The sequence below is a fragment of the Aeromonas sp. ASNIH8 genome, from assembly GCF_002919855.1.
Taxonomy (GTDB): domain Bacteria; phylum Pseudomonadota; class Gammaproteobacteria; order Enterobacterales; family Aeromonadaceae; genus Aeromonas; species Aeromonas caviae.
The window spans coordinates 1-44,958 of record NZ_PQLN01000032.1 but is presented as its reverse complement, the minus strand read 5'-3'; the positions used below and the strand labels follow the sequence as shown (position 1 = coordinate 44,958).

38 protein-coding genes and 1 pseudogene are annotated in these 44,958 nt (G+C 59.9%); 23 read left to right on the top strand and 16 right to left on the bottom strand.

Features of this window, described 5'->3' with window-relative positions:
- The 3 genes from C3418_RS10570 to C3418_RS10560 all read left to right on the top strand — a co-directional run.
- The coding region (locus C3418_RS10570) for an RNA-guided endonuclease TnpB family protein (protein WP_146054103.1) at nt 1-623 on the top strand (623 nt) is incomplete at its 5' end.
- A gap of 246 nt (nt 624-869) precedes the next feature.
- Nucleotides 870-1,625, top strand: coding sequence for a hypothetical protein (locus C3418_RS10565; protein WP_052815447.1), 756 nt, complete (start codon nt 870-872; stop codon nt 1,623-1,625).
- 60 nt (nt 1,626-1,685) lie between these two features.
- Nucleotides 1,686-2,348 carry a DUF2987 domain-containing protein gene (locus tag C3418_RS10560; protein WP_041211435.1) on the top strand — a complete coding sequence of 221 codons (663 nt, stop codon included), beginning with the start codon at nt 1,686-1,688 and terminating at the stop codon, nt 2,346-2,348.
- A gap of 71 nt (nt 2,349-2,419) precedes the next feature.
- Here the strand turns inward: C3418_RS10560 and ttcA are convergent, their stop codons facing one another.
- From ttcA to C3418_RS24050, 12 genes are all read right to left on the bottom strand, one after another.
- A complete protein-coding gene (gene ttcA, locus C3418_RS10555) occupies nt 2,420-3,328 on the bottom strand; it encodes a tRNA 2-thiocytidine(32) synthetase TtcA (RefSeq protein ID WP_052814627.1) in 909 nt (302 codons plus the stop codon).
- A 67-nt stretch (nt 3,329-3,395) separates the two neighbouring features.
- Complete coding sequence (gene uspE / locus C3418_RS10550) at nt 3,396-4,343, bottom strand: universal stress protein UspE (protein WP_039040780.1); 948 nt, start codon at nt 4,341-4,343, stop codon at nt 3,396-3,398.
- Between the two features lie 136 nt (nt 4,344-4,479).
- Entirely contained in the window at nt 4,480-5,235 is a 756-nt protein-coding gene (locus tag C3418_RS10545; RefSeq protein ID WP_010674781.1) for an FNR family transcription factor, read from the bottom strand.
- Between the two features lie 68 nt (nt 5,236-5,303).
- Nucleotides 5,304-5,990 carry a sulfite exporter TauE/SafE family protein gene (locus tag C3418_RS10540; protein WP_010674780.1) on the bottom strand — a complete coding sequence of 229 codons (687 nt, stop codon included), beginning with the start codon at nt 5,988-5,990 and terminating at the stop codon, nt 5,304-5,306.
- The gene (gene ccoS, locus C3418_RS10535) at nt 5,974-6,180 is read right to left on the bottom strand and encodes a cbb3-type cytochrome oxidase assembly protein CcoS (protein WP_041211434.1); all 207 of its coding nucleotides are present in this window, start codon (nt 6,178-6,180) and stop codon (nt 5,974-5,976) included. Before ccoS ends, C3418_RS10540 begins: the two co-directional genes overlap by 17 nt.
- Nucleotides 6,181-6,262: 82 nt before the next feature.
- Entirely contained in the window at nt 6,263-8,659 is a 2,397-nt protein-coding gene (locus C3418_RS10530) for a heavy metal translocating P-type ATPase (protein ID WP_103858460.1), read from the bottom strand.
- 88 nt (nt 8,660-8,747) lie between these two features.
- Entirely contained in the window at nt 8,748-9,236 is a 489-nt protein-coding gene (locus tag C3418_RS10525; RefSeq protein ID WP_010674777.1) for a FixH family protein, read from the bottom strand.
- A gap of 113 nt (nt 9,237-9,349) precedes the next feature.
- A complete protein-coding gene (ccoP, locus tag C3418_RS10520; protein ID WP_039040785.1) occupies nt 9,350-10,339 on the bottom strand; it encodes a cytochrome-c oxidase, cbb3-type subunit III in 990 nt (329 codons plus the stop codon).
- A complete protein-coding gene (locus C3418_RS10515) occupies nt 10,339-10,518 on the bottom strand; it encodes a CcoQ/FixQ family Cbb3-type cytochrome c oxidase assembly chaperone (RefSeq protein WP_010674775.1) in 180 nt (59 codons plus the stop codon). The genes ccoP and C3418_RS10515 overlap by 1 nt, the downstream gene beginning before the upstream one ends.
- An 11-nt stretch (nt 10,519-10,529) precedes the next feature.
- Nucleotides 10,530-11,144 (bottom strand): cytochrome-c oxidase, cbb3-type subunit II, encoded by a 615-nt coding sequence (gene ccoO / locus C3418_RS10510; RefSeq protein WP_010674774.1) that lies wholly within the window; start codon nt 11,142-11,144, stop codon nt 10,530-10,532.
- A gap of 18 nt (nt 11,145-11,162) precedes the next feature.
- On the bottom strand, nt 11,163-12,587 hold the full coding sequence (gene ccoN, locus C3418_RS10505) for a cytochrome-c oxidase, cbb3-type subunit I (RefSeq protein ID WP_010674773.1): 1,425 nt from the start codon (nt 12,585-12,587) through the stop codon (nt 11,163-11,165).
- Nucleotides 12,562-12,825, bottom strand: a complete 264-nt coding sequence (locus C3418_RS24050) for a hypothetical protein (protein ID WP_125117269.1) — start codon at nt 12,823-12,825, stop codon at nt 12,562-12,564. Before C3418_RS24050 ends, ccoN begins: the two co-directional genes overlap by 26 nt.
- Nucleotides 12,826-12,866: 41 nt before the next feature.
- On the opposite strand from C3418_RS24050, the gene C3418_RS10500 reads away from it, so the two are divergent.
- The 14 genes from C3418_RS10500 to rmf all read left to right on the top strand — a co-directional run bounded on the left by C3418_RS10500 (nt 12,867) and on the right by rmf (nt 33,185).
- Nucleotides 12,867-13,325 (top strand): hypothetical protein, encoded by a 459-nt coding sequence (locus tag C3418_RS10500; protein ID WP_010674772.1) that lies wholly within the window; start codon nt 12,867-12,869, stop codon nt 13,323-13,325.
- 108 nt (nt 13,326-13,433) lie between these two features.
- Complete coding sequence (locus C3418_RS10495) at nt 13,434-13,892, top strand: GAF domain-containing protein (RefSeq protein ID WP_010674771.1); 459 nt, start codon at nt 13,434-13,436, stop codon at nt 13,890-13,892.
- A 101-nt stretch (nt 13,893-13,993) separates the two neighbouring features.
- Complete coding sequence (gene proQ, locus C3418_RS10490) at nt 13,994-14,638, top strand: RNA chaperone ProQ (RefSeq protein ID WP_010674770.1); 645 nt, start codon at nt 13,994-13,996, stop codon at nt 14,636-14,638.
- Nucleotides 14,639-14,646: 8 nt separating this feature from the next.
- Complete coding sequence (gene prc / locus C3418_RS10485; RefSeq protein WP_052814626.1) at nt 14,647-16,662, top strand: carboxy terminal-processing peptidase; 2,016 nt, start codon at nt 14,647-14,649, stop codon at nt 16,660-16,662.
- 129 nt (nt 16,663-16,791) lie between these two features.
- The gene (pepN, locus tag C3418_RS10480; protein ID WP_103858457.1) at nt 16,792-19,416 is read left to right on the top strand and encodes an aminopeptidase N; all 2,625 of its coding nucleotides are present in this window, start codon (nt 16,792-16,794) and stop codon (nt 19,414-19,416) included.
- A 67-nt stretch (nt 19,417-19,483) separates the two neighbouring features.
- Nucleotides 19,484-19,705, top strand: a complete 222-nt coding sequence (locus C3418_RS10475; RefSeq protein WP_010674767.1) for a DUF2835 family protein — start codon at nt 19,484-19,486, stop codon at nt 19,703-19,705.
- A 274-nt stretch (nt 19,706-19,979) separates the two neighbouring features.
- Nucleotides 19,980-24,821, top strand: a complete 4,842-nt coding sequence (locus C3418_RS10470) for an NAD-glutamate dehydrogenase (RefSeq protein ID WP_103858456.1) — start codon at nt 19,980-19,982, stop codon at nt 24,819-24,821.
- A 47-nt stretch (nt 24,822-24,868) separates the two neighbouring features.
- Nucleotides 24,869-25,879 carry a quinone-dependent dihydroorotate dehydrogenase gene (pyrD, locus tag C3418_RS10465; RefSeq protein WP_039040791.1) on the top strand — a complete coding sequence of 337 codons (1,011 nt, stop codon included), beginning with the start codon at nt 24,869-24,871 and terminating at the stop codon, nt 25,877-25,879.
- 85 nt (nt 25,880-25,964) lie between these two features.
- Nucleotides 25,965-26,501, top strand: coding sequence for a cell division protein ZapC (locus tag C3418_RS10460; RefSeq protein WP_103858455.1), 537 nt, complete (start codon nt 25,965-25,967; stop codon nt 26,499-26,501).
- 307 nt (nt 26,502-26,808) lie between these two features.
- On the top strand, nt 26,809-28,980 hold the full coding sequence (rlmKL, locus tag C3418_RS10455) for a bifunctional 23S rRNA (guanine(2069)-N(7))-methyltransferase RlmK/23S rRNA (guanine(2445)-N(2))-methyltransferase RlmL (RefSeq protein WP_161648068.1): 2,172 nt from the start codon (nt 26,809-26,811) through the stop codon (nt 28,978-28,980).
- On the top strand, nt 28,980-29,207 hold the full coding sequence (locus tag C3418_RS10450; protein ID WP_103858454.1) for a glutaredoxin family protein: 228 nt from the start codon (nt 28,980-28,982) through the stop codon (nt 29,205-29,207). The genes rlmKL and C3418_RS10450 overlap by 1 nt, the downstream gene beginning before the upstream one ends.
- A gap of 72 nt (nt 29,208-29,279) precedes the next feature.
- The gene (locus C3418_RS10445) at nt 29,280-31,190 is read left to right on the top strand and encodes an ABC transporter ATP-binding protein (RefSeq protein ID WP_103858453.1); all 1,911 of its coding nucleotides are present in this window, start codon (nt 29,280-29,282) and stop codon (nt 31,188-31,190) included.
- Between the two features lie 8 nt (nt 31,191-31,198).
- Nucleotides 31,199-32,848, top strand: a complete 1,650-nt coding sequence (locus tag C3418_RS10440) for a DUF3466 family protein (protein ID WP_010674760.1) — start codon at nt 31,199-31,201, stop codon at nt 32,846-32,848.
- Nucleotides 32,849-33,005: 157 nt separating this feature from the next.
- Nucleotides 33,006-33,185: a ribosome modulation factor gene (gene rmf / locus C3418_RS10435; protein WP_005315693.1), complete on the top strand. Its 180-nt coding sequence runs from the start codon at nt 33,006-33,008 to the stop codon at nt 33,183-33,185.
- A gap of 79 nt (nt 33,186-33,264) precedes the next feature.
- Here rmf and fabA read toward each other — a convergent pair whose 3' ends face one another.
- The 4 genes from fabA to C3418_RS10415 form a co-directional block, all read right to left on the bottom strand.
- On the bottom strand, nt 33,265-33,825 hold the full coding sequence (gene fabA, locus C3418_RS10430; RefSeq protein WP_010674758.1) for a 3-hydroxyacyl-[acyl-carrier-protein] dehydratase FabA: 561 nt from the start codon (nt 33,823-33,825) through the stop codon (nt 33,265-33,267).
- Nucleotides 33,826-33,903: 78 nt separating this feature from the next.
- Nucleotides 33,904-35,883: a Lon protease family protein gene (locus tag C3418_RS10425; protein WP_045524875.1), complete on the bottom strand. Its 1,980-nt coding sequence runs from the start codon at nt 35,881-35,883 to the stop codon at nt 33,904-33,906.
- 207 nt (nt 35,884-36,090) lie between these two features.
- On the bottom strand, nt 36,091-37,386 hold the full coding sequence (locus tag C3418_RS10420; protein WP_048207700.1) for a site-specific integrase: 1,296 nt from the start codon (nt 37,384-37,386) through the stop codon (nt 36,091-36,093).
- A gap of 280 nt (nt 37,387-37,666) precedes the next feature.
- Nucleotides 37,667-37,972, bottom strand: a complete 306-nt coding sequence (locus tag C3418_RS10415) for a YebG family protein (RefSeq protein ID WP_103858452.1) — start codon at nt 37,970-37,972, stop codon at nt 37,667-37,669.
- 210 nt (nt 37,973-38,182) lie between these two features.
- Between C3418_RS10415 and C3418_RS10410 the strand changes: the two are divergent.
- From C3418_RS10410 to C3418_RS10385, 6 genes and pseudogenes are all read left to right on the top strand, one after another.
- Nucleotides 38,183-39,144: pseudogene (locus C3418_RS10410) on the top strand (IS1595 family transposase).
- Nucleotides 39,145-39,231: 87 nt separating this feature from the next.
- On the top strand, nt 39,232-39,876 hold the full coding sequence (locus C3418_RS10405; protein WP_010674754.1) for a paraquat-inducible protein A: 645 nt from the start codon (nt 39,232-39,234) through the stop codon (nt 39,874-39,876).
- Nucleotides 39,854-40,462 (top strand): paraquat-inducible protein A, encoded by a 609-nt coding sequence (locus tag C3418_RS10400; protein ID WP_010674753.1) that lies wholly within the window; start codon nt 39,854-39,856, stop codon nt 40,460-40,462. Before C3418_RS10405 ends, C3418_RS10400 begins: the two co-directional genes overlap by 23 nt.
- A 51-nt stretch (nt 40,463-40,513) precedes the next feature.
- Nucleotides 40,514-43,066 carry an MlaD family protein gene (locus C3418_RS10395; RefSeq protein WP_041205787.1) on the top strand — a complete coding sequence of 851 codons (2,553 nt, stop codon included), beginning with the start codon at nt 40,514-40,516 and terminating at the stop codon, nt 43,064-43,066.
- A gap of 129 nt (nt 43,067-43,195) precedes the next feature.
- Nucleotides 43,196-44,626 (top strand): 16S rRNA (cytosine(1407)-C(5))-methyltransferase RsmF, encoded by a 1,431-nt coding sequence (gene rsmF / locus C3418_RS10390; RefSeq protein ID WP_103858458.1) that lies wholly within the window; start codon nt 43,196-43,198, stop codon nt 44,624-44,626.
- Between the two features lie 144 nt (nt 44,627-44,770).
- The coding region (locus tag C3418_RS10385; protein WP_181023087.1) for a transposase domain-containing protein at nt 44,771-44,958 on the top strand (188 nt) is incomplete at its 3' end.

The window sequence follows — 44,958 nt, the reverse complement described above, 5'->3', positions numbered from 1 at the left end:
TGTTTGAGCCCGTCAACAGCTTCAAAACCAATCAGACCAAGCTGGCAAGGCTCCAACGCCAGTTGAGCAAAAAGGTAAAGTTCAGCAGCAACTGGAAGAAACAAAAAGCCAAGATCCAGCGGCTGCATTCACATATCGCCAATACCCGCCGCGATTACCTTCACAAGGTCACAACGACTATCAGCAAAAACCACGCGATGATCGTCATTGAGGATTTGAAGGTTGCCAGCATGTCAAAATCAGCAGCGGGCACGACCAGCCAGCCGGGGCGCAACGTCCGGGCAAAATCAGGGCTGAATCGTTCGATATTAGATCAGGGCTGGTTTGAGCTGCGCCGCCAGCTCGAATATAAGCAGGCATGGCGAGGCGGTCAGGTGTTGGCGATAAACCCGGCCTACACGAGCCAGCAGTGCGCCTGTTGTGGGCATACTGCGAAGGATAACCGCCAGACGCAAAGCCAGTTTAAATGCGCTGCGTGTGGTTATGAGGCGAACGCCGATGTGAACGGCGCTCGCAATATTTTAGCGGCGGGACACGCCGTTTTAGCCTGTGGAGGCGTGGTGCAATCAGGCCGCCCGATGAAGCAGGAACCCGGTACTGCGCGAGCAGCTATCACCCAGTAATGGGAATCCCCCTCCTGTGACGCGAAGCTCTAAGGTGGGGGAGGATGTCAACATCCTACTCCCGTTGGACAGAGGGGCCAAGGGTGAGGGGAACTTCATCAAGTAGGGCTGCAAGGCCTTTGGTATCAATGGCTTTCTGAACGGAAGATAACAGGAAAAACGGCTACGCATGCCGGTTCAAACCGCTATAATGTGCCACCTTGGATCAGTCGTCAGTGAATGTTGGACAGTCAATTGAGTAATAGAATGCGGATCGGTGGAACCCTCGAACAGTCCCTCAGCCAGGGATATCGTCTGGACCTGCAAGGGGTGTTGAAAGAGGGGTGGCAACAGACTCGTCGCACCGGTTTCGGATTGGCGCTGGCCATCGCCGGGGTCATGGCAATCTGGATCCTGCTGAGCAATACCTTGCTGACGCCCTATGTCGCCCGTGAAGGAGGGGATATGGATATGGCCCTGATCCTGAGCCTGCTGGTCACGGTGATCATGTCACCCATGACCTCCTCCCTCGACATGCTGGGGTTGCAGCAGTCGGTGGGGGTACGCGCCCGGCCGAGCCAGGTGTTCGACTTCTTCCGCCACTTCCTGCGCCTGGGCAGCCTGAGTCTGCTCGGCAGCCTCATCACCAGCCTGTTTGGACCCCTGTTCGAGCTGCTGGGTGTGCCTGTGATGCTGGCCTTCATCCCTTCCGCCCTGGTGGGCATGGGGCTGGTGTTTACCGTACCTCTGGTGCTGGAGCGCGGTCTTTCCCCGGCTCAGGCCATTCTGGTCTCCCTCAAGCTCTTTGCCCGGGGCTGGCCCAGCATAGTGCTGCTGCACGGGGTCATGCTGGCACTCTTCTTCCTGGCGCTCATCCCCATGGGGCTGGGACTTATCTGGGTGGCGCCGCTCTACTTCAACTGCAAGGGCATTCTCTACCGGGATCTGTGTGGGGTGGCAGTCGAAGTGACCGAGGTTGCCAGTGGCAACAACGGGCAGGGCCCGGATCATTTCAACGCATAATGGAATACCAGGGGTCAGCCGGTGTCGACCCGCCCGGAGCATGATGCAAAAGGATGGCATATGAACAAGCGATACGGGATGGCGGCGCTCCTGCTGATGCCCATGCTGGGACAGGCTGAGCCGTCCCTTGAACTCGACTACGGCACCTTCTACAGCCAGATGAAGACCTTCGCCAAGGGGGAATTTGGCCACGCCAGACTGGGCTTTTATCTGGCCAGTCAACAGAACGGTCGGCGCTGCGGGCTCACCTCGGCCCGGGTCTCGACCCCGGACAGGGATGTGCCCGCCGAGGTCACGGTGGATGGCGAACTGCGTCTGCCCTATGACGATGATCTCAACCTCGACAAGGCGATCGTGGTGGTGGGGCTCACCGAGGCCCACGCCGCCTGTGATCTGTCGGTACAGGTGATGGCTGACGCCCCCGCCACACCCGAGGTGCCGCTGGCCGAACTTGTCTCGCGTCAGCAGCAGATGCAGCGATTGCTCGACAAGATGGCCGGCATGGTCGGCCAGTATTTCCTGCCCAAGATGGAAGGGGTGCGGATCTCCATGGTGGCGCCCGCAGGCACAGCCTACCTTGTGGAGGGTGCCCGTCAGGAGGCCGTCTCCTGGCAGCAGGGGCAACTGCTGCTCAGCAATGCGCAGCTGAAGGGGTTTGCCCAGGGCAAGCTGCAACTGCAAGGGGAGATCCTGCGCCTGACCCCCTGGCTACACAAGGAGTAGCGACCCGAGTCCGCAGATTGCCAGAATGAAAAAAGGAGCGCCTGGCGCTCCTTTTTTGTGGGTGACGGGGCTTAGCGCACCTCAATCACGTCCAGCATGTCCATCTCGTCGATGTCCAGCAGCGGCACCTTGGGCAGCTCGGGCGGATCAAATGCCTTGTCGCCACCGTCGATGATGCCGGAGTCGCGATTGATGCTCTTGAAGTCAAACAGCTGGTGATCGAGCAGGTGGCTCGGGATCACGTCCTGAATGGCGGTGAACATGGTCTCGAGACGGCCTGGGAAGCGGCGATCCCACTCCTGCATCATCTGCTTGATGGCCTGGCGCTGCAGGTTCTCCTGGGAGCCGCACAGGTTGCAGGGGATGATGGGGAAGGCCTTGACCTCGGCATAGCGCACCAGATCTTTCTCCTTGCAGTAGGCCAGGGGGCGGATCACCACGTTCTTGCCATCGTCGCTCACCAGCTTGGGGGGCATGGATTTGAGCTTGCCACCGTAAAACATGTTGAGGAACAGGGTCTCGAGGATGTCGTCACGGTGATGGCCAAGGGCGATCTTGGTACAGCCCAGCTCCTGGGCGGTGCGATACAGAATGCCGCGGCGCAGGCGGGAGCAGAGCGCGCAGGTAGTCTTGCCCTCCGGTACCTTCTCCTTGACGATGGAATAGGTATCTTCTTCCACGATCTTGAAGTCGATGCCGAGAGTGCTCAGGTATTCGGGCAGCACGTGCTCGGGGAAGCCGGGTTGCTTCTGATCCAGGTTGACGGCCACCAGATCGAAATGGATGGGGGCGCTGGCCTTCAGGCTCATCAGGATGTCGAGCATGGCAAAGCTGTCCTTGCCGCCAGACAGGCAGACCATGATCTTGTCACCCTCTTCAATCATGTTGAAGTCGGCGATGGCCTGGCCCACGTTGCGCCGCAGACGTTTCTGCAGCTTGTTGAAACTGTATTTCTCTTTGGCGTTAAGCTCTTCTAGCATGGCCTCAAACCCGGGACAAAAATAAGCGGCTTATTATAGCCATGTCCCGGGGGAGGGCAAGAAACGCTTATGCAGGATGACGCCTGTCATCCACAGGGCAGCTGTAATCGTCGGGTTTGAGGATGAGAATGTCGCAGTTGAGCCTGTCCACCACGTGCTCGGCGGTGTTGCCAAGCAGGGCGGCAGAGAGGCCGGTACGGCCGACGCATCCCATGATCATCAGGGTGGCATTCAGATCGTCCGCCATGTCCGGCAGCACCTCCTCCGGCAAGCCTTCCGCCACCTTGGTCCACATGTGGTTGATGCCGAATTGATCGGCATGTTCCCGCAGCAGATCTTCATGGTGTTTGCGAATGGCATCGTTGTAGGCGTTGGGATCGAACTCTGGCAGTTCGATGGCGACATTGACCGGGGTGCCCGGGTAGGTGTTGACCAGATAGAGACTGGCACCAAGCAGCTCGGCGATGGCGATCCCCTCGCGGGTGATCCGCTCGTTAAGCACCTTCTGCTCCTTGTCATCGCTCGAGCAGTTGATGGCGGCAATCAGGTTGCCCCCCCGTTGCCAGTGCCCTTCTTTTACCAGCAGAACCGGACAGGGGCATTTGCGCAGCAGGTGCCAGTCGGTGGGGGTGAAGATGAAGGTTTGCAGGAAGGAGTGTTTGTGAGTAGCCTTGACGACCAGATCGTGACGCTGTTCCAGCACTTCCTGAATGACGCACTCGAAGGGACGGTTGTGCCAAAGCACTTTCACTTCGCATTCCAGCCCTCTGGCCCGATAGGGAGTGAGGATCTCGTCGAGCCACTCCCGACGCTGGGCGATGACACCATGGCGCATCTCTTCCCGCTCGTCTGCCGAGAGCATGGCGGTCATCTCGTAAGAGAAGTCGTAAATCGTCAGGAGCAGGGTCAGCTGGGCACCCTCATCCAGCTCGGCGACCTTGACCGCGCGCTCGAGCGCGATCTGGCGCTCCTCCTCGGGATTGATCACCACCAGAATGTTTCGGTACTTGACCATGTTCTCCTCCTTAGCAAAAAGGCCAATGATGGCAACTCTTTAGCTATTACAGCTTAGTCCAAGGGGGGAGACGGGAAGGTGTGCCGGATCAAATTTCAGGGTGATCCGATCCGGCAAAAAAGGGAATAAACGGGGATTAACCGCAGGGAGGACGAGTGGCTCCGGCCATGACGCCCAAGGCAACGTTGTCCAGTACAGTAATGTATTTGCCTTTGACGCTGATGAGACCGGATTTCTGGAAACGGCCCAGCAGGCGGCTGATGGTCTCGACGGTGAGACCGAGGTAGTTGCCGATGTCTCCACGGGTCATGGAGAGGCGGAACTCCTTGGCGGAGAAGCCGCGCTCGGAGAAACGAACCGAGAGATTGTGCAGGAAGGCAGCGAGGCGCTCTTCGGCGTTCTTTTTGGAGAGCAGCAGTATCATCTCCTGGTCGCCCATGATCTCGTTGCTCATCAGCCGCATGATCTGCTGGCGCAGTTTGGGCATCTTGCCAGAGAGGTCGTCGAGCACATCGAACGGTATTTCGCACACCATGGCGGTTTCCAGCGCCTGGGCGAAGGAGGGGTGGGCCTGCTTGTGGATGGCGTCGAAACCGACCAGATCACCGGCGAGGTGGAAGGCGGTGATCTGTTCGTCACCCTGTTCGGTGATGGTGTATGACTTGATGGTCCCGGAACGTATGGCATAGAGCGACTTGAGCTCATCGCCGGCCTTGAACAACTCTTCACCCTTCTGGAACGGCTTTTTGCGCTCGATGATGCTGTCGAGCTGATCGAGCTCGTTATCGTTCAGGGTGAAGGGGATGCAGAGCTGGCTGATGCTGCAATCCTGGCAATGAATTGCACAGCCACCGCTCTGAATACGTCTGCCAGGTTTCTTGTCCGGGATCATAGGCTCAAATGAATAATTGATTTATATCAAACAAGTTTACCACCATCTCATCCGTTTTGGATAGGGTTTCAAAAGGACGCCATCCCGATCCAGAGGGTGTGGATCCCGTAGGCAATAAGCAGCAAGGCGCCCCCAAGGCGCAGGCTGCGCAGGGTGAGCCAGTAGCGCAATCGGTCTGCCAGCCCCCCTAGCGCAAACAGGGTCGGCAGGGTGCCGAGGCCGAAAAAGAGCATGATGAGTGCCCCGCCACTCGCGGAGCCTGCGGCAGCGCTCCAGGTCAGCATGGAGTAGACGAGGCCGCAAGGGAGCCAGCCCCATATCATGCCAAAGGGGAGGGCCTGCCTGGCTGATGTAAACGGGAGAAACCTGCCTGCCAGCGGCTTGATGAGAGGCCAGAACTTCGCACCGATGCGCTCGAGCAGCAAGACGCCATGCCACCAGCCAGCCAAGTAGAGGCCGAGCGCTATCATCAGCAGGGCGGCGATGAGGCGAAGCCCTGCCAGGGCGTGTTTGCCAGCGCCTATCTCCGTGGTGGTGGCGAGCAAGCCGCCCACCAGCGCGCCCGCCAGCACATAGCTCAGGATGCGCCCCAGGTTGTAGTTGAGCAGATAACCGAGCCTGCCCCAAAAATGCTGCTTCTCGGCAGGTATGGCCATGGAGAGCGCTGCGGACACGCCGCCACACATGCCGATACAGTGGCCGGCACCGGCAAGCCCGACCAGCAGGGCGCCCATGAGGTCAAGGCTGCTGGTCATGGGGCCTGTTTTCCTGTTCTGCTTGTTGTTCAGAGGGGGGCAAGGGGCGCTGCTCCTCGTCAAACAGGATGTTGGAGCCCTGCCTGTCGAGATCCTCGAACTGCTCGGAGCGGATGGCCCAGAAGAAGACGGCGCCGGCAATGACAACGAACAGGATGGCGATGGGGATGAGGACGAAGATAATGTTCATGGCGCGGACCCTGTGGTGAAAGGGGGATGATAACCCGGCGAGGCAAGAGGTGCCGCCACCCGGGAGGATGCCAGATGGCTGCTCACCGGTTGAGCCGCATGGAGTTGGTGACCACGATGAGGGAGCTCAGGGACATGCCAGCAGCCGCCAGATAAGGGGGGAGCCAGCCACTTGCCGCCAGCGGCAGCACAAGCAGGTTGTAGCCGATGGACCAGGCAAAGTTCTCCTTGATGATCTTGCGAGTGCGCAGGGCCTGGGCCCGGGCGGCCAGCAGACGGGAGAGATCGTCGGCCAGCAGGATGGCGTCGGCACTGTTCTTGGCCAGATCCGTGCCCCCGGCCATGGCAAAGGACGCGTGGGCGCCGGCCAGCACAGGGGCGTCGTTGATGCCATCTCCCACCATGATGCTGATATCCCCGGCCGCTTCCCGGGCCTTGAGATAGGCCAGCTTGCCGTCCGGGGTGACCCCTTTTACCAGCTCATCGACCCCCAGCTCGCGGGCCAGCATGTCCGCCTGGTCCGAACCGTCGCCGGTGAGAATGGTGGTTTGCAGGCCTGCCTCCTTGAAGGCCTGGATCAGTGCACCGGCATCGGGGCGCAGCGTGTCGGCCAGGATGAAACGGGCCAGCAGTCCGTGTTCATCGGCCAGATAGATGGTCAGCCCTTGAGCGGCATTCTCTTCTTGCGCCAGTTCGAGCCAGCGTGCACTGCCGATGCGGTAATGCTTGCCCTCAATTACTCCCTGCACGCCGTGGCCGATGACGGGGGTGACGTCGCTGGCGGCGAGCGGCACCCCGTCCGCCAGTGGTTTGCTTCGAAACGCACGGGCGATGGGGTGCTCGGAGTAGGTCTCCAGGGCATGGGCGAGTGCGAGGCAGCGGGCTGCGTCGAGCTCGCCGAGGGGCTGGGTGCTCACCAGGCTGATGTTGCCCGTGGTCAGGGTTCCCGTCTTGTCCATCACGATGCGGTTGGCCCGGGTCAGAATGTCCAGCACGTGGCCGCGGCGCAGCAGGATGCCGCTGCGGGTCAGGTTGGCAGTGGCCGAGGTCAGTGCGGTCGGGGTGGCCAGCGAGAGGGCGCAGGGACAGGTCGCCACCAGCACCGCCAGGGTGACCCAGAAGGCCCGCTCGGGCTGATGAAAATGCCAGAAGGTCCAGACCGCGGACGCAATGATCAGGAGCACCAGGATAAAGTGGCGCGACAGCACGTCCGCCAGTTGGGCGATGGCGGGCTTGTCGTCCAGAGCATGATCCTGCAGGCGCATGATCTGGGCCAGACGCGACTCTTCAATGGGATGGCTGACCCGGATCTCCAGGGGGGCATCGGTATTGATGGTGCCTGCATAGACGGGATCCCCGGCCTGCTTGAGCAGAGGCAACTGTTCGCCAGTCAGCATGGATTCGTTGAGGCTGGCCTGGCCCAAGGTGACGATGCCGTCTGCCGGCAGGGTGGCCCCCGCGAGTACCCGCACCCTGTCTCCGACTCGCAGCGTCTTGGCGGCCACCTCGTGTTCGCCGTCATCATCGATGCGGGTCGCCATGATGGGCACCAGACGCGCCAGGTTGGAGCTCGACTCCGACGCCTTGCGCCTCGCTCGTAGTTCCAGCAGACGGCCCAACAGCAGGAAAAAGACGAACATGGTGATGGAGTCGTAATAGACCTCACCCGTGTTGAAGACCGTGGCCCAGATGGAGGCGACGAAGGCGCCGATCAGTGCCAGCGACACCGAAACATCCATGGAGAGGTGCCCCTGCTTCAGGCTGCGCCATGCCCCCACGTAAAAAGGCTGGGCCGAGTAGATCATGATGGGGGTGGAGAGCAGAAGGCTTATCCACTTGAAGTAGATCATGAACTCCTCTTCCACGCTGATGAAGAGGTCCATGTAGAGTGCCACGGCGCACATCATCACCTGCATGGAGCCAAGGCCGGCCAGCGCCATGCGGAACATGTAGCTGCGCACCTCTTTGGCGTAGAGCGCTTCCTGCTGATGAGTCTGGAAGGGATAGGCGCGATAGCCGACCCTGGCAAAGCCCTTGAGAATGTCGCTCAAAGAGAGCTGGGCCGGATCCCACTTGATGCGGGCGCGATGGGTGGTGGTATTGACGTTGATGTAACGCAGACCGCGCAGGGTCATCAGGTGCCGCTCGATGAGCCAGGCACAGGCGGCGCAGCTCAAACCTTCCACCGTCAGTTGGATCTCGCGCGTAGTTTCGCGACCCGTACCGGTGTCGGTGACGAACTCCTGCTGCACCTCCGCCAGATCGTAGTGGGTGAGGGCGGCGAGCTCTTCGGGCACCAGTTCCCCCTTGATGCCGGGAGCGGTGCGGTGTTCGTAATAACTGGCGAGGCCGCATTCGAGAATGGTCTGTGCCACGGCCTGACAGCCAGGGCAACACATCGGCTGAGCGATGCCTTTGATCTCGAGAGTAAAGTTACTGCCAGTGGGAACCGGTTCACCACAGTGAAAACAGCCGGTCATGGTGATCATCCCTCTTTGATGCAGCCCTGCAGGCCGGGTCGGGGAGAAGGGCGGCTGACCGGCGTGCCGATCACCCTGCCTTCGTGATTCAACGTCCCTTGGGATCGAGCTCAATCGCTGCCTGAGTCGGCAGTTGTGCCGTCTCCTGGAGGCGCCATTCATGGTTGAAGGCATCGACCCGCACGTGCCACTTGCCGGTGAGGGGCTTGTCGAGCATCAGGCGATAGACTCCCTTGCCATCGGCCGTCAGCAGATGTTCGCTGTCCAGGCCCGCCAACGTGGGATGAAACAGGGAGAGGTGCAGTGCCTGCCCGAGGGGGAAATCCCCGGACAGTGGATTTAACGTCAGCTCCTTGTCGCTGACATTGAGGGCGATACGGATGCCGAGCGCCTCGGCGCGATCGAACTTGCTGAGATCCTGGTTAATCTCCTTGCCCTGCTTGTAGTAGTCCTCCGCCACCAGGTTGACCCCATCCTTGCTGGCAATGATGGCGGTGGCGATGCTGCCTACCACGGCGGCGCAGGGGAGGGCGATGATGAACCAGGGCCAGAATTGGCGATACCAGGGTTGAGTCATGATGCTACCGAAACAAATGGTTAACGAAATGGCGGTAATTCAGCCAACACAAGATAGCAAAAAGCCTCGAAGAGTCGAGGCTTTTTGCTGATTAATCACGTGCTTATCACATGTTACTGCTGATTTTGCCGATCGTTGTGGGACAAGCTGTAAACGTAGGAAGCGAGCAGATGTACCTTGTCTTCCCCCAGAATGTCCTTCCAGGCCGGCATCACGCCGTGGCGCCCGTGGGTGATGGTCTGTTCGACCACCTGACGGGAGCCGCCATAGAGCCAGATGTTGTTGGTGAGATCCGGTGCGCCGAAGGCGATGCCGCCCTTGGCATCCGGACCGTGGCAGGCGGCGCACATGGCAAAGCGTGCTTCCCCTTTCTTGGCTTCCACCAGATCAACCTTACGACCGGAGAGGCTCAGCACATAGGAGGCAACCTCTTTCACCCCGTCCTGACCCAGGATCTCGCCCCAGGCGGCCATGATCCCCTGACGACCGCCCATGATGGTGGTCTTGATCTGGTCGGGTGCGCCGCCCCACTGCCATTCGCTGTCGGTCAGGTTTGGGAAACCGCGACCACCGCGGGCATCGGAGCCATGACACTGGGAACAGTTTTGCAGGAACAGGCGCTGACCCACCTTCAGGGCTTCCGGATCCTTGGCGATCTCGGTGATCTCCTTGTAGCTCTTGCCGTCAGCCTGATAGGTCAGCTCGCGGAACTTGGCGCCGTAGATCTCGTCGGCCTTGGCGAGTTCCCGGTCGTATTCCACCGCGCGTCCTTCGGCCTTGGCAGACTCGGCCGCCGCCTTGGACTCGGCCAGGGAACGCACATCCTGGTTGGAGCTCTGCCAGCCCAGCAGACCCTTGAAGTTGCCAAGGCCCGGGAAGGCGAGCAGGTAGATGAGCCCGGTGACGATGAAGAAGAGGAACATATAGGACCACCACTTCGGCAGGGGATTGTTGATCTCCTCGATGCCGTCGAAGGTGTGACCCATGGGTTTGCCCTCTTCGGCTCCCATCTTGTCCTTCATGCACCAGGCCAGCAGCAGGAAGCAGCCGAGAATGGTGCCAAGGCTTATGACGGTCACAAAAATGCTAAACAGAGTGCTCATTATTGCTTCGCTCCTGCGTTCTTGTTATCAGCACTGGGTTGCTCGTCATCGGCAAAAACCAGGTTGGCGGCCTCGTCGAAAGAAGCCTTGCGGCGCTTGCTGTAGGCCCAGACGATGATGCCAATCATGATGACCATCAGCAGCAGGGTGTACAGGCCGCGAAATGTGCCGTAATCCATATCCCGACTCCTTATTTCAGGGCATGGCCCAGTGATTGCAGATAGGCGATCAGCGCATCCAGCTCGGTCTTGCCCTTGACGGCCTCACCGGCGCCAGCGATGTCGGCATCGGTATAGGGCACGCCGAAGTGATCCCGGAACAGAGCCAGCTTCTTGCCAGTCAACTCGCCGCTCAGCACATTGGTCTCGAGCCAGGGGAAGGCCGGCATGTTGGACTCGGGCACCACGTCACGCGGGTTGATGAGGTGGGCGCGATGCCAGTCATCGGAGTAGCGGCCGCCGACCCGGGCCAGATCCGGGCCGGTACGCTTGGAGCCCCACAGGAAGGGGTGCTCCCAGACGCTCTCGCCGGCAACCGAGTAGTGGCCGTAGCGTTCGGTCTCGGCGCGGAACGGGCGGATCATCTGGCTGTGGCAGACGGTGCAGCCTTCGCGGATGTAGATGTCGCGTCCTTCCATCTGCAGGGCGGTGTAGGGCTTGAGGCCCTCCACCGGCTCGTTGGTCTGCTTCTGGAAGAACAGGGGGGTGATTTCCACCAGGCCCCCCAGGCTGATGGCGAAGATGATGCCAATCACCAGCATGGGGACGCTTTTTTCAAAAATCTCGTGACGGTTGTTGTTGCTCATGCTTTAAACCCCTTCAAATCAGGCTGGCTGTGCGACGGGTTCCAGAGAACCCTTGGGCGCAGTGACGGTGCGATAGGCGTTGTAAGCCATCAGCAGCATGCCGGTGACGAAGAAGCAGCCACCCAGGAAGCGCACGAAGTAGAAGGGATAGGAAGCTTGCAGCGCCTCCACGAAGCTGTAGGTCAGGGTGCCGTCGTCGTTGACCGCACGCCACATCAGGCCCTGCATCACACCGGAAATCCACATGGCGACGATATAGAGCACGGTGCCCACGGTGGCCAGCCAGAAGTGGACGTTGATGAGCTTGATGCTGTACATGCGCCCCTGCCCGAACAGGTTCGGGATCAGGTGGTAGACGGCACCGATGGACACCATGGCAACCCAGCCCAGGGCACCGGAGTGAACGTGACCGATAGTCCAGTCGGTGTAGTGGGAGAGGGCGTTGACGGTCTTGATCGCCATCATGGGGCCTTCGAAGGTCGACATGCCGTAGAACGACAGGGAGACGATCAGGAAGCGCAGGATGGGGTCATAACGCAGCTTGTGCCAGGCACCCGAGAGGGTCATGATGCCGTTGATCATGCCGCCCCAGGAGGGCACGAACAGGATGAGGGACATCACCATGCCCAGCGACTGGGCCCAGTCAGGCAGGGCGGTATAGTGCAGGTGGTGCGGACCGGCCCAGATATAGAGGGAGATCAGCGCCCAGAAGTGCACGATGGAGAGGCGGTAGGAGTAGACGGGGCGACCCGCCTGCTTGGGCACGAAATAGTACATCATGCCAAGGAAGCCCGCTGTCAGCAGGAAGCCCACTGCGTTGTGGCCATACCACCACTGCACCATGGCATCCATGGCACCGGAGTACATGGAGTAGGACTTCATGCCGGAGAGCGGCACTTCCATGTTGTTGACGATGTGCAGTACGGCCACCGTGATGATGAAGGCACCGAAGAACCAGTTCGCCACATAGATGTGGGAGGTGGTGCGCTTGACCAAGGTGCCGAAGAAGACGATGGCATAGCTCACCCAGACCACGGCGATGGCGATGTCGATGGGCCACTCCAGCTCGGCGTACTCTTTGGAGGTGGTGTACCCCAGCGGCAGCGAGATGGCTGCAGACAGAATGATCGCCTGCCAGCCCCAGAACACGAAGGAGGCGAGGGGACCACCAAACAGCCGGACCTGACAGGTGCGTTGCACCACGTAGAAGGAGGTGGCCATCAGGGCGCTGCAACCAAATGCGAAGATGACCGCATTGGTATGCAGGGGACGCAGACGGCTGTACGTCAGCCAGGGGGTGTCGAAGTTGAGGGCAGGCCAGATCAACTGGGCTGCAATCAATACACCCACCGACATGCCGACGATACCCCAGACAATCGTCATGACGGTGAACTGGCGCACAACGGTGTAGTTGTACTCAGGGTGGTTTGTTGTATGGCTCATCGTTGTATTCCGCTTCCGATGCTGTTGTTAGTGTTGCCCGGTGTCCTGGGCCATTTTCACCCCGGTTTTGCAAAATCCCCTCGTTAACATCTGTTAATAAAAGGAAAAGCAAAAGGTGGTTAAATGAAAATCCATTGAGAATGATACTGAAATGACCGGTAAAATAACAGTACAAACAGTGATATATTTGGCTCCAGCGGGTCTCATGTCCGCCAGTTTTTACCTTGAGCCAGATCACGAAAATTACATTTTCTACGTACCTTACAGAGCTGTTTTTTCATGAAAGAGAGACTCACTTCACGCAAAATCGTCCACCTGTCCATGGTGCTGGTCATTTTGCTCTCCCTGATGGCCTATCGAACCTGGTTTTCAGGCACAGGAAGCGACCATGCAGAGGGCTCCAATGTTCAGATTTGTGATCTGTCCCACAGCCCCTGCCGCCTCATCGTCGGGGATCGCCCGCTGACGGTCAGCATCGATGGCTTGCCGATCCGCCCTGAACATGACTTTGTCCTGCGCCTTCAAGGGGGTGTGCCGGCCATTACGCCGGTCAAGGCCTGGCTCGAGGGCAAGGAGATGTTCATGGGGCTCATCCCCGTGCTGTTTGAAGCCAGCGATGCGGGGTGGCGAGGGGTGACCCAGGTGGGAAGTTGTACGGCAGAGGCGATGGACTGGCTCTTGACCATCGAGTGGAGCAATGGCCAGCGCCATCAACTGACGTTGGGCGCGGCACGTTGAACGGACTCTCATCGGGCCCCAGGAGGGGGGATAAATGAAAATTGATTTGAAATTTTCAGGCAGGACGGTACCTTGCATTGATTATCAAAGAGTGAAGTTCATTTAATCATGATTGAAAAACAAGCATTTTATCGCACGCTCAACCAGCAGGCCCAGGCATTGCTAGAGGGCGAACCCGACATGATCGCCACCCTGGCAAACCTGTCTGCCCTGCTCAATCAGGAACTGGCTGACATCAACTGGGTTGGTTTCTACCTGCTGCAGGGCGAGACCCTGGTGCTCGGCCCGTTCCAGGGCAAGCCGGCCTGTGTGCGCATCCCGGTCGGGCGCGGCGTCTGTGGCACTGCGGTTGCCGAGGGCAAGACCCAGCTGGTGGACGACGTGCACCAGTTCGCGGGGCACATTGCGTGCGACGGTGCCAGCAACTCGGAAATCGTGATCCCGCTGCGCCGTGGCGGGGAGATCATCGGGGTGCTGGACATCGACAGTCCAATCTTTAACCGCTTTGACGAGCAGGACCGGATTGGCCTCGAAGAAACGGTGCAAATTTTGGAAAGCATGCTCTAAGTCATTGCTAGATGGTTCGCAAAAGGTCCCAAGCTCTCTATAATGGGGCCTTTGTTGTGTTCGGGCATGCCCGTGCGTCTATATGAAAGCCAAGGTTATACATGGAAAACACTGAAAAGCTGAAGAACAGTAAAGAGATCGTCGCCTACCTGGTCGAGAAATTCCCGGCCTGCTTCATCGCTGAAGGAGAGGCCAAGCCACTCAAGATTGGCATCTTCCAGGATCTGGCCGCGCGTCTTGCTGATGACGAGAGAGTCTCCAAGACCATGCTGCGCTCTGCTCTGCGTCAATACACCTCCAGCTGGCGTTACCTGCATGGCCTCAAGGCTGGCCAGGCCCGTGTCGATCTGGACGGCAACCCGGGCGAGCTGCTCACCGAAGAGCACATCGAGCATGCCAAACAGGCGCTCAAGGAGAGCAAGGAACGTGTCTTTGCCAGCCGCCGCACCAACACCAAGGAGAAGGAAGACAAGCCCAAGCAGCCGCGTCGCAACGCGCCGCGCAAGGCTGACGCTCCCCGCTCCGACAAGCCCAAGTCCGCCCCTGCTCCCAAGGCTGCACCGGTCGCCGATGCGCCGCTGGTGAAAGTGGATGCCGCTACCCTGAAAGTCGAGCAGGGCGTGCGCGTCGTGCTGGGCAAGTCCCCTGTGCCTGCGACCATCAAGGAAGTGACCAAGGATGACGTACAGGTTCAATTGCAGACCGGCATGATGTTGCGGGTCAAGTTCGAGCATCTGGTTCTCTAAGGAGACGAATGTTGAAGCATGGCGTGATTCGTTTTTCACTCGTTGCCTGTAGCCTGGCGCTTGCCGGGCTCGCACAGGCCATCGAGCCGGTGCTCAAGGAAAGTGATTTGCCTGTGTTGGCTCAAGAGAGCCAACATGCTACGGCCAGCAAGCGAATTGCCAATCTGTTTACCCGCTCCCACTACAAACAGTTCAAGCTGGACGACGCCTTTTCCTCCGTGATCTTTGACAAGTATCTGGAGAATCTGGACTACAGCCGCAACCTGTTTCTGGCCTCTGACATCAGCCGTTTTGAGAAATATCGTACCGGTTTTGACACCGACCTCGAGCGAGGGCGACTGGCTCCGGCCTACGAGATGTTCAACCTGAGTCAGCAGCGGCGGTACGAGCGGTTCGAATACGCCCTCAAACTGCTCGACACTCCCTTCGATTTTACCCAGAAAGACAATTACGTCTTCGATCGGGAAGGGGCTCCCTGGCCCAAGGATGAAGCCGAGCTCAACGAGCTGTGGCGTCAGCGGGTCAAGTTCGATGCCCTGAGCCTCAAGCTCAGCGGCAAGGAGTGGCCCGAGATCAAGGAGCTGCTTGGCAAGCGTTACAACAACGCCATCAAGCGGATGTCCCAGACCGAGAGCGAGGACGTGTTCCAGCTCTTCATGAACTCCTTCGCCCGCGCCATCGAACCGCACACCAGCTATCTGTCTCCGCGCAGCGCCGATCGGTTCAACACCGAGATGAACCTCTCGCTGGAAGGGATTGGGGCCGTGCTGCAGGCGGAAGATGACTTTACCGTCATCCGCTCCCTGGTGCCAGGCGGCCCGGCGGCCAAGTCCAATCACCTGAAACCCGATGACAAGATCACCGGTGTGGGGCAGGACGACGGTAAGATCGTGGATGTCATTGGCTGGCGTCTTGACGACGTGGTCGAGCTCATCAAGGGGCCCAAGGGCAGCAAGGTGAAGCTGGAGATCCAGCGCGGCAAGGGCGCGACCGCCAAGACCGAGCTGGTGGAGCTGGTGCGTGACAAGGTGCGTCTGGAAGACAGAGCCGCCAAGTCCAAGGTGATCACCGCCGAGGGCAAGAAGATCGGCGTGCTCGAGATCCCGAGCTTCTACGTCAACCTGCACGACGACGTGATCAAGGAGATCTCCAGCCTCAACAAGCAGAAGATCGACGGCCTCATCGTCGATCTGCGCGGCAACGGTGGCGGTGCCCTGACGGAAGCTTCCGCCCTGAGCGGTCTCTTCTTTGCCAGCGGCCCCGTGGTGCAGATCCGTGATCACATGGGTCGCATCACCGTCAATGGCGACGACGACGGCAATGTCTACTACGGTGGCCCCATGTCGGTGATGATCGACCGCTACAGCGCCTCGGCCTCCGAGATCTTCGCTGCCGCCATGCAGGACTATGGTCGTGCGCTGATCCTCGGCGAAAACTCGTTCGGCAAGGGGACGGTGCAGCAGCATCGCAGCCTCGCCAAGGTCTATGACTTCTACGAGCAGCCGCTGGGTCACGTGCAGTACACCATCGCCAAGTTCTACCGTATCGATGGCGGCAGCACCCAGAACAAGGGAGTTGCACCCGATATCGCCTTCCCGACTGCGGTAGCGCCGGGGGAGACGGGGGAGAGCCGCGAGTTCAACGCCTTGCCCTGGGACAAGATTGCCTCGGCCAGCTACGAGCGACTGGGGGACTTCTCCAGCCTGCTGCCCAAGCTGAAAGCGGCCCACGAGGCACGGATCACCAAGGATCCGGAATTTGCCTATGTGCTGCAGGACATCAAGGAGTATCAGGCGGACAAGGACAAGAAGTCGGTCTCCCTGAACGAAGCCGAGCGGCTGGCTGAACAGGCCAAACAGGACGAGAAGGCGCTGGCGCGAGCCAATGAGCGGCTGACCCGTCTTGGCAAGCCGACGGTGAAGAGCCTGGATGAACTGCCGACCGATTTCGAGGCACCTGACGAATACCAGGTGGAAGCGGCCAACATCACGGCGGATCTGGCCACCCTCAGCAAGAATAGCTGATGCTGGCAACGAAATGACAAGGGCGACTCTGGTCGCCCTTTCTTTTGCCTGAATGCAAACTATTTGACCCTGTCCGAGCCTTGTGACAGCCTCTGACACGTCAATAACAAAGCGTGGAAGCACACAATAATGACTGAACAACCTCAGGCCATGACGGCCAAATATCGCCAGGATTACCAGGCTCCCCTCTATTGGTGTGACAGTCTGGATCTCGATTTTCAGCTGCAAGAGCCCCTGACCCGGGTCACCGCCATCTCCCGTTTGCGTCGCAGCGGCGATCACAACGAACCCCTGGTGCTGGACGGCGAGGGGCTTGACCTTGTCAGCGTCAGTGTGGATGGCGTGCCCTATCAGCAATACGAGCAGGGAGAGAGCAGCCTGACCCTGTTCAACCTGCCGGCCGAGTGCGTGCTGACCGTGGTCACCAACATTGATCCCGCCGCCAACACGGCGCTGGAGGGGCTCTACAAATCCGGCGATGCCTATTGCACCCAGTGCGAGGCCGAGGGCTTTCGTCGTATCACCTATTACATGGACAGGCCAGACATCCTGGCCCGTTACAGTACCCGTATCACCGCCGACAAGGCCAAGTACCCCTATCTGCTCTCCAACGGCAACAAGGTCGCGAGCGGCGATCTGGACGACGGTCGCCACTTCGTGCAGTGGCAGGATCCCTTCCCCAAGCCGAGCTACCTCTTCGCCTTGGTGGCGGGGGACTTCGATGTGGAGCGCAATCACTACACCACCCGGAGTGGTCGCGATGTGGCGCTGGAAATCTTCGTGGACAAGGGCAACCTGGACCGCACCGGTTTCGCCATGGAGAGCCTCATCCACTCCATGCGCTGGGATGAACAGCGCTTTGGCCTCGAATACGATCTCGACATCTACATGATCGTGGCGGTGGACTTCTTCAACATGGGGGCCATGGAGAACAAGGGGCTCAACATCTTCAACTCCAAGTTCGTGCTGGCCAACCCGGCCACTGCCACCGATGCGGACTACCACGGCATCGAGCGGGTGATCGGTCACGAATATTTCCACAACTGGACCGGCAACCGCGTCACCTGCCGCGACTGGTTCCAGTTAAGCCTCAAAGAGGGGCTGACGGTGTTCCGGGATCAGGAGTTCTCCTCCGATCTGGGGTCGCGCGGCGTCAACCGGATCAACAACGTGCGCACCGTGCGCGGTCCGCAGTTTGCCGAAGATGCCGGCCCCATGGCCCACCCCATCCGCCCGGATGTGGTGATCGAGATGAACAACTTCTACACCCTGACCGTCTACGAGAAGGGCTCTGAAGTGATCCGCATGATGCACACCCTGCTGGGGGAGGACGCCTTCCTGGCGGGCATGCGCCTCTACTTCGAGCGTCACGACGGCTCTGCCGCCACCTGCGACGACTTCGTGCAGGCGATGGAGGATGCCTCCGGGGTGGATCTCGTTCGCTTCCGCCGCTGGTACAGCCAGTCCGGCACCCCCGAGCTCACCGTGACCGACGAGTACGATGCCACGAGTGGTGTTTATCGTCTGCACGTGAGCCAGCACACCCCGCCGACCCAGGATCAGCCACAAAAGCTGCCGCTGCATATCCCCCTCGACATCGAGCTCTACGATGCACAGGGTGCCGTCATCCCGCTGCAATACCAGGGCAAGGCCATCGGCAATGTGCTGGACGTGCTGGAAGCACAGCAGACTTTCGAATTCGATCGGGTGCCGGTCAGACCGGTACCCTCCCTGCTGCGGGACTTCTCCGCCCCGGTCAAGCTGCACTATGACTATAGCGACGAGGCCCTGGCCTTCCTGATGCGCCATGCCCGCAACGAGTTTGCCCGCTGGGATGCGGCGCAGATGCTGATCAACAAGGCGGTGATCGACGGGGTGGCGCGGGTCCAGCACGGGCAGAGGGTTGAACTCTCCCACACCCTGCTGGCGGCCTTTGTTGCCATTCTGGACGAGGCTGCACTGGATCCCGCCCTCAAGGCAGAGATCCTGGCCCTGCCGGGAGAGGCGACCCTGGCCGAGCTGTTCGAGGCGGCCGATATCGACGCCATCCACCAGGTGCGCAACGGGATCCAGACCGCATTGGCCCACGCCTTCGGCGACCGCCTGCTGGCGTGCTACGAGAGCCTGCGTCTGTCGGCTTATCAGGTGGTCCATGCCGACATGGCCAAACGGGCCCTCAAGGGCGTGGTGCTGGGTTATCTGGCGGCGCTGGATGCCGCGAAGGCCGATACCCTGGTGCGCGAGCAGTACGGGGCCGCCGACAACATGACCGACACCCTGGCTGCACTCCAGGTGGCCAACAGCCATCTGCTGCCGTGCCGCGCCGCGCTTTTGGCCGACTTCGAAGTCAAGTGGGCCCACGACGGCCTGGTACTGGACAACTGGCTGCGGCTGGTGGGCGCCAAGCCGGCCAAGGATGTGCTCGATGACGTGAAGCAGGCGATGGCGCACCCGACCTTCAGCATCCGCAACCCGAACCGGCTGCGGGCGCTCATCGGCAGCTTCGCCATGAACAACCAGGTGCAGTTCCACGCCGCCGATGGCAGCGGCTATCGCTTCCTGACCGATCTCTTGATCGAGCTCAACGAGGTCAATCCCCAGGTGGCGTCCCGCCTCATCACCCCGCTTATCCAGTTCAAGCGGCTCGATGAGGGGCGCAAGGCGCTGGTTCGCGCCGAGCTGACCCGCCTGGCCAACCTGGACGGGCTGGCGCGGGATCTGTTCGAGAAGGTGAGCAAGGCGCTGGCACAATAAGCGTCACGACGGCGGGCAGGGGAGTCTGGCTCTCCTGCCCGTTTTTCATGGATGACCAGGAGGTGACATGAGGCAATACACTTTTCGGCTCTCCCTTGGCCGCGACGAGATCATGTTGATGTACCAGGGGCAGGTGAACCGCCTGGTGGTACGTACCGAGCAGGGTCTGACCCTGGAGCTGGGGTTGGAGAAAATCCGGCGTTTTGTGTCGGAGAGCGGCGTTCACGGCTACTTTCGACTGAAAACCCAGGACGATCATCGCTTCATTTCCCTGGAACGCATAAATTAACAAAACTTGAACATCAATCCGGGTAAATATCTGCTTTAAGTCACTATCTATCCGGTAAATGGCGCGGCATCCAGTGCGATTTTCTGAATTTTGCCAACTTGGCAAAATTTATCACAACCCAAGCCGTGATCTGTCCCTTGTTTTTAACATCCCGTTATCACCTTTGCTCGCCTTCCTTGATCCAAGCCATTACACTTCGCTGCAACTCTGTACCGGCGCGCATCCTGGGTGGATGTCGCCGTGTCTGTGATGTCGTCCGATAAGGAAACTAGCAATGGCATTGAAAGACGCCCCTACATCCGTTCTGCTCGAAAACGTTCTCAGTCTGATCCACCAGAAATTGCCGAAAAACAGTGCCTCCCTGGTCGAATGTTTCGTTGCCAAGTTCTACGGCAACATGGCCAGCACTGATCTGCATGACCGCAATGACAGCGATCTCTATGGCGCCGCCCTCAGTCTGTGGAATGCCCTCAACCACCGTACCGGCATCGAGCCCTATATCCGGGTCTACAACCCCGAGCTGACCCGCCACGGATGGCAGTCTCCTCATACCATCGTCGAGATCATCCTGCAGGATTCCCCCTTCCTGGTGGACTCCATCCGCATGGCGCTCAAGCGTCTCAATATCACCGCCCACATGATGCTTCACCAGCCGCTGCACCTGATCCGCGGCGAAGGCGGCAAGATTGGCGCCATCCTGGATCTGGACAACACCGCAGAGCAGACCTCGGTGGAAACCGCCTTTCTCATCGAAATCGATCACCTGACCGGTGAAGAGGAGATGGACGCCCTGACTGCCGAGCTCAACTCGGTCGCGCGGGAAGTGGCCCTGGCGGTGGGAGACTGGCAGCCCATGCTGGCGCGCCTGAACGAGATCATCGAGGAGCTGCCCAAACGCAAGAACCCGGTCAGCCAGGCCGAGGTGGACTCCTGCGTCGCCTTCCTCAAATGGGTGGCCGCCCACAACTTCACCCTGATGGGTTATCGTCGCTACGACGTCAAGGCGGTGGAGGGGGATCACGAGATCCTGCCGCAGCCCGAGTCCAGCCTGGGGCTGATGAAGAACTCCATCAAGGACGAAGGCCAGCGCCTCGGCATCATGCCCGCCAGCGCCCGTCACGCGGCCCTCAGTTCCAACTTGCTGATCCTCACCAAGTCCAACAGCAAGTCCCGGGTACATCGTCCGGCCTATGTGGACTACATCGGCATCAAGCGTTTCGACGAGCACGGCAAGGTGGTGGGAGAGGATCGCTTCATCGGCCTTTATGCCTCCTCCATCTACAACACCAGTGCGACCCAGATCCCCCTCATCAGCCACCGCCTCGAGCGCATCATGGCCGCCTCCGGCTTTGAGTCGGGCTCCCATGCCTACAAGGCGTTGCTGAACGTGCTGGAAACCTACCCGCGCGACGAGCTGATCCAGGCCCGTGAAGAGGAGCTGCTGGCCACCGGTCTCGGGGTGCTGGAGATGCAGGAGCGGGACATGCTGCGCCTGTTCGTGCGCCGCGACGTCTACGGCCGCTTCTTCTCCTGCATGGTCTATGTCACCAAGGAGCGCTACAACACGGCGCTGCGGGTCAAGACCCAGCAGATTTTGCAGAAATATTTTGGCAGCAGCATCGATGTGGAGTTCAACGTCTACTTCACCGAGGGCGTGCTGGCACGGACCCACTACATAGTGCGGGTCAACAACAACAACGTGGATGTGGATGTGAACGAAGTACAGAACAACCTGATTGAAGCGGCCCGCAGCTGGGATGACCGCCTGGATTCCGTGCTGCTTTCCCACTATGGCGAGGCCCGCGGCAACGAGCTGCGCCGCCGTTTCAGCACCGCCTTCCCCCGCGCCTACAAGGAAGATGTGCTGCCGGGCTCTGCCGTCGCGGACATCATGGCCCTGGATGGATTGAGCGAGGCCGAGCCGCTTGGCATGCTGTTCTACCGCGCCCAGGAGGAGGAGAACGATCGCCGGGTACGCCTCAAGCTGTTCCACCGAAGCGAACCCATCCACCTCTCCGACGTCCTGCCCATGCTCGAAAACATGGGGCTGCGCGTCATCGGCGAGACCCCGTATCAGGTACGGACCCCCACCGGCGAGGTGTTCTGGATCCTCGATTTCTCCATGCTGCTGCGCGGTGAGCAACCGTTCGATCTGGAGCAGAGCCAGCAGCGCTTCCAGCAGGCCTTCGCCGCCATCTGGAGCAAGACCCTGGAAGATGACGGCTTCAACCGTCTGGTGCTGGGGGCCGGCCTCACCGGTCGTCAGGTATCCGTGCTGCGGGCCTATGCCAAATACATGCGCCAGACCGGCGTCTCCTTCAGCCAGTCCTACATCGAGGAGACCCTGACCCGTTATCCGGATATCGCAGAGCTGCTGTTCACCCTGTTCGAACAGCGCCTGGATCCGGCCATCAAGCAGGATGCCAAGGTGCAGGCCAAGCTGCACGAGGAGCTTGCGGCCAAGCTGGATCAGGTCGCCAACCTGGATGACGATCGCATCATTCGCCGCTATGTGGAGATGATCGACGCTACCCTGCGCACCAACTACTACCAGCTAGACAAGGCGGGCAACATCAAGCCCTACATCTCCTTCAAGCTGGCCCCCTCCAGCATCACCGATATGCCGCTGCCTCTGCCGAAGTTCGAGATCTTCGTCTACTCCCCGCGAGTGGAAGGGGTACACCTGCGCTGGGGCAAGGTGGCGCGTGGCGGCCTGCGCTGGTCCGATCGCAAAGAGGACTTCCGCACCGAAGTGCTGGGTCTGGTGAAAGCCCAGCAGGTGAAGAACACCGTCATCGTGCCGGTGGGCGCCAAGGGCGGCTTCTATTGCAAGCAGATGCCGGCGGGAGCGCCCCGTGCCGTCATCCAGGAGGAGGGCAAGGCCTGCTACCGTCTGTTCATCCGCGGCCTGCTCGACGTGACCGACAACATCATTCAGGGGGAGGTGATCCCGCCAAAATCCGTGGTGCGTCACGACGAGGATGACTACTACCTAGTAGTGGCCGCCGACAAGGGCACCGCCACCTTCTCCGACATCGCCAACGAAATCAGCCTCGAGTACGGCCACTGGCTCGGCGATGCGTTTGCCTCCGGCGGCTCGGTCGGCTATGACCACAAGAAGATGGGCATCACCGCCCGCGGCGCCTGGGAATCGGTCAAGCGCCACTTCCGTGAGATTGGCATCAACTGCCAGACCACCGACTTCACCTGCGTGGGGATAGGCGACATGGCCGGCGACGTGTTCGGCAACGGCATGCTGCTCTCCGAGCACATCCAGCTGGTGGGCGCTTTCAACCACATGCACATCTTCGTCGACCCGACCCCGGATGCGGCCGGGAGCTTCGTCGAGCGCAAGCGCCTGTTCGAGCTGCCCGGCTCCAGCTGGGATGACTACAACCGTGAGCTCATCTCCAAGGGGGGCGGCATCTTCCTGCGCTCTGCCAAGTCCATCAAGCTGAGCCCGGAAATGCAGACCCTGCTCGGCACCGACAAGAGCGGCATGGCCCCGAACGAGCTGATCAAGGCGCTGCTCTGCCTGAACGTCGACCTGCTCTGGAACGGCGGCATCGGCACCTATGTGAAGAGTGCCCGCGAGAGCGACGCCGACGTCGGGGATCGCAGCAACGACGTGCTGCGGGTCAATGGTCGTGACCTGCGTGCCCGCATCGTGGGCGAGGGTGGCAACCTGGGCTTCACCCAGCTTGGCCGGGTGGAGTACGCCAGTCAGGGTGGTCGCATCAACACCGACTTCACCGACAACGTGGGCGGGGTGGATTGCTCCGACAACGAGGTCAACATCAAGATCCTGCTCAACCAACTGGTGGCGGCCGGTGACCTGACCCTCAAGCAGCGCAACCAGATGCTCTACGAGATGACGGATGCGGTGGCCCAGGTGGTCATCACCAACGCCTACCGCCAGTCACAGTCCATCTCGGTGACCGCCTTCCGTGGTGCCGAGCAGCTGAAAGAGCAGCAGCGCTTCATCCAGGGGCTGGAGCGGGAAGGCAAGCTGGACCGGGCGCTCGAGTTCCTCCCCTCCGACGAGGAGCTCTCCGAGCGGATGGCGGCAGGGCAGGGGCTGACCCGACCCGAGCTGGCGGTGCTGGTGGCTTACGGCAAGATGGTGCTCAAAGAGCAGCTCAACTGCCCGGAAGTGACCGACGAGCCCTTCCTCGCCAAAATGCTGGTCACCAGCTTCCCGACCCAGTTGCAGCAGCAATTTGGTGCGGCCCTGGCCCAGCACCCGCTGCGAGGCGAGATCATCGCGACCCGGGTGGCCAACATGCTGGTCAACGACATGGGGCTCAACTTCGCCAGCCGGATGAAGGACGAGACCGGTGCCTCGGTGGCGGAAGTGGCCTGCTGCTTCGCTATGGCCCGGGAAGTGTTCGGCCTCGGCGCCCTGTGGCGTGACATCGAAGGGTGTGACAACGGGGTGGATGCCCAGACCCAGCTCGAGCTGATGTTCTACAGCCGCCGCATCGTGCGCCGCGCCACCCGCTGGTTCCTGCGCGCCCGCAACCGCAGCTGGAGCATCGGCGAGAACATCGCCTTCTTCCGCCCGGCCTTCGAGACCCTGAGTCAGCACCTTTATGAGGTAATGGACGAGAGCGAAGTGGCCGAACACCGCCAGGCTGTCGCCGCCCTGATGGAGAAACAGGTGCCGGAGGCCATCGCCCGTCGCGTGGCCCACATGAACAGCCTCTTCTCCTGCCTGGATCTGGCGCAGATTGCCGCGGAGCACAAGACCGACATCCTGCGGGTTGCCAACGTCTACTATCGCCTGGGCGCCAAGCTGGATCTGCACTGGTTCCTCGAGCAGATCAACCATCAGCCGGTGGGCAACCACTGGCAGGCGATGGCGCGGGCTTCCTTCCGCGAAGATCTGGACTGGCAGCAACGCAGCCTCACCTCCGTGGTACTGGAAGGGTGCAAAGAGCAGGGGGAATGCGCTACCATACTGGCCGACTGGATTTCGGAGCATGAGCAACTCTTGTCCCGTTGGACCCACATGTTGGCCGACTTCAAGACCACGAGCACGCACGAGTTCGCCAAGTTCTCGGTGGCCTTGCGAGAGTTGAACCTGCTCCAGTTGAATTGCCGAACCTCGGCATAACCCCAAAAGCCCCGGCCAGTTGCCGGGGCTTTTTTTAAGGAGCAAGCATGCTGTACCCACTCGCCAGGCATTTCCTGTTCAAACTCAATCCGGAGCAGGCTCACGATCTCTCCATCAAATATTTGCCCCGCCTTCTCGGTACCCCGCTTGATTGTTTCTTCCGCCATTCTCTGCCCAAACGCCCCGTCACCGTCATGGGGCTTAATTTTGCCAATCCGGTGGGGTTGGCCGCCGGTCTGGATAAAGACGGGGAGTGCATCGATGCCTTCGGCGCCATGGGGTTCGGTTTCATCGAGGTCGGTACCGTGACCCCCAGACCCCAGAGCGGCAATGACAAGCCTCGTCTCTTCCGGGTGATCCCGGCCGAGGGGATCATCAATCGCATGGGCTTCAACAACAAGGGCGTCGATCACCTGGTGGCCAAGGTGAAAGAGGCCAAATATCAGGGGGTGATCGGCATCAATATCGGCAAGAACAAGGACACCCCCATCGAGCAGGGCAAGGATGATTACCTTCTCTGCATGGACAAGGTGTATGACCACGCCGGTTATATTGCGGTCAATATTTCCTCACCAAACACCCCGGGTCTGCGTCAATTGCAATATGGCGATGCACTGGATGAACTGCTGGCCGCATTGAAACAGCGTCAACAGGAGCTGGCCGAGAAATATAAAAAGTATGTGCCGCTGGCCGTGAAAATTGCCCCGGATCTGTCACTCGATGAAATAGATCAGGTAGCCGCCTCTTTGATCAAGAACCGTATTGATGGTGTCATCGCCACCAATACCACTCTGGAGCGGGAGATGATATATGACATGCCCCATGCCGCAGAGGCTGGCGGGCTTAGCGGTCGTCCGCTCCAGCACAAGAGCACCGAGGTGATCCGCCACCTGGCCAAGGCCCTCGACGGCGCCCTGCCCATTATCGGTGTGGGTGGTATCGACAGCGCCATGGCGGCTCGGGAAAAACTGGCGGCGGGTGCCAGTCTTGTCCAGATTTACAGCGGCTTTATTTATAAAGGGCCGAGTCTGGTCAAAGAGATCGTTACCCATATTTAAAAAATAACCGGTTGCCCTTATTTAACGTTGCTCAAATTCTCGACATGGAATAAAGTCGAGGGACGGCTTAGATAAGGGCACCACCATGTGTATTCAACCCAATGACAATTGGCAGTGGCATTATGACGCTCAGGATGAGCGCCTGATGCTGGATTTGTCCGATCGCATGATATTTGCCACCGAATATAAAGGTCGGCAACTTGTTCCCTGTTCTTTCACCACCCAGCCTTTTTGTGTGGATGATGCCGCCCTCTATTACCAGTTGATGGACAAGGCCGCTGAACTCGACTGGAGTACGCCCCACCAGGTCCAGCTGGTCCTCAATGCCATCGCCGTCAGCCGTTTTTATAAACCCCTGATGCCGCAAAGCTGGTTCTTTCATGAACAGCAGGCTCATGTTATTCCGGAGATGGGATCCCTGGTGTGGATGGATACGCCCCACGGTCGGGGGGAATTCATGGTCATCGAAGCCGGCGATCAGGCGAGCGTTTGCCTGAACCTGACCGACGAACTGGTGCTGACCAACAGCAAGACGCTGCCGCGCTTTGCAGTGATCAAGGTGATGAATAACCGGATGCAAGCCAGAGTCCGGGCACAGACACAATATCGGGAAGTGGGCTGACGATGAGGCCGTTATATGGCGACGAATAAGTCCGTTATAGGCCTGCTATATTGGTCTGATATTTAAGCGCTCAGTCTCTCTCTTGTTCCATTATTTGTCTTTTTCCTTCGTCTGGTCGTCACGACCATTTTCTGCCTGGTCCGGGCAAGATTTTCGAATTCTTTACGAATGTGATGGTAGACAACTGCCAGCCAGGAGCGGGATCCTGTCGCCCGCAAGGGGGAGGGGAGCGTTTGCCGCGCCTCTTGCCGTTTATATGGCGCCTTTGTCCAAGGTTCGAGTGCCGAGCGCGGGCCGATAAGGTATAATGCGGCACTATTTTTATGGCATCCCCGTGAGCGTGATGAAAGAATTTTTTGCAACCTGCCCCAAAGGGCTGGAAAACCTGCTGGCCGTCGAGCTGACCAATCTGGGTGCGGAGCAGGTCCGTGAGACCGTGGCCGGCGTCCACTTCAAGGGCGAACTGGCCATCGGTTACAAGGCCTGTCTGTGGAGCCGCTTTGCCTCCCGAATCGTGCTGGTGCTCTCCGAGTTCCAGATGAACGATGATCTGGACCTCTACCTCGGGGCCCATACCATTCCCTGGGAAGAGCACTTCTCCGGTACCGCCACCATCGCGGTGGACTTTACCGGTACCAACGCCTCCATTCGCAATACCCAGTACGGCGCCCTGAAGATCAAGGACGCCATCGTTGATCGCTTCACCAAGCGCGGTCACGTGCGCCCGGATGTGGACAAGAAGTCCCCGGACATTCGCATCATGGCGCACCTTGGCAAAGGCAAGGCCAATATCACGCTGGACTTGTCAGGCCCGGCGCTGCACCAGCGCTTCTATCGCCAGGGCACCGGCGAGGCGCCCCTCAAAGAGAACCTGGCTGCGGCCATGATTGCCCGCAGCGGCTGGGCCGGCGAGCCCATGATGGACCCCATGTGCGGCTCCGGTACCCTGCTGATTGAAGCGGCCTTCATCGCTGCCGACATGGCGCCTGCGCTGCGCCGTGAGCGCTTCGGTTTCGATCGCTGGCTGCAACACGATGGTGAACTGTGGCAGAGCCTGATGATGGAAGCCCAGGTGCGAGCCAAGCGCGGCATGCAGCGCTGCGAGGTGAAGCTGTTCGGTTGCGATGCGGATACCCGGGTCCTGATGAAGGCCCGTGACAACGCCAAGGCCGCCGGCGTGGCCCATCTCATCACCTTCAAGCAGGCCGATGTCACCAAGCTGGAAAACCCGCTGCCGATGCCGGCTGTGGAAGGGGAGAGTCGTCAGGTCGGCATGCTCATCTCCAACCCGCCCTATGGCGAGCGTCTTGGGGAGTTCCCGGCCCTGCTGGAAGTGCATCAGGCCCTTGGCGATGCCCTGCGCCGCGGCTTCCAGGGGTGGAAGGTCACCATTCTCTCCGCCTCTCCCGAACTCCTGAGCTGCCTGCGCCTGCGTGCCGACAAGCAGTATCGCCTGTTCAACGGCGCCCTCGAGTGCCAGCTGCGCAACTATCAGATCGCCCTCGATGCCGTCGCTTCCCAGAAAGAGGTGGCCCAGGACTTTGCCAACCGTCTGCGCAAGAATCTGAAGACCCTCGAGAAATGGGCGAGCAAGGAGAACCTCGATTGCTACCGCCTCTATGACGCGGACTTGCCGGAGTACAACGCTGCCATCGACCGCTATCAGGATTATCTGGTGGTACAGGAGTACGCGGCGCCCAAGGACATTCCCGCCCAGAAGACCCGCCAGCGTCTGCTGGACATGGTGCAGGCCGCCATCAAGGTGACCAGCATGGACGGCGAGAAGGTGATCCTGAAGGTGCGCGAGCGCCAGGAAGGCAAACAGCAGTACCAGAAGCTCTCCGAAGAGCAGCACCGGATGGAGGTGCAGGAGTACGGTGCACGCCTCTGGGTCAACCTCTACGACTATCTGGACACCGGCCTCTTCCTCGACCACCGCCAGACCCGCCGCATGCTGGGCCAGATGGCTCGGGGCAAGCGCTTCCTGAACCTCTTTGCCTACACCGGCAGTGCCACCGTGCACGCGGGGCTCGGCGGCGCCCGCGAAACCACCACGGTGGACATGTCGCGCACCTACCTCAACTGGGCCCAGGACAACATGCGCCTCAACTCGCTGGTGGGCCGCGAGCACAAGTTCGTGCAGGCGGATTGTCTGAAGTGGTTGTCGGAAGCCGACGAGCAGTACGACCTCATCTTCATCGATCCGCCCACCTTCTCCAACTCCAAGCGGATGGACGAGAGCTTCGACGTGCAGCGGGATCACCTGCTGTTGATGCAGCACCTCAAGCGCCTGCTCGCGGCGGACGGCACCCTGGTCTTCTCCAACAACAAGCGCCACTTCAAGATGGACTTGGCCGGCCTTGACGCCATCGGTCTCAAGGCGCAGAACATCACGAACAAGACCCGGCCCAAGGACTTCGAGCGCAACCAGCATATCCACAACTGCTGGATCATCACCCACGCCGAGGCACAAGGCTGATGCTGACCCTGTTTCACACCGACGGCTGCCACCTGTGCGAACAGGCGTGGGCGCTGGTGGAACAGGCCGGGATGGCCACGCAGACCCGCCGCTGCGACATCCTGGAGGAGGAGGCCTGGCTCGAGGCTTACCGGGTGCGCATCCCGGTGCTGCAAGACAGTGCCGGCCGGGAGCTGGGCTGGCCCTTCACCCTGGGAGAGCTGCAAGGCTGGCTGGCACAGGGGTGAGCAGGATTTGACGACAAAACGGGGGCAGACTCACGCTGCCGCCCGTTTTTTCATAAGCAACAAGGAACAAACATGGCTCTTTTGACATTGCACGGCGCGTCCCTGTCGTTCAGTGATTTTCCGCTGCTCGACCATGCCGAGCTCACCATAGAGCGGGGCGAGCGCCTCTGTCTGGTGGGTCGCAACGGGGCGGGCAAGTCTACCCTGATGAAGGTGATTGCCAGCGAACTGCCGCTGGACGACGGCCGTCTGGTGTTGCAACAAGATTTGAAAGTGACCCGCCTCGAGCAGGATCCGCCCGCCTCGAGCGAGATCACCGTGTTCGATTACGCCGCAGAAGGGTTGGCCGGGGTAGGGGAGCTGCTCAAGCAGTACCACCATGTCTCCCACGCCCTGGCGCACGACCCTTCCGATGCCAACATTCGCACCATGAGCCAGTTGCAGGAGCAGCTCGACTATCAGAACGGCTGGCAGTACGAGACCCGCATCAATCAGGTGCTGACCCTGCTTGATCTCGACCCTGATGTGACGCTCGACAGTCTGTCTGGCGGCTGGCTGCGCAAGGTGGCTCTGGCCCGCGCCCTGGCGTGTGACCCGGATCTGTTGCTGCTGGACGAGCCGACCAACCACCTGGACATCGATGCCATCAACTGGCTGGAAGAGTTCCTCAAGGACTTTCGCGGCGCCATCGTCTTCATCTCCCACGATCGGGAGTTCATCCACAAGCTGGCGACCCGGATCATCGATCTCGATCGCGGCGTGATCACCTCCTGGCCCGGCAACTACGACGAATATCTGCAGGGCAAGGAGGAGTGGCTGCGGGTCGAGGAGCTGAAAAATGCCGAGTTCGACCGCAAGCTGGCCCAGGAAGAGGTATGGGTGCGCCAGGGTATCAAGGCGCGTCGTACCCGCAACGAGGGACGGGTGCGGGCCCTCAAGGCGATGCGCATGGAGCGCACCCAGCGCCGGGAGCTGCAGGGCAAGGCCAAGCTGCAACTGGACGAGGCGGGCCGCTCCGGCAAGCTGGTGTTCGAGACCGAGGGGCTGGGGCTGGACTTTGGTGATCGCACCCTGTTCCAGGGACTGGATCTGCAGGTGCTGCGCGGGGACAAGATTGCTCTGGTGGGCCCCAACGGCTGCGGCAAGTCGACCCTGATCAAGCTGCTGATGGGTCAGCTCGAGGCGAGCCGTGGCTCGGTGCGCCAGGGGACCAACCTGGAAGTGGCCTACTTCGATCAATATCGTGAGCAGCTCGACCCCGAGAAGACGGTGGTGGACAACGTGGGGGAGGGCAAGCAGGAGGTGATGGTTCGCGGCCGCTCCCGCCACATCCTCGGCTACCTGCAGGACTTCCTGTTCGAGCCCAAGCGGGCGCGCACCCCGGTCAAGGCCTTGTCAGGGGGCGAGAAAAACCGTCTACTGTTGGCCAAACTCTTCCTCAAGCCCAGTAACTTGTTGATTCTGGATGAACCAACCAACGACCTGGATGTCGAAACGCTGGAATTGCTGGAAGAGCTGCTCACCGATTACCCGGGCACCCTGCTGCTGGTCAGCCACGATCGCCGTTTTATCGACAATACCGTGACCGGCTGCTGGCTGTTTGAAGGGGATGGACGGATCAGCGATTATGTCGGGGGCTACGCCGACATGATGGCCACACGAGCCCTGCAGGTCGCCCAACAGACGGCCAAGCCGGCCCCGGTCAAGGTGGCAGAGCCTGTCGCATCGGCAGCGGAGCCTGCGAAAAAAACACGAAAACTCTCTTACAAGTTGCAACTGGAGCTGGATAATCTGCCAGCCCGGCTGGAACAGTTGGAAATGGAACTCGATGCCCTGCAGGCCGAGATTAACCACCCCGGTTTCTTCTCCCTGCCAGCAGAGCAGACCCAGCCCAAACTGGATGCATTGAATGCGGCAGAGGCCGCATTGGAACACGCCTTCTCCCGTTGGGAGGAGTTGGAAGCGTTGAAACATCAAGACTAAGGAAGTAGATGAAAAAGCAATTATCCATGCTGGCCATCCTGGTCGGCGCCAGCCTCAACGCGCAGGCGGCACAAAGCTCCTTTTTCACCATCGTCGATGACGAAGTCAAAGGCTATGCCAGCGGGATCAGCGGCGATGCCAACGGCCTCATCGGGCTCAACACCAAGAACAACATGGCGGAATACTTCTCCACCGTGCGGTTTGCCGACTTCCTGGTGGATCGTTTCCGTTTCGAGCAGGGTTGCATGCTCTCCAACTCGGTCTGCAACTCCTTCTGGAGCGACAACTCGGGCTTTGCCTACCAGTGGCGTCGCGACTTCCTGGACAAGGTAGATCAACGCAGCAACCTGGGCTACGTGACCAGCTCCGAGGTCGATGGCCTGGTGACGGCCCTCGGGGATGTTCCGGAGGATCGTGTCGGTTACAAGATGAATGGCAAGCTGCGCACCGCCTTTGCCGTGGTCAATGACGGCAACCCGGTCGAGCTCAAGGATGCGGCCAGCACCCACGGCCTGAGCGTCCCCACCTCCATCAAGAAGCTGGACAACGGTCAGTATCTGGTGACCGGTACCGCGGCCAGCGACAAGTATCGCCACAAGGTGGGCGGTGACTTCTACAAGTGGTGTTTCGAGACGGGCAATGACAGCCAGTACGGTGACTTCCGCTACTGCCCCGGGGTCGATACCCAGGCGAGCTTCTGGCTGCTCAACAGCTCGGGCGGGTTCAACAAGCTGATGCAGGCCGGTACCTATGGCCATCAGCGTGACGAGGTGCTGCAAACCGCCTCTGCACTGGGCGTGGCCAAGTACAACGGCACCCTCTACGGCGTGGGCTACAGCTCCACCGGCGAGGTGGGCACCGGTGATCTGGATGGTCGCAACCTCGCCAGCTACTGGACCCTGGATACGGCTGCCGGCACCGTGGGCACCACCAAGATCATCCCGCTGCCGGATGGCGAGCCTGGCAAGGACGATGCCAAGCTGCAACACAGCTGGGCCGTGGCCGTCAACGACAACGGCTATGTGATCGGCAACCAGCGCTATCGCATCAACAAGGGCCAGAACCGCCCGGTGGAGATGTTCCTGTTCAACCTGAGCAAGCCGGGTACGGCGGCCAGCCTTCCTCTCCAGGACAAGCCGGTCTCGGGGGCAGGCTCGGAAGCAGCCGCCATCAACGAGCACAACATGGTGGTTGGCTGGCGCGACTCCCGTCACCAGACCCAACCGGTGGTCAATGGCACCAACCGCATGCAGGAAGCCTTCCTGCTGAACGCGGCCGCCCCGGCCAACAGCTGGTATCTGAACGATCTCATCTGTGGCAAGGATGACGCCGGCAACAAGCAGTGTGCCCAGAACGGCAAGTACTATCACATCGCTTATGCCAGCGGCATCAGCAGCGACGGCACCATTGCCGCGACGGCGTATCGCTATGACAGCGAGAGCGACCTCAACAAACGCGCCAATGCCACCGTGGTCGCCGTCAAACTGACGCCGGCCGTGGCGGATTATCAGGGCAATGCCCCGGCCAGCTATGTGGTCAGCAATGCGCCGGTCAACAACCAGACCGGTCAGGATGGCGGCGAGGGTGGTGGCGGCAGCCTGTTCTGGTTGACTCTGCTGGCGCTGCCCTTTGCCTGGCTGCGTCGCTATCAGCGATAAATAAGTGTCATCAAAAATTAATGCAGTTCAGTATCTTGTGTCACAACCCCTGAATAGCATGGAATTTTTTGTTTGACCCTGCCTCCCCCCTGGGGTAAAGATGAAGGCGACCGGTGAAAAACTGGTCGCTTTTTTTGTTCCACGAAGAGGGTCGTAGATGATGAAGAGACAGAAACGGGACCGTCTGGAGAGAGCTCGCGCTCGTGGTTATCAGGCTGGCGTAGTCGGCAAACAGAAAGAAGCGTGTCCGTACCAGTGCCTGGATGCCAGGGGCCATTGGCTTGGTGGTTGGCGCGATGCCATGGAAGGGCGAGGCTCAGGCCTCTTCATGAAGTAACCGATACTTCATCACTCATTACAAAAGGAAAGGGGCCATCGTGGCCCCTTTACGTTGTCTCTGCTCACCAGGAGCAGGATCAGAATGCGGTGGTGTCTTTGAACAGGCCCACTTTCAGATCGGTGGCGCTGTAGATGGGGCGACCATCCACTTCCACGACGCCATCGGCAATGCCCATGACCAGTTTGCGGTTGATGACGCGCTTGAAGGTGATCTTGTAGGTGACCTTCTTGGCCGTCGGCAGGATCTGGCCGGTGAACTTGACTTCACCGACACCCAGCGCACGTCCTTTGCCAGGACCCCCTTTCCAGCCCAGGAAGAAGCCGACCAGTTGCCACATGGCATCCAGGCCCAGGCAGCCGGGCATGACGGGATCGCCGGGGAAGTGGCAGTCGAAGAACCAGAGATCCGGCGTGATATCGAGTTCAGCCAGGATTTCACCCTTGCCGTGCTCGCCGCCATGGTCGTTGATCTTGACGATGCGATCCATCATCAGCATGTTGGGGGCGGGCAGCTGGCTGTTACCTTCACCAAATAATTCGCCACGGCTGCAGGCAAGCAGCTCTTCACGGGTAAAGGACTCTTTGCCTTGTTCGCACAGGGAGAGGCGGGGATCAGTGGTGTCGTTATCTAGGGTCACGCTGTTTATCCTTCATATGGGTCAAAGCCGGGCCAATTTAGCTTACAGATGTTCGCTAAACAACTCCGATCACTTCATTTAACGGCCAAGCAGCCGATCCAGCAGGCTGCGCAGCAGGCCGCCACTCTTGGTTGCCGTGCCATTGAGTTCGTCAAGTCTCTCCTGGATGCGACCAAACAGGGTATCCGGCATGTCCGGTTCGCCAGCGACGCAGCCGGTGAGCAGCTCGATTGCCTCTTCCACGTGATCCACCGGGTGGATGTGGAACTGGCCAGCCTCTACTGCCGCGATCACTTCATCAGAGAGGTTGAGCTGCTGGGCGTTGGTGCCGGGCAGCAGAATGCCTTGCTTGCCGGTGAGGCCGTGGATCTTGCACACCCGGAAGAAGCCCTCAATCTTCTCGTTCACGCCGCCAACGGCCTGCACATTGCCGAACTGGTCGACCGCACCGGTCACAGCGAAGTGCTGGTAGATGGGCTGGCGGGCGAGGGCAGAGAGCAGGGCACACAGGCCGGTCAGGGAAGCGCTGTCACCATCGATCTCGTGGTATGACTGCTCGAACACCAGGTTAGCCGAGAGCGGCGAGGGGTTCTCTGCGCCGAACTTGTTGGAGAGGTAACCGTGGATGATCATCATGGCTTTGGCGTGAATGTGCCCGGCGAGCTCCGCCTTGCGCTCGATGTCAGCCACATCGCCATCCCCGAGGTGGACGGTCGCGGTGAGGCGTACCGGCTCCCCGAAGTCATAGGGATGGCCGGCCACCTGGATGACGGAAAGGCCGTTGATCTGGCCAACCTCTTCACCGTCGGTCTGCAGCAGGATCTGGCCGTCGATAACACCCTGATCCGATTGCTCCACCAGATAGTTGAGGCGGTAATCCTGCTCTTCCAGGGCGAGCAGGATATGTTCGTCAGTGACGCAGGTCGCTTCCAGCTCGCGGGCCAGGCTGTCGGCCATGCGCATGATGGCGCCGAGCTGTACCTCGGAGAGGGATAGCCACTCCTGGTGGTCACACAGGCGGCTGGCATGGCGACAGAGGGCGAGGAGGGCACTTGGGGTGAAATCCAGCAGCGCCCAGCGCGCTCGCAGCCAGGCGAGATATTGCAGGAAGGCGGGGAGATCTTCCTCGATGTTCACTTCGGAGACCAGATCGGCACGCAGGAAGATGCGCTCCGCCATGTCCCTGTCCAGCATCTGGAATTCCGCCACGTCCAGCCTGTCACCGACCAGGATCAACTTGAACCGGATGGGGGTCGCTTCCGGGGTGAAGAAGGGCGTCAGCGTCTTGCCTTCCTGATAGGCATTCCAGTCCAGCTCGCCTTTTTGCATGGCGTTCTTGAGCTTGAACCAGAGATGAGGCTGATCCAGCAGCTCATCAAGCTGCAGTATCAGGTAACCACCGTTGGCTTCCCGCAGCAGACCAGGTTCCAAAAGGTGCTGGTTGGCGTAAACGGAGCCTTGTTCCGTCTGATAGTTGATGGAACCGAACAAGGTATCCCAGTTCAGGTCACGGCCGTAGACGACAGGGGCTTGCTGATCCTCATGATGGATCAGCAGGTTGATGAGCACCGGGTGCTGGAACTCGAGGCCCTGGGCGACATGGGCGGCCAGATCGGAGAGGAAATCTACGATCTTGGGGTCGTTGTTCTGTTTGCGGATGATCCGGGTGACCAGCCGCTCGGCGTCGAGGTGGTGGCTCATCAGCTTGAGCAGCTCGCCGACCATTTCGCAGAACTCGAAACCCGAGCCCGGTTGCAGGCGCAGCCAGATGGGTTTGAAAGGGTTGTTGAGATTCTCGGTATAACAGAGATCGAACAGGTCGCCATCCTTGCCATTCGAAGAGGCGATCAGGGTCTGGCAGACATTCTCGTAATCTGCACCGGGGAAACCGTTGAGGATCATGACCGGGCAGTCACCATCAAAACTGGCCAGCCGTTTTATACCCGAAATCGCTCTGGGTTGCAGGGCGGCAAACGGAATGGGGTCGAGTTCGCCAAGTGTGGGGAACTGCTCAATCGAGAAAGCGGGTTTTAATTGTTCTGATGTTAATTCAGCCACTTAAGACATCCGGTCGGGGATAGGATCAATTGCCACCATTATACACAGTTCGGTTGAGGGTGACAGAATACCAAGATATTTCATTTAACATAATATACATTATGCGCGGTGTCGTATTTTATGAGTCCCAGGGCATGATCAATCAAGGATTGTCTTTAGGTCCCGCGTCTTGGTTATGAGTGCAGTTTTATTGTTCACCACTGGTTATCAATCATATGTACGGTCCTGGTCGAGCAAGTGGTCCAGCGGCTTGCGGCTGGCACTCTCGTGACGTTCCCGGTTGCCGGTGTGCAGGTACTTGGAGGTGGTGTCGATGCTATCGTGTCCCGCATCGGCTTGTACGTGGGATAAAGGCCGGCCGTGCAGATTGATGTCATGGGTGATACCGGTGTGGCGAATGGAGTGCGGCGTCAGGGTTCGCATTTCAGCGGCATCCTGATCAAAACCGTCTTGTTCGGCGAGGCTTGCGGCCTGTTCAAATACCGCCATTACCAGGTCTCGTAGCTGGCGGATACCCAGATTGGCATTGAGTTCACCTTGTTCGCGGCCATGGGCCGCCGCCTTGTGGCGTACGAACAGCGGGGTTTGCTCTCCGGGGGCCGGCAGTGGCGAAAGTCCAAGAAAGGTACGATAGCGAGCCAGGGCTTCGAGCAGAGCCTGAGAAACGGCCACGGTGCGACGTTTACCGCCTTTGCTGCGGGGAATGTCATAACCCCAGACGCCCGTTTTGGCGTCACGTCGAAACTGGCCCATGACGGGGCTGAAACCCGGCCTGGCCGCCACCTCGGAAATCCGCAGATAACAGGCATACATCAGACAGATGAGAAAGCGGCTGCGCTCATGTTGTGCCGGGCATTCGGCAGCGAGCTGTTCGGCGGCTTGCATCACATAGGACCATTGCAGTTCGGTGAAGGATTGCGCGTCTTCACCAGCCTCCTGGGGGCCCGCACGTTTAACCCGCTGCAGCAGGAGAGCCGGATTGCGATCCATGTACTCCTCCTGGATGAGAAACTGGAAGAAGGCGGACAAAATGGCGAGTTTTGTCTTCATCGCCTGCTCACTCAGTCGATACGGCAGCTCCCGGCCCAGTTCCCGCTTGCCAAGAAACGGACGCCACAGGGGGTTTGGCAACCGTTCCCCCCACTCCTTGTCGAGCACGAACTGGGCGACGTTGCGATAGGCAATCAGTCCGGACGGTGGCGCCTGGCAATAGTCGAGATAGCGCATCATGATGCGCCTGGTGAGATCCCTGGGGCTGATGGCCACCTCGCAAAAACACCAGTGCAAAAAAGTGGTCAGCTCACTGCGATAGGTCTTGTAGTTGTTTTCGCTGTGGCGCTGCTCCAGCAGCCAGTCGACGGCCAGCTCATACACGATCCCCGCGTCGGGGACCTTGCCAAGACTCAGGGTGGCGAGGTACTGGTTGACCTGGGGATTGCCCGCTTCAAGGTGGTCCACGCTATCGAACAGTGGCATGGCGGGTGGAAGTGCTGGATGAGTCATGATGGTGTGTGATGTCGGTTGAATGTTTTGAACGGGGCCGTAACCCCCTGATGCCGATAAATGGGGTTATCGGCATCAGGGCTTGCAGTGCGCCTTGGGGGCAACGACCTGAGGCATCTTGCTGTGATACCCCATGATCACGAGCAATCGGCATATTCAATGAATATGCAGTGTGGTTGGAAAATTCTCGGGGAAAATAGCCGCGATAATGACTTAAGTTGCACTTTTCATGAATGAGAGAGCGGCTTCTGCCTCACATCCCCTTCCCCGCCCTTTCGTCTCAAGCCACGCTCTTCAGGGGCTTCCCCTTTGGCAGTTCAGTATCCTGCTTGTCTTCTTTGGATGGATTCCCCTGCCCTTTTCCACCGCGCAATACCTGCTGCAACTGATCCCGCTGCTCGGCCAGATAAAAGGCCAGACTCTCCTGCTGTTCCGGTGCAAGCGCGACCGGCGCGCCCGCCAGCAGTGTCATCAGCTCATCGGCGGTGTCCAGCAGTTTGTCATAGGCATCCGCCTCTTTCTTGCTGGCAAAGGTCATCTTCTCCACTCCCCCACGTACCACAACATACTTGATCTCAACGGCCATCGCGGCGCCCTCCTGATGATTGTGATTGCAAGTATATGTACGTATATACAGTATTGCAAATACCCTCAGCATGTCGGCATGCATCGCCAGCCCCTGCTTGGCTGGCGGCGGCCAGTTCACACCGGAAAACACGTCTTTTCAAAGGCGCTGTCCCAATTACATGTTGAAAGGCTAACCTTGAAGTAGGTCATCACCCTGAGGGCCTCCATCATGGATACCCAAGCCTTTCAACATCTACTGTCTCTCTTTCCACAGCTCACCATGCGCCAGCGTCGCCTCGCGCAACATGAACTCACTACCCCTCACCCAATCACCTCGCTGGCCGCTCAACTCCCCGCTTGTCGATGTTGCCCTCACTGTCAGGCCGAGGCTACGCAGTTGGCTCCCTGGGGTTGGAGTCGAGGGCTGCGTCGTTATCGCTGCAAGCAGTGTCTGCGCACCAGTTCCGTTCTCACCAAGACGCCTCTGGCTCGACTTCGCAAGGCACAATGCTGGGAAGACTACGCCCAGGCCCTCATCGACGGTCTGACCGTCCGACAGGCTGCCGTCCGCTGCGGAGTCTGTAAAAATACCGCCTTCTTGTGGCGTCACCGCTTCCTGAAAGCCATGGCGAGTCACCAGGCGGCACGGGAAGGGGTATCGTCGAGGTTGATGAGACCTTCTTCTTGGAGTCGTTTAAAGGGCAACGTGGTTTGCCCCGCCCGGCCCGCCACCGTGGGGGCAAAGGCCGTACCCGAGGCACAGGGCCGGATTACATCCCGGTGATGGTGGTTCAGGACCGGGCTGGTCACCATGCGGATTTTCAGTTGGAGAAAATGAATGCCGAGACGGTGATAGCTGTTTTGACACCCCTTGTCTCGTCAGATGCGGTGTTGTGTAGCGACGGCGCCGGGGTGTATGCCAGTTTCAGCAAAGCGCAGGGAGTGACCCATCAGGTCGTGCGCAATCGCCAAGGCGAGCGTGTGGTTGGCGCGTACCATATCCAGCATGTAAACGGATATCACCGTCGGTTGAAAGAGTGGATGGAGCGGTTCCATGGGGTAGCGACCCACTATCTGAGAAATTATCTGGGTTGGCGAAGGATGTTGGAGCGCTACGGGCGGGAAGTGAATGTACCACGTTGCTTGCATGAGGCGCTGGGGCGCCCCATGCAACACGTAATTGGGACATAGCCTTTTCAAAGGGGGGTGTGCAGCGCGGCAAGACAGGGCAGGCGTTTTAAGGTAAATTTCATCAATTCCTTCAACAGGTTGAATCGTATGTCGGATCCGCACTCGGTGATTGTCTGTCCGGCCTGTGACTTGCTGATCGAACGCAAGTTGCTGCCGCTGCGCCGTCACGCCCATTGCCCCCGCTGTCATCAGCATCTGTATGGGCGCTATGCCTTTCGCCCTTCCCAGTTGATGGCGCTGACCATCACCGGATTCCTGTTGCTGCCTTCCGCGTTTTTTGAGCCTTTGATCTATCTTCGTCTGGCGGGCGTGAACTCGGACGCCAACCTGATCAAGGGGATTATGATGCTGTATGCCGAGAGCGAGCTCTGGGTGGCAACACTGGTGCTCTGGTGCGCCGTGCTGGCACCGACAGGGCTGCTGCTCGGGATCTTTGCCCTCGCCTCCGGCCTGGCCAAGCGCTGGCATCTGCTGGCGTGGACCCTCAAAGCGGTCGAGGTATTTCGTCACTGGGCCATGCTGGAGGTGTACATCGTCAGCCTGCTGGTCGCCCTGTTCAAGCTTATCGACATCGCCGACGTGCGCCTGGGAGGCGGTCTGCTGAGCCTGGGTTGTCTGATGCTGCTCAACATGACGCTGCTGATCCTCTTTGACCCTGCCCCTTACTGGGAGCGGATTCCGCTGCAACATGCCTCCCGGGAGCCGGACCATGTCCCCGATCAGCGCCCGTGAACTGGGGCTTTGCCGCTGCCATACCTGCGGGTTGCTGGTGCGCCATCAACACGGCATGAGCTGCCCTCGTTGTCACACTCCCTTGCAGATGCGCATTCCCCATTCCCTCGCCTGGTCATGGGGCCTGCTGGCGCTGGCCACCTTCATGTTATTGCCTGCAAACCTGCTGCCCATCACCCACTTCTACAACAAGGGATTATTGCAGTCCGATACCATTTTCAGCGGTATCATGGCGCTCTATCGCAGCAAGATGTCCGGCATCGCCACCATAGTACTGACCGCGAGCATCATTGTGCCCATCGGCAAGATCCTGGGTCTTGGCTGGATCTGCTGGCAGTTGCAGCGCAGCAAGCCGGTGCGCCGCAAACGCCAGCTCGTCATGTACCGCATCATCGATTTCATCGGACGCTGGTCCATGCTGGACCTGTTCGTCATCTCGCTGATGGTGGCCCTGGTGGATCGCGGCGTGCTGCTCAACGTGCGTGCCGGCCCCGGGGCGACGGCATTCGCCGGCGTGGTGGTGCTCACCATGATGTCGGCCAGGATGCTCGATACCCGCCTGTTGTGGGACAAGGCGGCCCGTTAATGTTTTTTGTGTCGAACGTGCTGTGCATCACAGCCAATGTAAGGAGTCGGTATGGTCGGGGCTGAGCCCGTCATTGAGAAGCACCGCTGGTTATCCCCGGTCTGGTTGCTGCCCTTCATCGCCCTCTTGCTGGCGGGAGGCTTTCTCTACCAGCAGTGGACGAGCAGTGGTCAACTCATTCGCATCAACTTTGCCCAGGGCAACGGTATCTTGCCGGGCAAGACCCAGTTGCGCTATCAGGGGGTCGCCATCGGCGTGGTCCAGGAGCTGGAACTGGCACAGGATGGTCGCAAGATTGCGGTGCTGGCCAAGGTGGACAGCCGTGCCCGCTCCCTCATACGCAAGGGCTCCGACTTCTGGCTGGTGAGTCCCAAGGCGTCACTGACCGAGATCTCCGGCCTGGACACCCTGGTGTCCGGCAACTACATCAACCTGCAACCCGGACGGGAGAACAACCCGCTGGAGGATGAGTTCGATGCCCTGGATGGCCCTCCCCCCGGTTATCAGGCCCAAGGGCGCACCCTGCACCTGACAGCCGATTCTCTGGGGTCGGTGGGCATCGGCGCCAAGATATATTTCCGCGGGCTGGAGGTGGGCAGTGTCATCAACACCCGTCTTGGGGAAGAGAACCAGAACGTGATCCTGGATCTGGTGATCGAGCCGCGCTTCGAGCACCTCGTCAAGGCGGATACTCGCTTCTGGAACATCAGCGGCATCAAGGGCTCCTTCAGCCTGGCTGGCGTCAGCGTGGAGGCGGGCAGCCTCACCTCCATCCTGAGCGGTGGCATTGCGTTTGACTCCCCCAAGGATTCTCCCGTGGCGCAAAAGGGGGTCAACTTCATCCTCTACAAGGGGCTGGCCGAGGCCGCCCGGGGTGAGCGCATCACCATCCAGGCTGGGACTCTGCCCATCAAGGAAGGGATGCCCATCCTCTATGAGGGCATCGAGATTGGACGAGTCGACCCTATTCGCCTCACCGAACAGGGACGGAGCGTGACGGCCCTCATCAACCCCGAACAGGCGTTCCGGGTGACCGGCAAGAGTCGTCTGGTGTGGGAGACGGTCTCTCTCTCCCCTGCCGGGATCAAGCACGCGGATCGCCTGCTGGCCGGGCCCGCCATTCGCCTGGACTATGAACCCGGTAAACGGGTCAACACCATGACCCTGGAGAGCCAGGCACAGCGCGGCGGCATCAAGCTGACCCTGCAGGCAGAGGATCTCGCCGGTTTGAGCGAAGGGGCTCCGCTCTGGTTCAAGGGGTTACAGATAGGTCAGCTCGGGGCACTGACCCTGGATGCCGGCGGCAATGCCAGTGTCGAGTTGCTGGTGAACGAGCGTTATCGCCATCTGCTGCAACGGGCTCGCTTCTATCGCGCCGCCCCCTTGCAGGTGGAGGCGGACCTCAGCGGTATCAAGGTGGAGACCAGCCCGGCCAGTGCCTGGTTGGCGGGGGGCATCAAGCTGGTACAGGCTGCGAAGGGTGACAGGATTGACCGACTCTACCCCAGCCAGGAGCTAGCCCTGCTTGGGAGCCGCCATGCCAAAGCGGTCAGCTGGACGCTGCGTGCCGCTCAGGCTGATGGTATCGGTGTGGGCTCCCCCGTCCTCTACCTGGGACTGGAAGCGGGCAAGGTCAAGGCGCTGGATGCCGATGATCGCGGTGTGGCCATCACCCTGGAGATCGATGCCATCTATGCTCCTTTGCTCAAGCAGCAACCCCAGTTCTGGAAGAAGGCCGCCATCGACGGCAAGATCCGGCTCGATGGCGTGCAGGTCAAGATGGGGAACCTCGCCACCCTGCTGCGTGGTGCCATCGAATTCGACAAGCTGGGGACAGGTCGCAGCAGTCATCAGCTCTTTGACAGCAAGGAGCAGGCAAGCTCCCAGGTGCGTACCCTCACGCTCACGGCGGATCACAACCCGGGTCTCGGGGTTGGCAGCCCCATCCGCTATCGCGGAGTGGACATCGGCAAAGTAGAGCAGGTGGAACTGGACCCGACCCTGGGCCAGGTGAGCTTCAAGGCCGAGCTGAATGAGCAATATGCCGCGCGCTTCCTGCAATCCGGGGCACGCTATGCCCTGGTGCAGGCCAAGGTCGGGCTGGGGGGGGTTGCCCACCTCGATACCCTGATCAAGGGGGCCTTTGTGGAGGCGACGCCGGGCCGGGGGGCTGGCAAGGAGACCTTCCCCTTGAGTCAGAGTGGCCCCGCCGGTCTTGCCCTGACCCTCAAGAGCCCCTCCGTCGATGGCATCAGCGTGGGCAGCCCCCTGCTGTTTCGCAAGATGGTGGTGGGCAGCGTCACCGGCGTGACCCTGGCCCGGGATGGCAGTGAGGTGCTGATCGATGTGAATGTGGATGGACAGTACGCCCATCTGATACGCGCCAATAGCCGCTTCTGGAATGTCTCCGGGGTCAAGGCCGATATCGGGCTGACCGGTGGCACCATCGAGGTCGAAACGGTGCAAAGCCTGCTGGCAGGCGGGATTGCCTTCAATACGCCGGAGCGGGAAATGGGCGCGACCGTCAAGGCGGGCCATCGTTATCCGCTTCATGCCAAGGCAGAGAAAGAGTGGCTGGAGTGGAGCCCCCGCATCTTGCCCTGAGTTATTCCCCTGTTCGTCAAAAACCGGCCTTGTGCCGGTTTTTTTATGGCCTCATGGACTCCCCCATCAAGAAGGGCCGCGCACTGTGGTAAGATGTCGCCCCTCATTTTGGGTCAGCGAGATTGCGCCGTGCACGACAACACCTACCTCCCCGATCACTTCCTGCGTCACATTGCGGAGTTCATGCCATCCCATCTCTCCATGGAGGCATTCGTGGCGAGTTGCCGGCAGCCGCTGCGGCGCAGCATCCGGGTCAACACCCTCAAGATCACGGTATCCGAGTTTGTCGCCCGTATGGCACCGCTTGGTTGGCAGCTGGATCCCGTGCCCTGGTGTGCAGCCGGCTTCTGGCTCACCCGCAGCGATGAGAGCGTTCCCCTTGGCAACACGGCCGAGCATTTGTGCGGCCTCTTCTATATCCAGGAAGCGAGCTCCATGTTGCCGGTGATGGCGCTCTTTGCCAGTGAGCAAACCAGAGGGGATGGCATGTTGCTGGACGCGGCCGCCGCCCCTGGCTCCAAGACTACCCAGATCGCGGCGCTGATGGAAAACCGCGGCATGCTGATCGCCAACGAGTTTTCCAGCAGCAGGTTGAAAGTGCTGAGCGCCAATATCCAGCGCTGCGGTGTGACCAACGTCGGCATGACCCATTTCGATGCCAAGGTCTTTGGCCAATGGCTGCCTGAAACCTTCGACGCCATCCTGCTCGACGCCCCCTGCTCCGGCGAGGGGACGGTGCGAAAAGATGAAGACGCGCTGCGCAACTGGAGTCTCGAGAGCATCGAGGAGATCGCCGCGGTGCAGCGTGGCCTGCTGGAGAGCGCTTTTCACGCCCTCAAACCCGGCGGCGTACTGGTCTACTCCACCTGCACCCTGAGCCTGCAAGAGAATCAGGCCGTCTGTCAGTCGTTGCAGGAGAAGTTCGGTGATGCCTTCAGCTTTGACTCGCTGGCCGATCTCTTTCCGGGAGCGGAGAAAGCCTGTACGCCGGAGGGATACTTGCACGTTTGGCCCCAGATCTTCGACAGTGAAGGCTTTTTCGTCGCCCGGTTACGCAAGCATCACTCCGTGCCCAACACCATGTTCAAACCTGGCAAGCTCGGCAAGTTCCCCTTCTCACCGCTGCCAGAGAAAGAGGCCGGCCCCATGTTGCGGGAGATTGAAGGGCATTTTGGCATCGTGCCCCATGGCCAACTGTTTGGCCGCAATGACGAGATCTGGCTCTTCCCTCACGCTTTCGAGCAGGTACAGGGGAAGCTGCGTTTCGATCGCATCGGCATCAAGCTGGCTGAAACCTTCAAGAAGGGATATCGATTGACCCATGAATGGGCTCTGGCTTACGGCCATGAGGCGAGCAAGGGATGCGTCGAGCTGGATGCCGCCAATGCCCGTGAATTCATGATGGGACGAGATGTCTGGCCAGAGCAGGATGCCGGGAGTGGGGAAGTGATCGTTCGTTACCAGGGGCACCCGCTCGGCATGGGGAAATGGGTGGGGAGTCGCATCAAGAATGCCCTGCCCCGGGAGCTGGTACGGGACAACAACCTGTTCAATGCGTGAGAGTGGAGTCGCTCGAGCAAAAACAGCGCCTGTTCGAGTCTGAAAAACCCCCACTCTGGTTGCAATGCTGATCAGTTAAGGATTCATTGACCGATCCTTCTGCTGTAGGACAATCCGGAACCAATCACTGGTTCCGGATTTTTTATGTCTATTGCAAACGATCTGAACGATGTTGTTGAGGCATCTGGCGACATGCTGGCTCGGTTGGCCATTTTTGCCGACCATATTCCCGACGAATGGATTACTGCCGCTGCCGCCTTGTCTGAAAAGGCCACTATCCGCCGACGCCGCTTACCTTCTGATATGGTCTTGTGGCTCGTCGTGGGGATGGC

Coding starts and splice junctions, on each gene's coding strand:
- pyrD (WP_039040791.1), top strand. CDS start 24,869: ATGCTGTACCCACTCGCCAGGCATTTCCTGTTCAAACTCAATCCGGAG.
- C3418_RS10415 (WP_103858452.1), bottom strand. CDS start 37,972: ATGGCCGTTGAGATCAAGTATGTTGTGGTACGTGGGGGAGTGGAGAAG.
- rlmKL (WP_161648068.1), top strand. CDS start 26,809: ATGCGGCACTATTTTTATGGCATCCCCGTGAGCGTGATGAAAGAATTT.
- C3418_RS10530 (WP_103858460.1), bottom strand. CDS start 8,659: ATGACCGGCTGTTTTCACTGTGGTGAACCGGTTCCCACTGGCAGTAAC.
- prc (WP_052814626.1), top strand. CDS start 14,647: ATGTTGAAGCATGGCGTGATTCGTTTTTCACTCGTTGCCTGTAGCCTG.
- C3418_RS10460 (WP_103858455.1), top strand. CDS start 25,965: ATGTGTATTCAACCCAATGACAATTGGCAGTGGCATTATGACGCTCAG.
- pepN (WP_103858457.1), top strand. CDS start 16,792: ATGACTGAACAACCTCAGGCCATGACGGCCAAATATCGCCAGGATTAC.
- C3418_RS10495 (WP_010674771.1), top strand. CDS start 13,434: ATGATTGAAAAACAAGCATTTTATCGCACGCTCAACCAGCAGGCCCAG.
- C3418_RS10470 (WP_103858456.1), top strand. CDS start 19,980: ATGGCATTGAAAGACGCCCCTACATCCGTTCTGCTCGAAAACGTTCTC.
- rmf (WP_005315693.1), top strand. CDS start 33,006: ATGATGAAGAGACAGAAACGGGACCGTCTGGAGAGAGCTCGCGCTCGT.
- proQ (WP_010674770.1), top strand. CDS start 13,994: ATGGAAAACACTGAAAAGCTGAAGAACAGTAAAGAGATCGTCGCCTAC.
- ccoS (WP_041211434.1), bottom strand. CDS start 6,180: ATGAACATTATCTTCGTCCTCATCCCCATCGCCATCCTGTTCGTTGTC.
- C3418_RS10475 (WP_010674767.1), top strand. CDS start 19,484: ATGAGGCAATACACTTTTCGGCTCTCCCTTGGCCGCGACGAGATCATG.
- uspE (WP_039040780.1), bottom strand. CDS start 4,343: ATGGTCAAGTACCGAAACATTCTGGTGGTGATCAATCCCGAGGAGGAG.
- C3418_RS10560 (WP_041211435.1), top strand. CDS start 1,686: ATGAACAAGCGATACGGGATGGCGGCGCTCCTGCTGATGCCCATGCTG.
- C3418_RS10545 (WP_010674781.1), bottom strand. CDS start 5,235: ATGATCCCGGACAAGAAACCTGGCAGACGTATTCAGAGCGGTGGCTGT.
- C3418_RS10450 (WP_103858454.1), top strand. CDS start 28,980: ATGCTGACCCTGTTTCACACCGACGGCTGCCACCTGTGCGAACAGGCG.
- C3418_RS10525 (WP_010674777.1), bottom strand. CDS start 9,236: ATGACTCAACCCTGGTATCGCCAATTCTGGCCCTGGTTCATCATCGCC.
- C3418_RS10400 (WP_010674753.1), top strand. CDS start 39,854: ATGTCCCCGATCAGCGCCCGTGAACTGGGGCTTTGCCGCTGCCATACC.
- ccoP (WP_039040785.1), bottom strand. CDS start 10,339: ATGAGCACTCTGTTTAGCATTTTTGTGACCGTCATAAGCCTTGGCACC.
- C3418_RS10515 (WP_010674775.1), bottom strand. CDS start 10,518: ATGGATTACGGCACATTTCGCGGCCTGTACACCCTGCTGCTGATGGTC.
- C3418_RS10565 (WP_052815447.1), top strand. CDS start 870: ATGCGGATCGGTGGAACCCTCGAACAGTCCCTCAGCCAGGGATATCGT.
- ccoO (WP_010674774.1), bottom strand. CDS start 11,144: ATGAGCAACAACAACCGTCACGAGATTTTTGAAAAAAGCGTCCCCATG.
- ccoN (WP_010674773.1), bottom strand. CDS start 12,587: ATGAGCCATACAACAAACCACCCTGAGTACAACTACACCGTTGTGCGC.
- C3418_RS10405 (WP_010674754.1), top strand. CDS start 39,232: ATGTCGGATCCGCACTCGGTGATTGTCTGTCCGGCCTGTGACTTGCTG.
- C3418_RS10420 (WP_048207700.1), bottom strand. CDS start 37,386: ATGACTCATCCAGCACTTCCACCCGCCATGCCACTGTTCGATAGCGTG.
- C3418_RS10440 (WP_010674760.1), top strand. CDS start 31,199: ATGAAAAAGCAATTATCCATGCTGGCCATCCTGGTCGGCGCCAGCCTC.
- C3418_RS10395 (WP_041205787.1), top strand. CDS start 40,514: ATGGTCGGGGCTGAGCCCGTCATTGAGAAGCACCGCTGGTTATCCCCG.
- C3418_RS10540 (WP_010674780.1), bottom strand. CDS start 5,990: ATGACCAGCAGCCTTGACCTCATGGGCGCCCTGCTGGTCGGGCTTGCC.
- ttcA (WP_052814627.1), bottom strand. CDS start 3,328: ATGCTAGAAGAGCTTAACGCCAAAGAGAAATACAGTTTCAACAAGCTG.
- C3418_RS10445 (WP_103858453.1), top strand. CDS start 29,280: ATGGCTCTTTTGACATTGCACGGCGCGTCCCTGTCGTTCAGTGATTTT.
- C3418_RS10500 (WP_010674772.1), top strand. CDS start 12,867: ATGAAAGAGAGACTCACTTCACGCAAAATCGTCCACCTGTCCATGGTG.